The 56,760-nt window shown below is 57.5% G+C and carries 54 protein-coding genes (1 of these 54 only partly in view); 26 read left to right on the top strand and 28 right to left on the bottom strand.

Annotated elements, in window-relative coordinates:
- The 4 genes from ABVT35_RS11650 to ABVT35_RS11635 form a co-directional block, all read right to left on the bottom strand.
- Positions 1-443, bottom strand: the 5' end (the start) of a protein-coding gene (locus ABVT35_RS11650) for a transporter substrate-binding domain-containing protein (protein ID WP_368466627.1). Its footprint begins 655 nt before the window's first position; 443 of the gene's 1,098 nt are visible here — the first part of the coding sequence; it begins with the start codon at positions 441-443; the stop codon falls past the left edge of the window.
- A 275-nt stretch (positions 444-718) separates the two neighbouring features.
- A complete protein-coding gene (locus tag ABVT35_RS11645; RefSeq protein WP_368466625.1) occupies positions 719-1,789 on the bottom strand; it encodes a hypothetical protein in 1,071 nt (356 codons plus the stop codon).
- A gap of 68 nt (positions 1,790-1,857) precedes the next feature.
- Positions 1,858-3,000 carry a formylglycine-generating enzyme family protein gene (locus ABVT35_RS11640; protein WP_368466623.1) on the bottom strand — a complete coding sequence of 381 codons (1,143 nt, stop codon included), beginning with the start codon at positions 2,998-3,000 and terminating at the stop codon, positions 1,858-1,860.
- A 471-nt stretch (positions 3,001-3,471) separates the two neighbouring features.
- On the bottom strand, positions 3,472-4,419 hold the full coding sequence (locus tag ABVT35_RS11635) for a hypothetical protein (protein ID WP_368466621.1): 948 nt from the start codon (positions 4,417-4,419) through the stop codon (positions 3,472-3,474).
- 89 nt (positions 4,420-4,508) lie between these two features.
- On the opposite strand from ABVT35_RS11635, the gene ABVT35_RS11630 reads away from it, so the two are divergent.
- Positions 4,509-5,078 (top strand): nitroreductase, encoded by a 570-nt coding sequence (locus ABVT35_RS11630; protein ID WP_368466619.1) that lies wholly within the window; start codon positions 4,509-4,511, stop codon positions 5,076-5,078.
- 12 nt (positions 5,079-5,090) lie between these two features.
- Here ABVT35_RS11630 and ABVT35_RS11625 read toward each other — a convergent pair whose 3' ends face one another.
- Positions 5,091-5,477: a VOC family protein gene (locus ABVT35_RS11625; protein WP_368466617.1), complete on the bottom strand. Its 387-nt coding sequence runs from the start codon at positions 5,475-5,477 to the stop codon at positions 5,091-5,093.
- 84 nt (positions 5,478-5,561) lie between these two features.
- On the opposite strand from ABVT35_RS11625, the gene ABVT35_RS11620 reads away from it, so the two are divergent.
- A complete protein-coding gene (locus tag ABVT35_RS11620) occupies positions 5,562-6,176 on the top strand; it encodes a flavin reductase family protein (RefSeq protein WP_368466615.1) in 615 nt (204 codons plus the stop codon).
- Positions 6,177-6,178: 2 nt separating this feature from the next.
- Here the strand turns inward: ABVT35_RS11620 and ABVT35_RS11615 are convergent, their stop codons facing one another.
- Entirely contained in the window at positions 6,179-7,069 is an 891-nt protein-coding gene (locus ABVT35_RS11615; protein WP_368466612.1) for a CoA ester lyase, read from the bottom strand.
- 2 nt (positions 7,070-7,071) lie between these two features.
- Positions 7,072-7,524: a MaoC family dehydratase gene (locus ABVT35_RS11610; protein ID WP_368466611.1), complete on the bottom strand. Its 453-nt coding sequence runs from the start codon at positions 7,522-7,524 to the stop codon at positions 7,072-7,074.
- 135 nt (positions 7,525-7,659) lie between these two features.
- On the opposite strand from ABVT35_RS11610, the gene ABVT35_RS11605 reads away from it, so the two are divergent.
- Positions 7,660-8,796, top strand: a complete 1,137-nt coding sequence (locus tag ABVT35_RS11605; RefSeq protein ID WP_368466608.1) for a DUF2336 domain-containing protein — start codon at positions 7,660-7,662, stop codon at positions 8,794-8,796.
- Positions 8,797-8,816: 20 nt separating this feature from the next.
- Here ABVT35_RS11605 and parE read toward each other — a convergent pair whose 3' ends face one another.
- The 3 genes from parE to gltX form a co-directional block, all read right to left on the bottom strand.
- A complete protein-coding gene (parE, locus tag ABVT35_RS11600; protein ID WP_368466606.1) occupies positions 8,817-10,898 on the bottom strand; it encodes a DNA topoisomerase IV subunit B in 2,082 nt (693 codons plus the stop codon).
- Positions 10,899-11,163: 265 nt separating this feature from the next.
- A complete protein-coding gene (gltA, locus tag ABVT35_RS11595) occupies positions 11,164-12,456 on the bottom strand; it encodes a citrate synthase (protein WP_368466604.1) in 1,293 nt (430 codons plus the stop codon).
- Between the two features lie 340 nt (positions 12,457-12,796).
- On the bottom strand, positions 12,797-14,218 hold the full coding sequence (gene gltX / locus ABVT35_RS11590; protein WP_368466602.1) for a glutamate--tRNA ligase: 1,422 nt from the start codon (positions 14,216-14,218) through the stop codon (positions 12,797-12,799).
- Positions 14,219-14,577: 359 nt separating this feature from the next.
- On the opposite strand from gltX, the gene ABVT35_RS11585 reads away from it, so the two are divergent.
- Positions 14,578-16,716, top strand: coding sequence for a ComEC/Rec2 family competence protein (locus ABVT35_RS11585; RefSeq protein WP_368466600.1), 2,139 nt, complete (start codon positions 14,578-14,580; stop codon positions 16,714-16,716).
- A 19-nt stretch (positions 16,717-16,735) separates the two neighbouring features.
- Here ABVT35_RS11585 and lexA read toward each other — a convergent pair whose 3' ends face one another.
- From lexA to ABVT35_RS11550, 7 genes are all read right to left on the bottom strand, one after another.
- On the bottom strand, positions 16,736-17,455 hold the full coding sequence (gene lexA, locus ABVT35_RS11580; RefSeq protein ID WP_368466598.1) for a transcriptional repressor LexA: 720 nt from the start codon (positions 17,453-17,455) through the stop codon (positions 16,736-16,738).
- A gap of 384 nt (positions 17,456-17,839) precedes the next feature.
- Positions 17,840-18,763: a branched-chain amino acid ABC transporter permease gene (locus ABVT35_RS11575; protein ID WP_368466596.1), complete on the bottom strand. Its 924-nt coding sequence runs from the start codon at positions 18,761-18,763 to the stop codon at positions 17,840-17,842.
- 11 nt (positions 18,764-18,774) lie between these two features.
- Positions 18,775-19,665 carry a branched-chain amino acid ABC transporter permease gene (locus tag ABVT35_RS11570; RefSeq protein ID WP_368466594.1) on the bottom strand — a complete coding sequence of 297 codons (891 nt, stop codon included), beginning with the start codon at positions 19,663-19,665 and terminating at the stop codon, positions 18,775-18,777.
- Between the two features lie 52 nt (positions 19,666-19,717).
- A complete protein-coding gene (locus tag ABVT35_RS11565; protein WP_368466592.1) occupies positions 19,718-20,923 on the bottom strand; it encodes an ABC transporter substrate-binding protein in 1,206 nt (401 codons plus the stop codon).
- 27 nt (positions 20,924-20,950) lie between these two features.
- Positions 20,951-21,658, bottom strand: coding sequence for an ABC transporter ATP-binding protein (locus ABVT35_RS11560; protein ID WP_368466590.1), 708 nt, complete (start codon positions 21,656-21,658; stop codon positions 20,951-20,953).
- Positions 21,655-22,407, bottom strand: a complete 753-nt coding sequence (locus ABVT35_RS11555) for an ABC transporter ATP-binding protein (protein WP_368466587.1) — start codon at positions 22,405-22,407, stop codon at positions 21,655-21,657. Before ABVT35_RS11555 ends, ABVT35_RS11560 begins: the two co-directional genes overlap by 4 nt.
- Before the next feature lie 56 nt (positions 22,408-22,463).
- Entirely contained in the window at positions 22,464-24,107 is a 1,644-nt protein-coding gene (locus ABVT35_RS11550) for an acyl-CoA synthetase (RefSeq protein ID WP_368466585.1), read from the bottom strand.
- A gap of 141 nt (positions 24,108-24,248) precedes the next feature.
- Here ABVT35_RS11550 and ABVT35_RS11545 point away from each other — a divergent pair, with 141 nt between their 5' ends.
- The 3 genes from ABVT35_RS11545 (at position 24,249) to ABVT35_RS11535 (ending at position 27,383) form a co-directional block, all read left to right on the top strand.
- On the top strand, positions 24,249-26,189 hold the full coding sequence (locus tag ABVT35_RS11545) for a PAS-domain containing protein (RefSeq protein WP_368466583.1): 1,941 nt from the start codon (positions 24,249-24,251) through the stop codon (positions 26,187-26,189).
- Positions 26,186-26,896: a response regulator transcription factor gene (locus tag ABVT35_RS11540; RefSeq protein WP_368466581.1), complete on the top strand. Its 711-nt coding sequence runs from the start codon at positions 26,186-26,188 to the stop codon at positions 26,894-26,896. Before ABVT35_RS11545 ends, ABVT35_RS11540 begins: the two co-directional genes overlap by 4 nt.
- Positions 26,897-26,975: 79 nt before the next feature.
- Positions 26,976-27,383, top strand: coding sequence for a hypothetical protein (locus ABVT35_RS11535; RefSeq protein WP_368466579.1), 408 nt, complete (start codon positions 26,976-26,978; stop codon positions 27,381-27,383).
- A 182-nt stretch (positions 27,384-27,565) separates the two neighbouring features.
- Here ABVT35_RS11535 and ABVT35_RS11530 read toward each other — a convergent pair whose 3' ends face one another.
- The 4 genes from ABVT35_RS11530 to ABVT35_RS11515 all read right to left on the bottom strand — a co-directional run bounded on the left by ABVT35_RS11530 (position 27,566) and on the right by ABVT35_RS11515 (position 30,801).
- Positions 27,566-27,889 (bottom strand): hypothetical protein, encoded by a 324-nt coding sequence (locus ABVT35_RS11530; RefSeq protein ID WP_368466577.1) that lies wholly within the window; start codon positions 27,887-27,889, stop codon positions 27,566-27,568.
- A 125-nt stretch (positions 27,890-28,014) separates the two neighbouring features.
- The gene (locus ABVT35_RS11525) at positions 28,015-29,262 is read right to left on the bottom strand and encodes an NAD(P)-binding domain-containing protein (RefSeq protein ID WP_368466575.1); all 1,248 of its coding nucleotides are present in this window, start codon (positions 29,260-29,262) and stop codon (positions 28,015-28,017) included.
- Positions 29,263-29,290: 28 nt separating this feature from the next.
- The gene (locus ABVT35_RS11520) at positions 29,291-29,863 is read right to left on the bottom strand and encodes an OsmC family protein (RefSeq protein ID WP_368466573.1); all 573 of its coding nucleotides are present in this window, start codon (positions 29,861-29,863) and stop codon (positions 29,291-29,293) included.
- A 245-nt stretch (positions 29,864-30,108) separates the two neighbouring features.
- Positions 30,109-30,801 (bottom strand): GntR family transcriptional regulator, encoded by a 693-nt coding sequence (locus tag ABVT35_RS11515; protein ID WP_368466571.1) that lies wholly within the window; start codon positions 30,799-30,801, stop codon positions 30,109-30,111.
- A gap of 108 nt (positions 30,802-30,909) precedes the next feature.
- Between ABVT35_RS11515 and ABVT35_RS11510 the strand changes: the two genes are divergently transcribed.
- From ABVT35_RS11510 to ABVT35_RS11490, 5 genes are read left to right on the top strand one after another with little or no spacing between them, the layout of a single operon-like run.
- The gene (locus tag ABVT35_RS11510) at positions 30,910-31,512 is read left to right on the top strand and encodes an amino acid synthesis family protein (protein ID WP_368466569.1); all 603 of its coding nucleotides are present in this window, start codon (positions 30,910-30,912) and stop codon (positions 31,510-31,512) included.
- On the top strand, positions 31,484-32,287 hold the full coding sequence (locus ABVT35_RS11505; protein ID WP_368466567.1) for an alpha/beta fold hydrolase: 804 nt from the start codon (positions 31,484-31,486) through the stop codon (positions 32,285-32,287). The genes ABVT35_RS11510 and ABVT35_RS11505 overlap by 29 nt, the downstream gene beginning before the upstream one ends.
- A complete protein-coding gene (locus tag ABVT35_RS11500) occupies positions 32,284-33,219 on the top strand; it encodes a flavin reductase (protein WP_368466565.1) in 936 nt (311 codons plus the stop codon). The genes ABVT35_RS11505 and ABVT35_RS11500 overlap by 4 nt, the downstream gene beginning before the upstream one ends.
- Positions 33,216-34,256, top strand: coding sequence for an LLM class flavin-dependent oxidoreductase (locus ABVT35_RS11495; RefSeq protein ID WP_368466563.1), 1,041 nt, complete (start codon positions 33,216-33,218; stop codon positions 34,254-34,256). Before ABVT35_RS11500 ends, ABVT35_RS11495 begins: the two co-directional genes overlap by 4 nt.
- 6 nt (positions 34,257-34,262) lie before the next feature.
- The gene (locus tag ABVT35_RS11490; protein ID WP_368466562.1) at positions 34,263-35,726 is read left to right on the top strand and encodes an aldehyde dehydrogenase; all 1,464 of its coding nucleotides are present in this window, start codon (positions 34,263-34,265) and stop codon (positions 35,724-35,726) included.
- 66 nt (positions 35,727-35,792) lie between these two features.
- Here the strand turns inward: ABVT35_RS11490 and paaN are convergent, their stop codons facing one another.
- Positions 35,793-37,460 carry a phenylacetic acid degradation protein PaaN gene (gene paaN / locus ABVT35_RS11485; RefSeq protein ID WP_368466561.1) on the bottom strand — a complete coding sequence of 556 codons (1,668 nt, stop codon included), beginning with the start codon at positions 37,458-37,460 and terminating at the stop codon, positions 35,793-35,795.
- A gap of 127 nt (positions 37,461-37,587) precedes the next feature.
- Here paaN and paaG point away from each other — a divergent pair, with 127 nt between their 5' ends.
- The 11 genes from paaG to ABVT35_RS11430 all read left to right on the top strand — a co-directional run bounded on the left by paaG (position 37,588) and on the right by ABVT35_RS11430 (position 46,881).
- Positions 37,588-38,376, top strand: a complete 789-nt coding sequence (gene paaG / locus ABVT35_RS11480; RefSeq protein ID WP_368466559.1) for a 2-(1,2-epoxy-1,2-dihydrophenyl)acetyl-CoA isomerase PaaG — start codon at positions 37,588-37,590, stop codon at positions 38,374-38,376.
- A 5-nt stretch (positions 38,377-38,381) separates the two neighbouring features.
- Positions 38,382-38,843, top strand: a complete 462-nt coding sequence (paaI, locus tag ABVT35_RS11475) for a hydroxyphenylacetyl-CoA thioesterase PaaI (RefSeq protein WP_368466558.1) — start codon at positions 38,382-38,384, stop codon at positions 38,841-38,843.
- Between the two features lie 30 nt (positions 38,844-38,873).
- Positions 38,874-40,220, top strand: a complete 1,347-nt coding sequence (gene paaK / locus ABVT35_RS11470) for a phenylacetate--CoA ligase PaaK (protein WP_368466557.1) — start codon at positions 38,874-38,876, stop codon at positions 40,218-40,220.
- A gap of 33 nt (positions 40,221-40,253) precedes the next feature.
- The gene (locus ABVT35_RS11465; RefSeq protein ID WP_368466556.1) at positions 40,254-40,844 is read left to right on the top strand and encodes a TetR/AcrR family transcriptional regulator; all 591 of its coding nucleotides are present in this window, start codon (positions 40,254-40,256) and stop codon (positions 40,842-40,844) included.
- A gap of 61 nt (positions 40,845-40,905) precedes the next feature.
- On the top strand, positions 40,906-41,805 hold the full coding sequence (locus ABVT35_RS11460; RefSeq protein WP_368466555.1) for a PaaX family transcriptional regulator C-terminal domain-containing protein: 900 nt from the start codon (positions 40,906-40,908) through the stop codon (positions 41,803-41,805).
- Positions 41,806-41,896: 91 nt separating this feature from the next.
- Entirely contained in the window at positions 41,897-42,892 is a 996-nt protein-coding gene (gene paaA, locus ABVT35_RS11455) for a 1,2-phenylacetyl-CoA epoxidase subunit PaaA (protein ID WP_368466554.1), read from the top strand.
- Between the two features lie 52 nt (positions 42,893-42,944).
- Positions 42,945-43,232 carry a 1,2-phenylacetyl-CoA epoxidase subunit PaaB gene (gene paaB, locus ABVT35_RS11450; RefSeq protein WP_368466553.1) on the top strand — a complete coding sequence of 96 codons (288 nt, stop codon included), beginning with the start codon at positions 42,945-42,947 and terminating at the stop codon, positions 43,230-43,232.
- 7 nt (positions 43,233-43,239) lie between these two features.
- Positions 43,240-43,998 carry a 1,2-phenylacetyl-CoA epoxidase subunit PaaC gene (gene paaC / locus ABVT35_RS11445; RefSeq protein ID WP_368466552.1) on the top strand — a complete coding sequence of 253 codons (759 nt, stop codon included), beginning with the start codon at positions 43,240-43,242 and terminating at the stop codon, positions 43,996-43,998.
- Positions 43,999-44,004: 6 nt separating this feature from the next.
- Positions 44,005-44,526 (top strand): 1,2-phenylacetyl-CoA epoxidase subunit PaaD, encoded by a 522-nt coding sequence (gene paaD, locus ABVT35_RS11440; protein ID WP_368466551.1) that lies wholly within the window; start codon positions 44,005-44,007, stop codon positions 44,524-44,526.
- 10 nt (positions 44,527-44,536) lie between these two features.
- On the top strand, positions 44,537-45,619 hold the full coding sequence (gene paaE / locus ABVT35_RS11435; protein ID WP_368466550.1) for a 1,2-phenylacetyl-CoA epoxidase subunit PaaE: 1,083 nt from the start codon (positions 44,537-44,539) through the stop codon (positions 45,617-45,619).
- Between the two features lie 86 nt (positions 45,620-45,705).
- Positions 45,706-46,881: an MFS transporter gene (locus tag ABVT35_RS11430; protein ID WP_368466549.1), complete on the top strand. Its 1,176-nt coding sequence runs from the start codon at positions 45,706-45,708 to the stop codon at positions 46,879-46,881.
- Between the two features lie 13 nt (positions 46,882-46,894).
- On the opposite strand, the gene glp is transcribed toward ABVT35_RS11430, so the two are convergent.
- The 5 genes from glp to ABVT35_RS11405 are packed head-to-tail and all read right to left on the bottom strand — an operon-like array spanning position 46,895 to position 52,405.
- A complete protein-coding gene (gene glp, locus ABVT35_RS11425) occupies positions 46,895-48,118 on the bottom strand; it encodes a gephyrin-like molybdotransferase Glp (protein ID WP_368466548.1) in 1,224 nt (407 codons plus the stop codon).
- Entirely contained in the window at positions 48,115-48,612 is a 498-nt protein-coding gene (moaC, locus tag ABVT35_RS11420; protein ID WP_368466547.1) for a cyclic pyranopterin monophosphate synthase MoaC, read from the bottom strand. The genes glp and moaC overlap by 4 nt, the downstream gene beginning before the upstream one ends.
- Before the next feature lie 11 nt (positions 48,613-48,623).
- Positions 48,624-49,421 (bottom strand): indole-3-glycerol phosphate synthase TrpC, encoded by a 798-nt coding sequence (gene trpC, locus ABVT35_RS11415; RefSeq protein WP_368466546.1) that lies wholly within the window; start codon positions 49,419-49,421, stop codon positions 48,624-48,626.
- Between the two features lie 17 nt (positions 49,422-49,438).
- Positions 49,439-50,467 carry an anthranilate phosphoribosyltransferase gene (gene trpD / locus ABVT35_RS11410; protein WP_368466545.1) on the bottom strand — a complete coding sequence of 343 codons (1,029 nt, stop codon included), beginning with the start codon at positions 50,465-50,467 and terminating at the stop codon, positions 49,439-49,441.
- A 42-nt stretch (positions 50,468-50,509) separates the two neighbouring features.
- Complete coding sequence (locus ABVT35_RS11405) at positions 50,510-52,405, bottom strand: SurA N-terminal domain-containing protein (protein ID WP_368466544.1); 1,896 nt, start codon at positions 52,403-52,405, stop codon at positions 50,510-50,512.
- 232 nt (positions 52,406-52,637) lie between these two features.
- Here ABVT35_RS11405 and tpiA point away from each other — a divergent pair, with 232 nt between their 5' ends.
- From tpiA to ABVT35_RS11390, 3 genes are all read left to right on the top strand, one after another.
- Complete coding sequence (tpiA, locus tag ABVT35_RS11400; RefSeq protein ID WP_368466543.1) at positions 52,638-53,396, top strand: triose-phosphate isomerase; 759 nt, start codon at positions 52,638-52,640, stop codon at positions 53,394-53,396.
- A 126-nt stretch (positions 53,397-53,522) separates the two neighbouring features.
- Positions 53,523-53,921, top strand: coding sequence for a preprotein translocase subunit SecG (gene secG, locus ABVT35_RS11395; RefSeq protein ID WP_368466542.1), 399 nt, complete (start codon positions 53,523-53,525; stop codon positions 53,919-53,921).
- 176 nt (positions 53,922-54,097) lie between these two features.
- Positions 54,098-55,726: a CTP synthase gene (locus ABVT35_RS11390; RefSeq protein ID WP_368466541.1), complete on the top strand. Its 1,629-nt coding sequence runs from the start codon at positions 54,098-54,100 to the stop codon at positions 55,724-55,726.
- Positions 55,727-55,747: 21 nt separating this feature from the next.
- Here the strand turns inward: ABVT35_RS11390 and ABVT35_RS11385 are convergent, their stop codons facing one another.
- Entirely contained in the window at positions 55,748-56,731 is a 984-nt protein-coding gene (locus tag ABVT35_RS11385; RefSeq protein ID WP_368466540.1) for an SO2930 family diheme c-type cytochrome, read from the bottom strand.
- Between the last annotated feature and the right edge of the window lie 29 nt (positions 56,732-56,760).

The raw sequence follows: 56,760 nt of genomic DNA, 5'->3' as shown, positions 1-56,760 counted from the left end.
AAGGCGGCCTGAATGATAGCCGTCGCCATGCCGTTATTCGGCCAATCCGTGGACGTGTAGGGCGGCCAGTTGTCGCCGGTGATCACGTAGAGTGTTGTTGGCTGGCCGGCTTTTGTTTTGACCATCGTTTCCGGAAGGCTTTGAACGGAACCGGGGCAGGGCGGAATGCTGATTGGCGTTCCTATGAGCAAAAGGTCCGGATTTTTTCCGATCGCCTCCACATTGCCGGGATATTCGAAGATGCGCGGCCACTGCAATGAATCGCCAAAGGCCGCCATGGCAATTTTCGACAATGTATCGCCGGAGACGATGTTGTAACCTTGAACTGAACTGCTGCAGGCGGCGGGTTTCGCCGAAGCAGGCGTTCCGGCAATGCAGGCGATTTGTGCACCGACGATAAACGCTGCTGAAAGACTTGTTAGTCGGGGAAACTTAAAATTCACGGCAGGCTCCTAATTCTGGGGTTGGCGATAAAATCGGCATCCGAAACTTCAATGTGTGCGCCGTTTCGGGCTGCCACTTCGGTTAAACTGGAGGGCTCAAAGATGACCGCTGTTGTCGTCCTGATGCCCGTAAATGGACGCGCTGGACCTGCACGCCGCTCCTGGAGCGGCGTGTGTCAGGTAACCAGACCGGCATCAACGAAAGATCGGTGATGATGCCGGCTGTCTGGCGTTGAAGGACAGCGCTTCTATTGCAAGAATGCGGTCAACACATCCTATTGTTTAGCAAGCCGCCTGGTGAACTCGTCATTGAAGTAGGAAATGATCTGGCCGTAGGTGCCGTTATCAATGATTGTTTCGAGGCCGACGTTGAAATCGTCGAGGATCTGAACCGTTTCAAGCGGATTGTTCTTGTAGGCAAGTATGTGAATCGGGCTGGCAATCGAAATATCCGCCATCTCGACGCGACTTCCAATTCCCATCTCCGCGGCAACTGCAAGGCCGGTGAACCGGTTCAGCAGCACATAGTCGACAACCCCTTCAAGAAGGCGCTGAAAGCAATCCTTCGGCGAAAGCTCGATGTGAAGATTGTCCACGGTGATGCCGTTTTCGACCAGTTCGAATGTGGAATAACCTTTAGGGCGGCATAGACGCTTCTTGTTCATGCTTTCTATGGTTTCGCCTGCAAGGTCGGCCCGGCCATTTTCCTTGAAAAACGCAAGCGTTACATTGGCAATGGGATTGGAGTGGGCATATTCGCAGCGGATTTGCATGGGCTTCGGCAGGCGGTCACAGGTCTGCCAGAAATCCATCTTCGGATAGTACCACGGGAATGTCAGCTGGTAGCGGTTTGTCTTGGTGAGTGTTTCGAGTTGGGCACTCCAGTCGTTCACATAGTGAATTTCGACGTCGTCACTCATGCCGGCTGCTTCAAAAGCCGCTTCAACGATTACCGTTGCCATGCCGCCGTTTGGCCAATCGGTGGAGACATAGGGTGGCCAGTCATCCCCTGTTACCACGTAAATTTTAAACGGAATTTTGTTTCTTGACTTTTTGGCGGTCTGAGCCGGTGCGGCCTCTTTCGGAATTTCCTGAACAGATCCGGGGCAGGGTGGAATTCGCAGCGGTGTTCCAATCACCAGGAGATTCGGGTTTTTGCCGATTGCCCTTGCGTTTCCGGGGTATTCGAAAATGCGCGGCCACTGCTTCGGATCGCCGAAGGCAATGCCCGCAATTTTTGACAACGTATCACCAGAACTGACGTAGTATTCCTGAACAGAATTATTGCAGGCCACGGCTGCTGCGGAAACCGGTATTTTGATGCCTAATGCCAGCGGGATAGCCATGGCCACCGCCGCTATCAGGCTAAAAAATCGATGGGAAATGATATGCACGGAATGCTCCTGGTGATGGGTTATTGAGCTAGGCGGAAACCAATGTTTTCGTAACGGATGTTCAAAGCGCGGCTGGCGCGATGGGACAGATTGGCCGACTGCCCGTTGATTTTGCCTGGAACGGGTCCACGCACGATACCGAGATTGCGATAGCAACGCCCGTCGGCCTGTTCCATGATCCAGCATCCTGAAACACGCTCCGCGGCATTGTCCGACATGCCGAACAGTCCGTTTACCGGTTCGCGGTAGTCTACCGGGATCAGCATGTCCGAGGACCGAATTTTTGCTGCATCGAAATCCTGGCCCCAGGCAAAGTTGCTGTGATCGTCGCTTCCGCCGCGTGCAGCGACAACCCATTCCGCTTCAAGCGGCAACCGAAACGGAGGTTCTCCTGGCGCGCGCTTGGTGTTTATCCAGTCGATGAACATCATCATCTGTTCGGTGGTAACGGATGTGATCGGTAACGAGAGCTTGTTTTGGTCGAAATACTGATTTGGAAAGCCGTCGATCGAACAGGCCCCTCCATCCGCACAGGCTTTCCACTGACCTCTGGTGACCTCGGTTGTCGCAATCAGGAAAGTGTCCAAAGTAACGGGCTGAAGTTGACCGTTTTTCTGATCAGGACGGGTTGTCGGTATTTGATATTGACCCTGCTTGATTTTCAGCATGGTCGGCATCAGGGGCGTTGCTGAAATTGTGCCGGGTGCTTTGGATGCAGTAACGGCTGCTGTTTGTTCCGGAGCCGTTTCCAAATTCTCGGATGCTGTCTGTTCGGAGCCGGTGTCAGCAAGTACGGTAGTCGGTGTCGGTTGAGGGCGAAACTCCCCCAGGAACTGTGTGGCATCCGTCGGCAGATAATGCGAAAACAGAAACACACCGCAGAATGATAATAAAAATGTGCCGGCAAATATTATTCCAAGGCCGACCTTGCGGGTTTTCTTTTTGCTTTCCTTGGCAGTTTGCGGCTCCTTGAGAAGGAAGTCAGGAATATCAATATTTTCATCCGCATCATCTGTCCAACGGAACTGGGGTGTGCGTGTCTTGTTGATGTGCTGCTGGTAATTCGGGTGGACTAACCTAATACGTTTTTGCAGCAACCTCGCGTTTGTTGTTCTGTTGAGGTTTTTGGAATATTTATCATTACTATCAAATACTTTATACATAATTTACTAACCTTCGACTTTCGGAAAGTTATAATATAAATATTATTGGCAATACTCGAGACGAGCAGACCTGGGCTTGACGCCCTATTCTTGTCCACAAGCTCTCCGTTGCCGAGACCTCCGGAGATTGTATATTTAGTGAGAATCAACTAGGCTGAAGCCCAGTCTCAAAACACCGCCCTGTTCCATTCGACGCGACCGTTTGCCGCCTTAACGTCAAACGAAGAACAAGTTTCGGCCTAAACTATGGCGATTGCGTCGCTCTGATGCCGCAATCTGGCCATTCGGCAATCAAGTTTTGTGACACGCGGTAGCAAACCTCAAAACGCGCGGCATTACGCTGGCGGCGAATTCACGGGAAATTTTGGTTCAAAGCGGTGCTTTGTCAGGAAGCTGGCGCAGCAACCATAGGTACAGATTCGTCGGTTTGAGTGAGGCTGATTTGCGCGACAGAGGGTATTGTCCAGCGCTCTACTGAAGTAAGACTTCAACGTCGTAGTTGAAGCCAGCCGCAACCTTGAAGTCACGCCGGAAGAGCTGTTCCTTGTGCCGTGCAATGGCGGTGTAGTCGCCTTCAGCGAGTACAAGGGAAGGGAAGGCGCCCACGCTCTCACTGATCAGGTCACCGGCGGAATTGGTGATCGACCATGCCGTGTCGGCAATGGCCTCGCCGCCTTCCTCGGCAACAAGTTTCAGCGTAATCTGGGCTGCCCTATGCTGAATGGTGGCTTCAGTCAATTTGCCCGCAGATACCGCCAGGTCGGAGCGGATCACCGCATTGACCGAACCGTATTCCGAAACGACGTGATAGATTCCGTCATTCAGACGCACGATCTGGTTTGGCCTGACGTCGGCAATGATCAGCTGACGCTGTTCATTTGCGTCACGCTCTTCCGAATAGATTGAGAATTTCAGCTTTGCGGGCGCGATGCGTACGTCGTTGCCGGAAATGGCATTGAGGACAAGCCCACCCGCATTCAAGATGAAGTCTTGCGTATCGACCGGTCCATCGATCGGTACGGTGAGTTTTCGTGTTACGCCAGCCAGGCCGAACGCCACGTGGACGAAGTACTCACCAGGCTCCATCGATATAAGCGCCGAACCACCCTCGGAAGTTGCCAATATGGGCAGTTTGCCGTCCTGGCCCGGAACCGGATGGTAAATACGCCACACGAGACCGTGCTCGAGCGGAGCGCTGCCCTCCACAAGGCGGGCATCGAGTTCCACATTGCGCAACTGTTGGGACGTAATGCCGACATTTGGAACCTCGCCCGTCGGGGCGAATTCGGTAAGCCCCGGCAGATCGAGCGGTATGGCATTGTCAACCGGTGTGGTGTTCTGAGCCGTTGCATCGAAAGACAAGGCCAGGAACAGTGCCGCCGCGGCTGAAATAGATATGTTGAGCCCGAAAAGTCTCATCGATGTTCCATTAATGCTTGTCACTCGTTTCAAACCGATGCAAATGGCATTTTCAAGGCCAAGAATCCGCATATGACAAGGGTATAGTGATGAATCAAGCATTGAAAGCCTATCTTGAAACACGACGGTCGATCCCGGCAAATGTCATGAGCGGTCCCGGGCCGGACAGAAAAACCATTCAAAAGATGCTGTCGCTTGCAACGCGCGTTCCCGATCACGGCAAGCTGGCGCCCTGGCGTTTCATCGTATTTTCGGGAGAAGCGCGCCAGCGGATTGGTTCTCAATTGGCTGAGATCGCCCTGAAAAACGACCCGGATATGCCGGATGAGCGCCGGAGGCAGGAAGAGACGCGGCTGACACGCGCACCGGTCGTCATTGCCGTTATCAGCACCGCTGCCGAACATCCAAAGATCCCCGAATGGGAGCAGGTCATGTCGGCAGGCGCCGTGTGTCTCAATCTGTTCATGGCTGCAAACGCTTACGGCTATGCAGCCAACTGGCTCACCGAGTGGCTCAGTTTCGACGCCAATGCACTTGAAGTGCTTGGCGTTGACCGGGACGAACGCATTGCCGGTTTCATCCATGTCGGCACGCCTACGGTGCCTCCGAGCGAGCGGCCGCGTCCGGATGTGAACGCCATTACGAGTTGGGTTGAATAATCCGGCCCCTGGTCATTTGCGTTGCGATGCCGGGGTCATCCAGCCGGAGACGGCTCCATTCGGATCGGCAACGATTGCGATGCGGCCAATTCCGGGTACTTCGAAAGCAGGGCGCCGCAGCGTTCCGCCTGCCGCGAGCGCTTCTTCGATGCGTATATCGATATCGTCTACCGCGAAGTAGGTGAACCAGTGATCGGGAATGTCGTCGAAATATGGTTCCTGCATCGTCAGTATTCCAGCGACGACATCATCACCCGATTTGCATAGCCAATAGGTGTCCCCGGTTTCGGTCGGCATGGCATCGAATGTCCAATCGAAGGCGTTGCCATAAAATTCCATCGCCCGCCCCGCATTGCGTGTCGTCAGTTCGTTCCACCAGATCTGACCGTGACTGAACATGCTTGCTCCCTCCAACCAGCCGGTATATGCGTCGGCTCTCACCATTTATAAGTAGTGGCAGGGCACACGGGGAGCAAGCACTGCATGTTTTACGAAGCGCACTCGAATGAGCACGGTCTGCGGCACGATCCGTTCAAGGCACTCGTATCTCCGCGGCCGATCGGCTGGATCGGCACACTGGCTGCCGACGGTACGCCCAATCTGGCTCCCTATTCATTTTTCAATGCGATTGGCGACAATCCGAAGATGATCATGTTTGCCTCGGACGGGCGCAAGGACAGCGTTACCAATGTGGAGGCGACCGGCGAGTTTTCCGCAAGCCTTGCCAGTTTGACGCTTGCCGATAAAATGAACGCCAGTTCCATCAGCGCACCGCCGCATATCGACGAGTTCGACTATGCCGGGCTGACCGCAAAACCAGGCAGATTGATCTCAGCACCTCATGTCGGTGAAGCGTTTGCCGCGCTCGAATGCAAGGTCGTGGATATCTTTCGGCCGAAGACAATTTCAGGCACTGAATCCGGATATATACTGGTCATCGGGCAGGTCGTCGGCATCCATATCGATCCGCACATCGTCACGGACGGTAAGATCGACATGGCAAAGGCCGCGCCGCTGGCGCGTTTGGGGTATCGCGACTACAGCCACGGCGCAGAAACGTTCGAAATGGTTCGTCCGACATGGGAAGACGAAGCCTGAAATCAACCAAGCCCGGCTGACTTTGCCCGTTCCAATATCTTCAACGCCTGCCTTAGGTGCGGTCTGTCAATCATCTGGCCGTCCAGGCTGAGCACACCGACATCATCGCCGGCTTCATCAAACAGTTTGACAATGCGCTTTGCCTTGCCGATTGCCGCGTCGGACGGTGTGAAGACACGATTGATGATGTCGACCTGCGACGGGTGAATGGCCATCTTGCCGGAAAACCCGTCTCGAACCGCTTCACGGCATTCCTGTTCCAGCCCGTCGGCATTGCGAAAATCCACATAGACAGTATCGACGGCTTCAACTCCGGCCGTGGCGGCACCCAGCAGTGTGAGCGTTCTGGCATATCGAAACAGGTCCGTATAACGGCCGTCGTCCGTGCGGTTGGATTCTACACCGATATCGGCAGAAAGATCCTCTCCGCCCCACGATAGGCTTTTGAGCCGGTTTGACGCGCCTTCATAAGTGCCGGCGTTCAGCGCTCCCTTCGCCGTTTCGGTAACGAGAGCATGAATTTCCGTCTCACCTTCGGCAATACCTGCCTCCGCTTCGTGGACGGCAATCATTGCGGAGAGCTGCTGGACATGTGCTCCACTTTCCGATTTCGGCAGAAGAACGCCGTCCGGCCGTGCGCCGACAATCGCTGCCAGATCGTCATCGGTCATATCGCTTCCCAGCGGATTGACACGGACGACCAGCTTGGGCGTATCAGCAGATTGTTTCTTACGCTCTGCTTCAATGAAGTCGCGCGTCAGTTGTCGCGCTGCGGGTTTTTGTGACAGGGATACCGAATCTTCCAAATCGATCAGCAGACAGTCGGCACCGCTGGAAAGCGATTTTTCCAGCTTTCGCTCCGAATCACCTGGTACAAAGAGATAAGAACGCACCTTTAATCCACCTTCTTTCGCATCATTGCCTGGCGGCGGCAGCTTGCAACAAGGGCGTCGTGCTGATTGTAACCGCGATGTTCGAACTCAACGATGCCGCGATCGGGTTTGGATTTCGATTCACGAACCGAGATGACCTCTGTCTCCACCCGCAGCGTGTCGCCGTGGAACATGGGATGCGGAAACAGGACATCTGTCATTCCCAGGTTGCCGATCGTTGTGCCCATTGTTGTGTCGTTGACGGATATTCCAATCAATAAACCCAATGTAAACAAAGAGTTGACAAGAGGTTTTCCCCATTCGGTTTTAGACGAAAAGTCGAAATCTATGTGCAGGGGCTGCGGGTTGAGCGTCATGTTGGAAAACAGCATGTTGTCATTCTCGGTAATGGTTCTTCGAAGCTCGTGCTGAAAAACCTGTCCCGGTGAAAACTCCTGCAAATAAAGTCCTGGCATTCGGGTCCCTCCATTTCGCGGGCAAAATAGGCGAGGGGTTCGCAGGCTGCAAGCGGTTAACGGATATGGTGAACCGATCGTAAACCTTTTGCTCATAAGGTCAGCACAATGAAGCAGGGATCGCGGAATTTTTAGATGATCGTCAGGAAGTTTATACAGTGGTCGGAAACGGCGGGAGCACGCGACAGGGCTCGCGCCGCGAATGCCCTGGCAAGGGCCTTTGCACTCAGCGAACTCTCCATAGATGAAACGCGAGCGGCCGAAGCCGCGATGGCATTGCTGCTGGACGATCCGTCTCCGATGGTGAGGCAGGCACTGGCCGAGGCCCTGGCAACCAGCGACAAGGCGCCGCGTGCGGTCATCCACGGACTGGCGCGGGATCAACTGGATGTTGCGGGCATCGTCGTATGTTGCTCGCCAATCCTCAAGGACCAGGACCTTGTCGATTTGGCCGCCGATGGAAGGCCGGGTATCCAAAGAGCGATAGCAATGCGTCATGAACTCAGGCCGGCTGTTTGCGCGGCGCTGGCAGAGGTGGCCGGGCTGGTTCCGGTCAGCGAGATGCTCGATAATTTTTCAGCGTGTATTGCCAAGGTCACGCTTCGCAGGATCACCGAGCGATTTGGAAATGAGCCGGACATCCGGGCAAGGCTGCTAGAGCGCTCGGACCTGCCATGTGACGTTCGCCATGCCCTGATCGTGAAGGTTGGCGATGCACTCGCAGGATCGCAGTTTGTTGCAGGTATTGTAGGCCGTAGCCGCATCCAGCGCATAACGCGGGATGCCTGTCAAACAGCAACACTTCATCTTGCGGGAAACATTGGTGGCGATGAAATTCCAGCACTGGTGGAGCATTTGCGCATCGCCGGCAAGCTGACGCCGGCATTTCTGATGCATACGCTGTGTATCGGAAACATAGACTTTTTTGCCGCGGCCATCGGTTCCGTGGCGGGCGTTCATGACAACCGGGTGCGCGGAATTCTCGTCGATGGAAGGCGCAATGCGATACACGCGCTATACACGTCCGGTGGCATCGAAAGCGCTGTTGGCGAGGTTTTTGTAACTGCAACATTGTTGTGGCGCGATGCGACACGGTCCCAGACAAGCCCTAATGCTCTGCGGATCACAGAAGCGCTGATCGAGCACTATGCCTATGCAGGGGACGGCTCGCCTATTGCGGAGTTGCTGACACTGGTTGAACGCATGAACCTCGATTTCCGCCGTCAGGCAGCGAAGGACTACGCGGTTTCCATCGCATTCGAGGCCGCCTGATTCAACCGCGGCGCCAGTGGTCAGATATCCAGATCTTCGACAAATTCGGCACGCTCCTGAATGAACTGGAAGCGGGCATCAGCTTTTGTTCCCATCAGATTGTCAACGGTTTTGCGTGTGACGTCCGCTGAGGTCTCGTCGATCTCCACCCGCAGCAATGTTCGTTTATCGGGGTGCATTGTGGTCTCTTTAAGCTGGGCCGGTAGCATCTCGCCAAGCCCCTTGAACCGGCCGATGTCGATCTTGCCCTTGCCCTTGAATTCCGTTTCCAGCAATTCGGCCCGGTGCAGATCGTCTCTGGCGTAAAGTGTCTTGCTGCCCTGGGTGATGCGGTAGAGCGGGGGAACGGCCAGGTAAAGATGGCCCTCACGAATGAGGTCGGGCATTTCCTGGTAGAAAAACGTGATCAGCAGGGACGCGATGTGGGCACCGTCAACGTCGGCGTCGGTCATGATAATCACGCGATCGTAGCGAAGGTCGTTTTCGCGGTATTTGGTTCTGGTGCCGCAACCTAGGGCCTGAACGAGATCGGCAATCTGCTGATTGGCACCGAGCTTGTCGCGGCCGGCGCTTGCAACGTTCAGTATCTTGCCGCGCAGCGGCAGGATTGCCTGATTGGAACGGTTCCTGGCCTGTTTGGCTGAGCCTCCGGCCGAATCTCCCTCGACGATGAAGAGTTCAGCGCCGGCGGCAGAATTCTGTGAACAGTCGGCGAGCTTTCCCGGCAGACGCAGTTTGCGAACCGCGCTTTTGCGGCTGACTTCCTTTTCCTTCCGCCGGCGTACGCGATCATCGGCGCGTTCCAGCACCCATTCGAGAAGCTTCGCGGCCTCCTGGGGTGAATCGGCAAGGAAGTGATCGAAGGGATCGCGAACTGCATTTTCGACGATGCGCTGCGCTTCGACCGTTGCCAGCTTGTCCTTTGTCTGGCCGACAAATTCCGGCTCACGAACGAAAACGGAGAGCATGCCCGCCATGGAAATCATCACGTCATCCGTCGTAATGATCGAAGCGCGCTTGTTGCCGGTGAGTTCCGCATAGGCCTTGAGGCCGCGCGTCAGAGCCAAACGAAAACCGGCTTCGTGCGTTCCGCCTTCGGGTGTTGGGACGGTATTGCAATAGGAGTTTACGAATGCGTCGCCCGTATACCAGGTGACTGCCCATTCGACGGTACCGTGGCCGCCTTTCTTTTCAGAGCGGCCGAAGAAAATGTCGCGAGTAACTTTGTGCTCCGGTCCGATCGTCTCGTCGAGATAGTCCTTCAGACCGCCAGGGAAATGAAACACGGCCTTTGCAGGTGTTTCGCTCTTTTCGCCAAGCAGAGACGGATCGCAGCTCCAGCGTATTTCCACGCCGCCAAAGAGATAGGCTTTGGAACGCGCCATTTTGAAAAGACGAGCGGGCTCGAAATGCGCGTTTTTGCCAAATATTTCGGCATCGGGATGAAAGCGCACCCGTGTGCCGCGGCGATTGTGTACCTCGCCGAGATCCTCAAGCTTGCCGTTTGGCACGCCGCGGGAAAAGTTCTGCCGGTAAAGACGCCGGTTGCGGGCTACTTCCACTTCGAGATGATCGGACAGGGCATTGACCACGGAAACACCGACGCCGTGAAGGCCGCCCGAGGTTTCATATACCTTGGAATCAAACTTGCCGCCGGCGTGGAGCGTGGTCATGATGACTTCGAGCGCGGACTTGTTCTTGTATTTGGGGTGCGGATCGATCGGAATACCGCGGCCATTATCCGTCACACTCAGATAGCCTTCGGCATCAAGCTCCACCTCGATGAAATTGGCATGTCCCGCGACCGCCTCATCCATGGAGTTGTCGATGACTTCGGCAAACAGATGATGCAGCGCACCAACATCCGTGCCGCCAATATACATGCCGGGCCTGCGGCGGACCGGTTCGAGCCCTTCCAGGACTTCGATATCGGCAGCTGAATAGCTGGTTTCGGTGTCGTTCTTCAGTGGAGCCACCTTGCGGTTGCCTGTCTTTTTCGGTTCGGCCTGCGCTCTCTTCTTTCCCTGGTCCTTGTCATGCGACGTGCTGACTTCTGCAGGCGCAGCACCAATACCGGAGAAAAGATCGTTTGTATCATCCATGGGGCAGGCGGGGCCTCATTTGCAGGTGGGGAGCATGTCTGCACCATCGGGCCAGGCAGGGCTCCCTATGTGATTCGTGTTGCCGTAAGTCTGCCAGAATCAAGCATTTTTTGCGAGAGAAATGGCATAATTTCGTTGCTATATGCAGGCAGGATTGCGTTCATTTCCGGGCTTTTACCACAAAATGACGCCCCCGACCGCGTTTAGCGGCAAGGGGCGCTGTTTCTCCAGTTCGCACAGATGCGAACAATCATCTCACTGTTCGCTATGAGCGGCTCGAAATCGGTACATAGTCGCGTTCCGTATCACCCGTATAGAGCTGGCGCGGACGGCCGATCTTCTGATGCGGATCCTCGATCATCTCCTTCCACTGGGCAATCCAGCCGACCGTGCGGGCGAGTGCAAACAAGACGGTGAACATGGTGGTCGGGAAGCCGAGCGCCTTGAGCGTGATGCCTGAATAGAAGTCGATATTCGGATAGAGCTTCTTTTCGATGAAATATTCATCGGTCAACGCAATACGCTCGAGCTCGATCGCCACATCGAGCAGCGGATCGTCCTTGATGCCGAGTTCAGCCAGAACCTCATGGGTGGTTTTCTGCATTATCTTGGCGCGCGGATCGTAGTTCTTGTAAACCCGGTGCCCGAAGCCCATGAGACGGAAGGGATCGTCCTTGTCCTTGGCGCGGGCAATGTATTCGGGAATATGATCGACCGAACCGATTTCCGAAAGCATGTTCAGAGCAGCTTCATTGGCGCCACCATGGGCCGGCCCCCACAGGCAGGCAATTCCGGCGGCTATGCATGCAAACGGGTTGGCGCCGGAGGAGCCGGCAAGCCGCACCGTCGACGTCGATGCATTTTGCTCGTGATCGGCATGCAGAATGAAGATGCGGTCCATTGCACGTGCCAGGACCGGATTGACTTCATAATCTTCGCAAGGGACGGCAAAACACATGTGAAGGAAGTTCGACGCGTAATCGAGGTCGTTTTTCGGATAAATGAACGGCTGACCGATATGATATTTGAAGGCCATTGCCGCGATCGTCGGCATTTTTGCGATCATGCGCAGGCTGGCCACCATCCGCTGATGCGGATCCGTGATATCGGTGGAATCGTGATAGAACGCGGAAAGTGCACCGACAACGCCGCACATGATTGCCATGGGGTGGGCATCACGGCGAAAGCCGGTAAAGAAACGCGACATCTGCTCATGAATCATGGTGTGGCGCGTAACACGGTAGTCAAAATCCGCCTTCTGCGACTTGTTGGGCAGTTCACCGTATAAAAGCAGATAACAGACTTCGAGAAAGTCCCCATGCTCTGCCAACTGGTCAATAGGATAACCGCGATGCAGCAAAACGCCGGCGTCGCCGTCGATATAAGTGATTTTGGATTCGCAAGATGCCGTAGAGGTAAATCCGGGGTCGTAGGTAAAGGTGCCCGTTTCTTTATACAGGCTTGCAATGTCGACAACGTCTGGGCCAACTGATCCGCCGCGCACCTGCAGTTCGATGTCTTTGCCATCGACAGAGAGCTTTGCCTTCGATTCCGTCATATTGGTCCCCTTATAAAATCGTTCAAAACAAGACCTGAGGAGGCATTCCCAGGTCCGACTGGAATGTTGTGCGCCGTTGCTAGCCGATTTAACGGACGCTGCCAAGCTATGCGAAGGTGTAATTGTGCACTGCAACGTGTCGGCTATGGCGGCAATGGGGAGACCATCGCCGAAAATTGCGATTTGCAATGTGTGGCAGATTCAGCACACGTACCAGGGGCAACGGGCCGGCAGGTATGGGCCCAATTGCCTGCAGCGGTACGCATTTGTGAATTACACCGGCCGCCAGCGAGTGCTTAAATACCGCACAGGCCGGCTTTTTTCCAGTGTTGAAGGCAGATCAATTCAACTGATCGCCAATGCGACCCAGTGCCTCATCGCGTCCGAGCACTGCAATGACGTCAAACACACCGGGCGATGTTGTGCGGCCAGTCAGAGCGGCGCGCAGTGGTTGAGCCACTTTGCCGAGCTTCAACTCCTCGGCGTCGCTGAAGTCGCGAATGACCTTTTCCAGGGTGTCGATCCGCCAGTCGGATACGGCTTCCAGAAGAGGCAATAATTTCTTCAAGACGTCGCGGCCGCCCTCCGCAAGGATTTTTTCGGCCTTTTCTTCGTTCTGAAGCGGGCGCTCGACAAAAAGGAAGCGGGCGCCATCGGCCAGGTCGACCAGTGTCTTGGCGCGTTCCTTTAAACCCGGCATGGAGACTACCAGCCGTTTGCGGTTTTCGTCCGTCATGCGCTCGGAAAGGAATTCGCCACCTTCAATCTCCGGAAGGACCGCGATCAAGGCCGTAGCCAGGTCCTCATCATTGCCATTGCGGATATAATGGCCGTTGATTGCTTCCAGCTTCTTGATATCGAAGCGCGCAGCGCCCTTGTTGACGTCGGCGATATCGAACCAGTCGATCATCTGCTGCATGGAAATAATTTCATCATCACCATGGCTCCAGCCGAGGCGAACGAGGTAGTTGCACAGTGCTTCGGGTAGATAACCCATGGCCCGATAGGCTTCCGCGCCAAGTGCGCCGTGACGCTTTGACAGCTTTGCGCCGTCCGCACCGTGAATGAGCGGAATATGCGCCATTTTAGGAACCGGCCAATCCATTGCCTGATAGATGATCGTTTGGCGTGCCGCGTTTGTCAGGTGATCGTCCCCGCGAATGATATCGGTAACGCCCATGTCGTGATCGTCGACGACAACGGCCAGCATGTATGTCGGGTTCCCGTCCGAGCGCAAGATGATGAAATCGTCCAGATCGGCGTTCGGAAAGGTCACATCACCCTGCACCTTGTCGGCAACGACCGTTGCACCTTCTCTGGGCGCCTTGATGCGTATCGCGGGTTTGACGCCTTCAGGCGCTTCAGAAGGATCGCGGTCGCGCCAGCGGCCGTCATAGCGCGGCGGACGACCCTCGGACCGGGCCTTTTCGCGCATTTCCTCAAGCTCTTGAGGAGTTGCATAGCAATAATAGGCGTTGCCCTTTCTGACGAGTTCTTCGGCGATTTCCCGGTGCCGGTCGACCCGGGCATATTGCGAGATCGGTTCGCCTTCCCAGGAAAGGCCAAGCCACTTCAGACCATCGAGAATGGCTGACACGGCTTCCTCGGAGTTGCGGCTTCTGTCCGTGTCTTCGATGCGCAGCAGCATCTTGCCGCCCCGGTTTTTGGCATAGAGCCAGTTGAACAGCGCGGTCCGGGCGCCGCCGATATGCAGAAAGCCGGTCGGCGATGGCGCGAAACGGGTGACTATTTCTCCGGACATGGAGCTTCCTCGATCTTCGTGAATTGTGCTGGAACGTGGCGCGTCATGTAACACAGAACCGTGGGAGTGCAAGGTTTGATGCGTTGCCTTGCTGCTTTCGCATTGCCGTGTAGGATCACAGGCTGCGGCAAAAGGGGCGGCAAACCGGTTTTATGGACGGCACAGAGACAATCGAAAAACAACGCCGCATACCGGCAGGTGAGAGGGCGGGACATACCCCGGGTCCGTCCCCGGAAGGGGGGAGCAGGGATTCGAGTGAGGGGCTTCGTAACCGCGGAGTTGCAATATTTGGCAATTTTGTATCCGCAATACGCGAGGAGGCGGGCCAGGGACAGGGGATTCTGTGGTTGCCTGTGGCCATGGCTCTCGGTGCAACCTTCTGGTTCAGCACAAATGAAAGCCCACCGCTTGTGTTTGTTGCGGTCCCGTTTGTTGTTTTAGTCGGGTGGCTTCTCGCCTTTGGGTATGGGCGTGCGCGTTTCACGCTCATCATGATCGCCGGATTTCTTGCCGGAATGCTTGCAGCAGACTTTGAGACCTCCCGCAATCCGACAACATTGCTTGATAGTGAAGTCACGACCCGGCTGCGCGGCGCGGTCGTCGGCCGCGATATCGACCATGCCGGCCGGTGGCGTTACACCGTTGACATTCAAAAGACATGGGATCCGCAAATCAGGCGGCCTCCGGAGCGTGTACGCCTCGTCTCGCGAAGCAGACACGAGCCCGTTGCAATCGGCGTGGGGATCGAAGGTCTTGCACGCCTTCAGCCGCCCTCGGGTCCCGCACTGCCGGGAGAATATGATTTTTCCTTCAATGCCTATTTCAAGGGCATTGGTGCATACGGTTTTTTTTACGGTGCCCCGATAGTCGCTGACAGCGCTTTGCAAGACGGCACGGTTTCGTCAAGCCGGCGTTTGAGCATCTGGCTGGCGCAGCTTCGTGAAGACATTGCAGCGCGTATTAGGGCTGTCCTGCCAGGCGATACCGGAGGATTTGCGAGTGCGCTGACCGTTGCCGAACGGCGCGCCATGAGCCCCGAAACAGTAGAAGCGCTTCGAGCCAGTGGTCTGGCGCATGTCCTGGCGATTTCCGGACTTCATATGGCGCTGGTTGCCGGGACATTCTTCTTTTTCATGCGTGCCTGCTTCAGTTTTTTTCCGTCACTCGTCCAGGCGGTTCCTGCCAAAAAGATTGCCGCAGCAGGTGCCTTGCTTGTCGCGACCTTTTACCTGTTCATTTCGGGTGGCAGTGTGTCGACACAGCGCGCCTGGATCATGCTTGCAATCGTTCTTGTTGCCGTGCTTCTGGATCGGCGGGCTCTGACAATGCGCAATGTTGCAATTGCTGCGATCATCATCATTTTGATTTCCCCGTCAGCAGTGGTCGGACCCGGGTTCCAGATGTCCTTTGCGGCAACCGCGGCGCTCATCGCCACCTACGGGCTATGGGATCGCAGATGGTCGGAACGTCGGTTGTTTGAAAGTAATTCGGCGCCTGGGCTGTTCCGGGTCGTGCTGGTATTCTTCGCCGGTCTTGCACTGACGTCGCTGGTCGCGGGCCTGGCGACTGCGCCATTCGCCATCTACCATTTTCACCGGGTTGCATCATTCGGTCTCATAGCCAACCTCTTGGCAATGCCCATCGTGACGTTTGTCGTTATGCCTGCCGGGCTTATTTCGCTGCTCGTCATGCCACTCGGTTTGGAGCACTGGCCATTGGTTGCGATGGGCTGGGGGCTTGATGCGGTGATCGCGATAGCGCGTTATGTCGAGGGCCTCGGCGGCGTCATTGTTGTCGGCCGGATGAACTGGCTGGCTCTTTCCGCTCTTGTTTCGGGTTTTCTCGTTTTCGTGCTCGCAAAGACGCGCCTAAGGCTGATTGGTCTTGCCGTCTGCGCAATTGCCATTGCTGCCTTTGTGGTGGTCGAGCCCGACCGGAAACCGGACTTGCTGGTTTCCGAGGATGGCAGGCTCGTCGCCCTGGTCACGGAAAATGGCCTTGCAACGAACCGGAGGCGGCCATCAACCTTCATATTCGAACAATGGCAGCGTTCAATCGTCAGGGACGGGCATATCGCACCGACATATTCGGGTGTCAGCGCTACCGATCTGCCTTCTCTATTTGAAAGCATGCGAGGCCAAAAGCCGTCATTCGTCTGCGTAAAAGACACCTATTGTGGAGCTGTGACCGCCGCCGGAACAAGGGTTGCCGTTGTCGAGGACCTTGCAGCGATCGGAGCGGCCTGCGATAGCGCCGACATCGTAATCACCGCCAAGAAAATCGCCATGGAACGCTGTTATTCAGGAGCAATGCTGGTGACAGGCAGAATGCTGCGGCAAAGCGGGTCACTCGAAATCGGGATGCCGAATAAAGCCGGTGAACTCCTCGTTCGATCCGCCATCGGCCACACGAACCGGCCCTGGACTGAGCAGCGGTTCTATGACTGGCGCAGCCGATCATTCCATCACAATCCGCCAAAGTGGATGCGCGACCAATAGCGGTTTCCGCGACTGGCAATCAATGATAGCGCCGGATCAGGCCAACGAGTTTACCCTGGATCTTCACCTGGTCGGGGCCGAAAATCCTTGTTTCGTAGGCGGGGTTTGCCGCTTCAAGTGCTATCGATGCGCCCTTGCGGCGGAAACGCTTGAGCGTTGCCTCTTCATCATCAACGAGAGCGACGACGATTTCACCGGGATTGGCAGTCGCGGCGTTCTTGATCACCACCGTGTCGCCGTCGAATATGCCGGCTTCGATCATCGAGTCGCCCTTGACCTCAAGCGCATAATGTTCGCCACTTGAAAGCATGTCCGGCGGCACGCTGATATTGTGGGTGATGTTCTGTATCGCCGAGATCGGAACGCCCGCGGCAATGCGGCCCATGACGGGAACGCTGACAGCGGCTTCGACGCCGTCATCGACAGGTGAGGGGGCGGCTTTCGATTCGGTTGCCGGTTTGCCGAGGCTGCCTTCAATAACGCTCGGGGAAAAACCTTTTCGCGGCTGCGATGCCGGGATCATCGTTTCGGGAAGACGCAGCACTTCCAGCGCTCTTGCCCGGTTGGGAAGCCTTCGGATGAAACCGCGTTCCTCCAGTGCCGTGATCAACCGGTGGATTCCGGATTTGGATGCGAGATCAAGCGCTTCCTTCATTTCGTCGAAGGACGGCGGAATACCGCTTTCCTTCATGCGTTCATGGATGAAAAGCAGAAGTTCATGTTGTTTGCGCGTCAGCATCGCAGTGCTCCCGAATCGGAGAAACAAATACAGAACATACACTATATGTTCCAGTTGTGTTCTGCAAGTGTTGTGAATGTGCCGGACAAAGGTGAATGAATGGTGAAGGGGAATTCCCGGGGAGGCAGGAAGCTATTGCGGACCGGGATTGGAGAAGCGCAGGGAGTTATTTTAGATTGTGAATTTTATAAGCGCTTGAATTTATTATTGTTTCCGGAATTCCCAATCGCGCTGGATTGTGGGGGTGACATTCAACTCATCCCGAATAGTTATTTACGCTTTGATTTTATTGTCTTTTCATAGCCAAAGACTTTTTCAGGACATAATCCCATACACCTGTGAATACGGGATATCCGATGCTCTTTCTTTGTTTCCCTCCGGACTTTAGAAGGATCGGCGCATCATTGCGGCGAATTCTCCGACGATGCCGCGCCGGAAGGCCAGTACGCAAAGCACGAAGATCGCACCCATGACCACGGGCACCCAGGCGCTGAGCGGGCCCGACGCAAGGAGATTTTGCAATGATATGATTACGCCTGCCCCAAAGGCCGGGCCGATAAGCGTGCCAACGCCGCCGAGGAGGGTCATAAGCACGACCTCGCCGGACATGTGCCAGTTGACATCCGTCAGTGAGGCAAGCTGGAAGACGACCGTTTTCGTGGCACCGGCGAGGCCCGCAATCGTAGCCGAGAGTGTGAAGGCGAGCAGTTTGGCCCGCTCCACGTCGTAGCCGAGCGAGACCGCGCGGTCCTCGTTGTCGCGAATGGCGCGCAGCACCTGACCAAAGGGCGAATGCACGGTACGGGCGATCACCGCGAAGCCTGTGAGGAAGACAATCAGCACGAAATAGTACATGGCCAGATTGTCCGTCAGGTCGAACAGGCCCAGCGCGTAGCCGCGCGGCACGCCCTGCAACCCATTCTCGCCGCCGGTGAAGTCGGCGGAGACGAAGAAGAAATAGGCCATCTGTGCAAGGGCCAGCGTAATCATGGCGAAATAGATGCCCTGCCGCCTTATCGCCAGTTGACCGACTACAGCGCCAAAGGCGCCGGCTGCTACGGTCCCGGCCAGTATGCCGAGCTCCGTCGGCAGGCCCCAAACGGTCAGCGCATGCCCTGTGACATAGGCCGCCCCGCCGAAAAAGGCCGCATGGCCAAAGCTCAGAAGACCGCCATATCCGAGGATGAGATTGAACGCGCAGGCAAAGAGCGCAAAGCACAGGATCTTCATCAGGAAGACCGGGTAGATTGCGAAGGGGGCTGCGATCAGCAGGGCAAGCGCGATGAGGATTGCAATGGGTCTGGTCATGTGCGGCTCCCTTATGCGGTTCGTCCGAAGAGGCCCGCGGGCCGCAGTATCAACACAACAGCCATGACGGCGAATATCACAGTAGCCGAGGCTTCAGGCCAGAACACTTTGGTCAGCCCCTCGATCACGCCCATCGCGATTCCCGTGACGACGGCACCCATGATCGATCCCATGCCGCCGATGACGACGACGGCAAAGACGACGATGATCAGGTTTGAGCCCATCAGCGGATTTACCTGGGTGATCGGGGCAGCCAGAACTCCGGCAAATCCGGCGAGCGCCACACCATAGCCATAGGCGAGTGTTGTCAGCAGCGGGACATTCACGCCAAACGCCTGCAACAGCCTGGGATTTTCTGTACCGGCGCGCAGGTAGGCTCCGATCCTGGTGCGCTCGAACAGCCACCATGTGAACAGGCAGACCGCGAGAGCAGCCACCACGACCCAGCCACGGTACCACGGCAGGAACATGAACCCCAGATTGACACCGCCCTTTAGCGCTTCGGGTGTGGGATAAGGAATGCCTGAAGCGCCATAAAGCTTGACGAACAGGCCCTCGATCACGATCGCAAGGCCGAAGGTCAGCAGCAGTCCATAAAGATGGTCGATACCCGAGAGCCTTCGCAGCAGGAAGCGTTCAATCAGTATGCCGGCCGAACCCACCATGACCGGAGCGAGGATCAGCGCCCCCCAATATCCGATGCCCAGGACTACAAGCAGAAAATAGCTGGCGAAAGCGCCCAGCATATAAAGAGCGCCGTGGGCGAAATTCACGATGTTCAAAAGGCCGAAGATCACTGCCAGCCCGAGTGATAAAACCGCGTAGAAGGCTCCGTTGATCAGCCCCAATAGGAGCTGTCCAAAGAGCACTTGCGGTGGAAATCCCAGAAGTTCGGCAAGCATGATCCGGCCTCGCTTTTTTGGGCCCCGGCTGGTACCGGGGCCCTGTTTGGCGTTATTTTGTGGGACACGTGCTCTCGGAGAGCGGGCCATAGGCTTCTTCACCCGGAATTGTCCGGATGATCTCGTAATAGTCCCAGGCCCCCTTGCTCTCAGACGGCGATTTCACGCGGGCAAGATACATGTCGTGCACCATCCGTCCGTCGCTGCGGATCACACCGTTCTTGGCGAAGAAATCATCGACCGGATTTTCGCGCATCCAGGCCAGTATGGTATCGGTGTCGTCGGAACCGGTTGCTTCGATGGCTTTGAGGTAATGCGTAACAGACGAATAGACGCCCGCCTGCACCATGGTCGGCATAGCTCCGGCGCGCTCGTTGAAGCGTTTGGACCAGGCACGGGTCTCGTCGTTCAGATCCCAGTAGAAGCCGGTGGTCAACTGTATGCCCTGGGCGGTTTCCAGCCCCAGCGCATGTACATCCGTGATGAAGGTCAACAGCGCCGCGATGGTCTGGCCGCCTGCCACTAGGCCAAACTCATTGGCCGCCTTGATCGCGTTGGTGGTGTCGGCACCGGCGTTTGCCAGACCGACAACCTTGGCGCCCGAGGCCTGTGCCTGAAGCACAAAGGATGAGAAATCCGAAGACGGAAACGGGTGCTTGGACGTGCCCAATACTGCGCCGCCTTCGGCCTTGACCACGTTTGCCACGTCGCGTTGCAGCGCCTCGCCAAAGGCGTAGTCAGCGGTCAGAAAATACCAGGAATCGCCGCCCTCTTTCACCACGGCGGAACCGGTACCAACGGCCAATGCGCGGGTGTTGTAGGTGTAGTGGATGCCTGTCGGGATGCATTTGTCGTTTGTCAGGGGTGATGAGGCAGCGCCTGAGACAAGCGCGATCTTGTTTTGCTGTTTTGCGACTTCAAACACCGCCAGCGCGACCGAGGTGGTCACCAGTTCCGCAAGCGCATCCACCTTGTCGTTCTCGAACCATTCGCGCGCCAGGTTGGCGGCAATGTCCGCCTTGTTCTGGTGGTCGGCGGTCACGAGTTCGATCGGCGCGCCGGCCACCGAGCCGCCAAAATCCTCCACGGCCATCTGCGCCGCGATCACGGCGCCCTGGCCAGCCAGGTCCGCGTAAACGGCGGCCATATCGGTCATGACACCGATCTTGACGGCACCGTCGCTGATGTCGGCCTGGGCGGTCCCGATTGTCATGGCAAGCGCAGAGACGCCTGCGGCCAAGATCCTGATGATTTTCATGTCTGGTCTCCTCCGAGTTGGCGAGCGTCAAACGCTCAGATATTCATCAAAGATCGCCTGCGAGGTTTCGACCTCCTCCCGCGCCACCGTGGCGGCGAGATTTCCGTGATCCATGATGAAATGGCGATCCGCGAGCCCGGCCGCGAAATGGAAATTCTGCTCAACCAGCAGGATTGTGAAACCCCGCGCCTTGAGCTGGCCGAGAACGTCGTCCAACCGCTCCACTATGACCGGGGCGAGTCCTTCGGTAATCTCGTCGAGCAACAGAATATCGGCGCCCGTGCGCAAGATCCGGGCCATTGCAAGCATCTGCTGTTCGCCTCCCGAAAGGCGTGTGCCCTGGCTGCGGCGGCGCTCGGCCAGATTGGGAAACATGATGTAGATCTCGTCGAGCGACATTCCGCCCGATCCGACCACCGGGGGCAGCAGGAGGTTCTCTTCCACATCGAGGCTGGCAAAGATGCCGCGTTCTTCCGGGCAATAGCCCACACCAAGATGAGCGATGGTGTGGGGCTGGGCGCCGATCGTCTCGCGCCCCTTCAGCATGACTGATCCGGTGCGCCGGGGCACTACGCCAAGGATTGACTTGAGCGTTGTTGTCCGCCCCGCACCGTTGCGCCCCAGAAGTGTGACCAGCTCGCCTTCATGCACGGTCAGGTCGACTCCATGCAGCACATGGCTTTCGCCGTAAAAGGCATGCAGGTCCGAGATACGAAGAATTTCCGTTCCGCTCATGCAGCCTTCCCCATATATGCTTCCTTGACGCGCGGGTCGCAGGAAACCTCCTCATAGCTGCCCTCGGTCAGTATCGCGCCCCGCTGTAGAACGGTGATCCGGTCGCACAACTCGGCAACCACGCCGAGATTGTGCTCGACCATCAAAATGGTGCGGCCCCCTGACACTTCGCGGATCAACGCTGTGATCCGCGCGACATCTTCGCGCCCCATGCCCTGTGTCGGCTCGTCGAGCAGCATCAGTTCAGGCTCGAGCGCGAGTGTCGTCGCAATTTCGAGTGCACGTTTGCGCCCGTAGGGCATGTCCGCCACAAGCGAGTGAGAGAAGTTCTCAAGCCCAACCTTGGCCAGAAGCTCTTCGGCGCGCGGGTTGAGCGTGTTTAAAGTGTTTTCGGCACGCCAGAACTGCCAGATCGCACCGGTCTTGCGTTGAAGGGCAACACGCACATTCTCAAGCGCGGTCAGATGAGGAAATACGGCTGAGATCTGAAACGAACGCACTATGCCCGCCCGCGCTATCTGCACGGGCTTTTGGCCGGTGATGTCATTGCCGTTGAACAGTATCTGCCCGCGCGTCGGCGGCAGGAATTTGGTCAGTAGATTGAAAACGGTTGTTTTGCCGGCTCCGTTGGGGCCGATCAGCGCGTGGATCGAGTGCCGCCCGACTTTCAGGTTTACGTCATCAACGGCGGTGAAGCCGCGAAATTCCTTGGTCAGCGCGTCGGTTTGCAGAATGGGCGTGTTTTTCATCGTGCTATCGGCCCGGGCCGGCGCGGCGGAGGGAGTGCCGCCGCGCCTTCGCCCCGTCAGCCCGCCTCCTTGCTCAGCGCCGCGGCCTGCTCACGAAGAACGAATTTTTGGATCTTGCCGGTCGACGTCTTGGGTAGGGGACCGAAGACCACTGTCTTCGGTGCCTTGAAATGAGCCATATTCTCGCGGCAGAAGGCGATGATCCCGGCCTCCGTTGCCTGCTCGTCTGGCAGAAGATCAACAAAGGCGCAAGGGCTTTCGCCCCATTTCGGATCCGGACGTGCGACCACGGCCGCTTCCGAGATTGCCGGGTGCCGGTAAAGCACGTCCTCGACCTCAACGGACGAGATATTCTCGCCGCCCGAGATGATGATGTCCTTGGACCGGTCCTTCAGCTCGACATAGCCGTCAGGGTGCATCACCCCCAGATCGCCGGAGGCGAACCAGCCGCCGCGAAAGGCGTCAGCGGTGGCTTTCGGGTTCTTCAGATAACCGCGCATGACATTGTTGCCGCGCATGAAAATCTCGCCCAGCGTCTGGCCGTCCGGGGGCACCGGCGTCAGCGTGGCAGGATCGGCGACCATGATTTCGGACAGGGCATGGTTCTTGACCCCCTGGCGGGCCTTGAGCCTTGCGCGCTGATCCGCGGGCAGGCTGTCCCAATCCGATTTCCAGGCGCAATAGACGGCCGGGCCGTACACCTCCGTCAGGCCGTAGACATGGGTGACTTCAATCCCCATAGCCTCCATCGCCTCGATCACGGCGGCAGGCGGCGAGGCGCCTGCGGTCATCACCTTCACTTCATGCTCGAAGCATTTGAGATGGGCGTGTTGCGCCAGAAGGTTCAGGACGATTGGCGCCCCGCAGAAATGGGTGACCCTCTCGGCGGCTATCAGATCGAAGATCGGTTCGGGCCGGACAGCGCGAAGGCAGACGGATGTGCCGGCATTCGCCGCCATCGCCCAGGGAAAGCACCAGCCGTTGCAATGGAACATGGGCAGCGTCCACAGATAGGTGGAGTGGGTGGGCATGTCCCAGCTCTGTATCTGGGCCAGCGCATTCAGGTGCGCGCCGCGATGGTGATAAACAACGCCTTTTGGGTTGCCGGTCGTGCCGGATGTATAGTTGAGCGTGATCGCATCCCACTCATTCGTTGGAGGCGCCCAGCCGAACTCAGGGTCACCTTCCGCCAGAAACTCTTCATAAGTGTGAGTGCCGGCACGCGTACCGCCCTCAAAGGTCGCGTCTTCGATATCGATGACCAAACGGTCGGGATTCTGTGTCAGATCGAGCGCCGCACGAACGGTGGCGGCAAACTCCGGATCGACCAATACGGCCTTCGCCTCTCCGTGATCGAGGATGAACGCAATCGCCTCCGCATCGAGCCGCGTGTTGACCGCATTGATAACGGCGCCGATCATCGGCACGCCAAAATGTGCCTCGAACATCTCTGGGATGTTGGCGGCGATCACAGCGACGGTATCGCCCGGGCCGATGCCGCGCTGGGTAAGTGCGCCGGCAAGCTGCCGGGCGCGCGCGTAGGTTTCGGCCCAGGTCCTGCGGACCGTACCGTGCACCACGGCAAGGCGGTCGGGATAAATCTCAGCGCTTCGCGCAAGGAATGCGAGGGGTGTGAGCGCCGCATAGTTTGCGCTGTTTGCGTCAAGATCACGATCGAATATCGACGACGCCTGCGTCATCTGGCTCCTCCCTTTGGTATCGGGAGCAGGCTGGCCGAGCCATGTTGTCGAAATTCGAATGAAATGTATCGAATTGTAACGCCGACTTCCAAACGCGCCATCGCCATGGCATGTTCATTCCGAAGTCACGCAGATCACAAGATGAATCCCGCTGCTGCAAATAATCACAACCTCGATACGGTCCGTGCCGCGATAGAACATATCGGGCAGGGGATCACGGTCTTTGACGATCAACTGCGGCTTGTCGCATGCAACGCTAAGTTTCTGGAATTGCTGGACTTTCCTGCCGAACTTTCAAAGCCCGGCACAGAGTTTGCAGCGTTCATGCGCCACAACGCCCGGCGCGGGGAGTACGGCACGGGCGATGTCGAATCGCTTGTGCGCCAGCGCGTCGAACAGGCCATGAAATTCGAGCCCCACACTTTCGAACGGACCCGGCCCGATGGCACAATCCTGCATGTGGAAGGTTCGCCCCTGCCGGATGGCGGATTTGTCACGGTCTATACGGACGTGACCGAAGAACGGCTTCGTGAGGCCTGGCTGGAAGACCGCGTAGCTGAGCGGACCAAAGCCCTGCGGGAAAACGAGACCCGGCTGAGGATCATCGCAAACGAAGTCAAGGCCGGTATCGCGCATCTCGACAAAGATCTGGTGTTTCGTTTCGCCAACGCCCGGTTTTCGAGGGCCTATGGTTGGCGCGAAGGCGACATCATCGGACGGCCTGCGGATCAGATCCTTCCGCAGCCGGTCATGGCGGCCAGCGGCGCGAGATTTACTCAGGCGTTGAGCGGCGTATCTGTAGACTTCGATCTGGAGATCGAACTCGCCGACGGACGCCGAAAGGATATCCGCACTTTCCTTCGGCCGGAGTTCGGCAGCGGAGGATCCGTTTCCGGCTTTTATGTGCTCTCCATCGATCTGACGCGGCAAAAAGCTGCCGACCGGACACTGGCGCAGGCGCAAAAGATGGAGGCGCTTGGCCGGATGGCTGCGGGGATCGCGCACGATTTCAATAATCTGCTGACTATTGTTCTCGGCAATCTTTCGCCTCTTCAGGACCGGCTGCAGGACGGGGAACTCAGTAAAGAATACCTGGATCCAGCGGTTGGAGCCGCCCGGCGGGGCGCGCTGCTGACTGAACGTCTGCTCACCCTGACCCGCCGTCAGATTCATCGGGCGAGTCCGATCCGGGCGCGCGATGCGATCGAGGACGTCATCGCAATCCTCACGGCCTCTCTCCCGGAAAGCACCGAGTTGCGCTCTTGCGGCGACGGCAGTGACCCCTGGCTTAAGGCAGACCGCGGGCAACTCGAAATGGCGCTGATCAACCTTGTGGTCAATGCGAACGCGGCCCTCGATGGCCCCGGGCGCATTACCTTGTCGTGCGACGAGGCGGTTCTCGGCTCCGAACAGGCTCAGGCCCTGAGGCTCTCGCCGGGATCGTTTTGCAGGCTGAAAGTAAAGGATACCGGCCGCGGCATGGCCCCGGAGGAGCAACGGCTCATTTTCGATCCGTTCTATTCCGGCCGGCCTGAACGCGGTGCGGGCCTTGGGCTGGCAATGGTCTTTGCGTTTGTCGAACAATCCGAGGGTGCCATCGAGGTACACAGCCACCCCGGGCGCGGGACGGCGTTTACACTGTTGTTGCCACGTGCCGAGCCGGCTCAATCAAGAGCTCCGGACAGGAGCGTGGCAGCCACGCCGCCCGAACCCCGCGACGGTCCGATTCTGCTGATCGAAGACGACAAGCAGGTCCGGCGTGTGTTGCGTCGCCAATTGGTCTCGCTAGGCCATGCCGTCCTTGAGGCGGAGAGCGCCGAAGATGCAGAGCAACTGCTTGCCGGCGTTGAAGGCATCTGGATGGTTATCAGCGACGTGGCCCTGACTGGCCGGTCCGGTCTGGCGTTTGCGGAAACCCTAGCGGCGGACTTTCCAAAACTGGGCGTTGTCCTGATAACGGGCCACGGCGCGCGCCCGGTGAAGGCGGCGGCTCCCGTTGGCGTGCAGGTTCTGCAGAAGCCGGTGAGCGATGAGGATCTTGAAAGCGCCATCGCACGCGTGCGGCGCGGAGGCGCATTATGACCCGGCCTCTGGTTTATGTGCTTGAAGACGAACCCGACATCGCTCGTCTGATTGTACGCACTTTGCGGGAACATGGCATGGACACCGGCGCTTTCTCCCGGCAGGGCGATTTGCGCCGGGAGTTGAAGCGCCGGCGACCGGATATATGCCTGATCGATCTCACGCTTCCTGATGGTGATGGCCTCGACACGTTGCGCGAGCACCTGTCGAAAACCGATATTCCCGTCATTGTCGTTTCGGCGAGGGACGCGGCGAGCGACCGGGTAATCGGACTGGAACTGGGTGCAGATGATTACGTCTCGAAACCTTTCGAGCCGCGCGAACTGGTGGCGCGGGTCCGGGCTGTTCTGCGACGTGTTTCCGGAAAGTCAGATGTTCGAGGCAGTGGTCGCGTTGCGGAGTTCGAAGGCTGGCGTGTTGATTTTCAGGCTTGCGAAATCACAGATCCGGCGGGTCGCGTACAGCCGCTTTCTTCTGCCGAGGCCCGGTTGCTGGAAACGTTTCTGCGCGCCTCGGGCCGGGTGCTCAGCCGGGCCCAGCTTTTCAACCTTGATGCGCCCGGCGACATCGAACCGGAAGATCGCAGCATGGATGCGAGGATATCACGGCTCCGGCGAAGACTGCGTGACGATCCGAAATCGCCGCGATTGATCCGCACGGTTTACGGGGCTGGTTATATCTTCACGATCAAGCCGAAATGGCTTTGAGCGTATCAATTGTTTCGACCTGTCTGCACCGACACACATTGATATTGCCTAAGAGGCTGAATTAATTTCATAAAATAACTTGGGTAAAGAAATTTCCCGGTTACAACTGAAACATTGTACCAGCCGTTCTGAAATCCGACTGAAACGGCCGGCTTCTAGATTGGTTCCATCGAAAAACTTCGCCAGCGGACGCACCGATAATCGGAAATGTTCTGGCGACAATGAGCCGATGGAGCGAATTATGACTATGATTATTGATCACTCTGTTGATCATGCCAGTGCCGGTTACAAGGCTATCGCAAGTGCTGCTTTTAACCGAATAAATCCCTTTTCCGAACGAGCACGTGCCGCACGCCGGACGCGCCGCGAACATGAACAGCTGATGGCGATGTCGAACTACGAGTTGCATGACATCGGAATGATCCGTGGGGACGTTGCATTTGGGATTTCAAGCGGACGCGGTGTGTTTCGCGAAACTGACCGGTGAGCACACAGCCCTTGGTTTTGCCTACCCCAACAGGCAGCCTTTCCGCAAAAGCGCCGGTGGCGAGAATATCGCCATCGGCTTTTTTGCGTTCACATTGAAAGCAATGGCGTTTGCATCACTTGTGATTGTTTGGCTAGTGGGCCACGCCTGCAGTATTTATCGGGCTTAGGAGGCCCCGAAGCCTACTCGAAGGTGTAAGAGCCGAGCTCGCACAGATCGAGACCGTAGTCTTCCAAAGCATCGCCGTCTTCGAATTCAGCGCGGATATCATAAACGCATGTCGTCTGACCGTCAGCGATCACCACGTCGATTTCGTAGTCGCTGTCGAGATATCCGCCCTCCAGCAGGTTCTCCTCCCAGGAGTTCGTGCTCGCCGGCGATACGTGAAATGCGATAACGGGGCTTGAGGCCTTATTGGTAAGCAAAAACTCTAGATCTTCGGCCGTCGCGCCAGAGGCCCACGACAATGCGACAGCAGCGGTCGCTGTAAGAACAAGCTTTTTCATGAAATATGTCCCATCCATAATGATTGCGGGTCGGACGATAGACGTATTTGCCGGGCAGGCAAGAGCAATCGGTGGGGTAAAGCCTTATTCCTGTGCATCGGCCCGAAAAACCGTTTTGTATCGGATTATGCGGCTTTCAGACGCCCGCCAAGAAAAGCATGCAGGTGTTCAGCCAGGTCCCGGGCATCAGCACCGGCGCCATCGATCAGCGTGGAATTGCGGCGTCGAAGAAAGGGTAATCCAAGAATGTAGAGCCCGGGCGCACCGGTCACGCCTCCGTCATGCAGCATACGTCCCTTGCGATCGAGCACGGGAACCTGCAGCCAGGAATAGTCCGGATGATAGCCGGTGGCCCAAAGGACTGTCTTGATTCCACCCTTGTTCAGATCAAGATCAAGGCGCGGGTTCTTTGCGATACGGGTATTTTCGAAACGCTGCGCGGGTCCAATATCTCCGGGTAAATCGTTGTGTGATATCCATTCATCGATCGTGTCGAGGAGGCGGTTCATCTTCAGATCCGCAAGCGCACAGACATTTCCGAGGGATCCGGAAAAAAGGGCCCTGGCGTCACGCATGCCGACGAGACGGCCAACTATCTCGATGCCGCTTTCTGTAAGTGCGTTCATATCGAGAGTTGACCGGTCCTTTGAGCCGGCGAGCTGCAGGGAGGGAACGCGCCGCGCTCTTTTGATGTCGTCAACTTCGTCATACCGCATGCTCAGGATGCCGCAGGCATCCATCCACCATTTGATGTCCCTGCCGCGGTAGGTACGCGGTGCGCGGACATGCTCTCCTGCGGAGAGAAGAACATTGCGCCCCGTTTGCCGTATTTCCTTTGCAAGCTGCATGCCGGTCGCAGAAGCGCCCACCACCAGAACGCCGCCATCGGCAAGCTGGTCCGGATTGCGGTACTGCATCGGCGTTATGGATTGGATGCCGCCGGGAAGTTCCGCGGCAAGGGCGGGCACATTCGCGATGTTGCACGCGCCGGAGGCGATGACCAGTGTCCGGCAGCGCCACTCGCCCCGGTTGGTCACAACGGCATATCCGCCTTGCGTCCGGCGGACGGTCGTGACGTCGGTCCCCGTTTCGATTGGAGCTTCAACGAAGCGGGCATAACGATCGAGGAAGTCGATGACGGCAGGCATATCCATATAGCCGTCCGGATCGTTGCCCGTGTAGCGGAAGCCAGGCAGGCGGCTTTGCCAGTTGGGTGTGAGAAGCGTGAGTGAATCCCAGCGTTCCTTGCGCCAGGAATTTGCCACTTCGCCGCGCTCCAGCAACACGTGGTCGATGGAGCGCTGCGAAAGCTGCTGGCTCATGGCAAGCCCGGCCTGGCCGGCGCCAATAATGACGGTCGTTGCGTAATTCACGACACTTGCTCCTGTTGTGGTCAACAGATCAGTTGACTTCGACGATGACGTTTGTCGGATTGGTGATGGCGTCAAAGATCGCCGAGCGCTTCTGCGACTGGGCGACCAGAGCCTTGATTTCATCTTCGGTCGCGTCGGCATTGACATCGAAGGTCACACGGATCGTTCCGAACCCGTTGCGAACATCGTCATCGATGCCCATGATTCCCTGCAGATCCATGTCGCCCTCCACCGTTGCGCGTACAGAATAGAGCTGAATGCCTCGGTGCTGTGCGACGGCGGCGAGACCGCCCATCAGGCAGCTCGCGAGTCCGGTCAGAGCCAGCTCGGCAGGGGTAGGGGCGTTGTCTTCGGCTGCAAACTGTTCCGGATGGTCTGCTTCGACCGTGAATGATTTGGAACGTCCCTGTTCTTCACCGAGGCCAAAGAATCCGTCGACCGTTGAACGGCTGTGTGTACCGTTCACCCAGTCGCAGGTTGTGCGCCATTTGAATTGTGCAGCCTCAGGTGCTGCCTCAAGAGCTTCACGAGCGCCCAGAAGTGCCTCGACGTTGACGCCGTTGTTTACTTCCGTGACTTTTTCCATTGTCGCCTGTGTCATTTGATCGTCCTCAATATCAATCACTGTTCGTGTCTCATGCGATAGGCCGTTGCGGCTTATCTGACCGGATATTGGGATTCCCGCCTTTCAGTCCGGTGTCGAAAAAGGCTGTGCCGTGTTTCAATTGTTGCGGGAGGTTTCAGTTGTTTCAGGTTGCGGCAACACGCAGCCAGCCGGACCGGCCGACCTGCCGAGTAGCAGCATGCCTAAACGTTCTTTGAGGACAGAAGCGTTCAGATTTCCGTTTATTCGGTCTCACCGCCTGTGTCCGCCGTCAGTATTTGGCGGGCGATCTCTCGTGCTTCATGCAGATGCGTTCTGCAGGCTGCCGCAGCTTCGTGCGGCTTGCGCTCGGCAATGGCCTGGTAGATTTCGCGCATGCGTTTTGGACCGGTATTCAGCCGGTCACCGGTGCTCAATGTAAGTACGCGCAACCTGCTGATGCGACCGTTCAGCCGGTCGACGATTTCCCAGGCGATGTCATTTCTGGCAGCGCTGAAGATTGTACGATAGAACGTGGTCGTCGCCTTTATGAGGGACGTTGCGTCATTGCTGTGGGACTCGGATTCAAGCTCTTCCAACGCTGTGCGCAGTGCATCCAGATCCTCAGTGCCAATCTGCGTCGCGCAAGCGGCGGCCGCTTCCGATTCCAGTTGCGCGCGAATGTCATAGATCTGGCGGGCCGTATCCCAGTCGAGGCGGGCGACCGCCGGGCCTTGATTGGAGATGACTTCTACAAGGCCTTCCGATTCCAGATGGCGGATGACTTCACGGATCACCGTGCGGCTTACGCCCATCTGATCGCAGAGCGTCCGCTCAACCAGCCTTTGTCCGGGCTCAAAGAGGCCGCTGATGATCGCATCGCGCATTTTTTCGAGCGCGATCTCCCGCAGGGTGGAGGGCGGTTTGGCTATTTTCAGGCTGCTAAGATCGCTCATTTCGACTCCCTTTTCCCTTCTTATCCGTCAGGCCGGGCAAAAACAACGATTGACATATGGTCATATGGTATACCATATTACAAATAGTCTTCAAAAATGGTGAATCCAATGCCGGCAGAAATCAGAAAAACACTTCTCCATGTTGAAAAAACCCTCATAGAAGGCGGCAAGCGAGCCGAGCAGCCGCTTTTGATGGTTGCTGCCGCGGCGATCGTCAAAAACCCCTGGGCGGGGCAGGGCTTTGTTGAAGACCTGACGCCGGGCATTCACGATGCCGCTCCCGGGCTCGGCGAACTACTGACCGAGATGATCATCGACAATGTCGGCTCCGGCGCTGCCGTCGAAGGTTACGGCAAGGCGGCTGTTGTGGGCGTGAACGGTGAAGTGGAACACGCTTCGGGCCTCATCCACACGCTTCGCTTTGGCAATCACTTCCGCGAAGCCGTCGGTGCAAAATCCTATCTGTCGTTCACGAACACACGCGGACCGGCAAACGCGCCGATTGTGATCCCGCTGATGGACAAGAACGATGCCGGCAGACGCTCGCACTATCTGACAATTCAGTTTTCCATCTGCGATGCGCCCGGGCCCGACGAAATTGTCGTGGCGCTTGGCGCCTCCGTCGGCGGGCGACCGCATCACCGCATCGGCGACCGCTATCAGGATTTGAGGGAACTTGGCCATGACGTGGAAAACCCTGCCGCGGTATGAGACGGCGAGCGGCGCGGCCTATCAGGTTTGCGGTGACGGGGAAAGCGTCGTTCTTTTGCATGGAGTCGGTCTTCGTGCAGAAGCATGGGCACCCCAGACAACTGCTCTTTCGTCGCGATGGCGGGTCTATGCGGTAGACCTGCCCGGACACGGGCAAAGCCGTCCGCTTTCACCGCGTGCAGAGCTTTCGGACTACGTTTGCTGGCTGCGAGACGTTCTTGCGGATCTGGATGTTGGTCCCGTCAATATTGCCGGCCATTCTATGGGCGCGCTTATTTCACTTGGCATTGCTGTGGAAGAACCGGCGATGATCAGGCGCATGGCGATGCTGAACGGTGTCTACAAACGCAGTGCGGAAGCTTCAAAGGCAGTACGCGATCGCGCAACGCAGATCCGCTGCGGCAACATGAATATACAACAGCCGCTGGATCGGTGGTTTACGGACATGGTTGCCGATCAGACCGCGCGCGTGCAGACGGAAAAAATGCTGGCCGGTGTGGATCCGTCCGCCTATGCGACGGCCTACAACGCATTTGCGCGCGGTGACCAAACCTATGCGGACCGGCTTTCTGAAGTCCGTTGCCCGGCACTTTTTCTGACCGGAGACGGCGACCTGAACTCGACCGGTGAGATGGCACAGCAAATGGCCGCCGCAGTTCCCGATGGTGTGACTGAAATCATCGAGGGGCACCGGCATATGGTCGGGCTGACGGCACCGGAGGCCGTCAACAATGCATTGATAACCTGGCTCGGCAGGGAGCAGCGAGCCCGATGAAACAGATTGATCCCAGAAAACTGCGCGATGCGTTCGGAACATTCATGACAGGTGTGACCGTTGTGACAAGCCACAACGGACAAGGCGCGCCCATCGGTTTTACGGCCAATTCATTCACCAGCGTGTCGCTCGATCCGCCTTTGCTTTTGATATCGCTGGCAAGGACGTCGAGTAACTTTTCGGCGCTTACGTCGTCGGAAGGCTTTGCGGTGAATATCCTTTCGGAAGACCAGGAACAGATCTCTAACCGTTTCGCGCGTCCCGTTGAAGACCGGTACGCGGATGTCGGGTGGCAAAAGGGGCCGTTCGGATCACCGGTACTTGATGGGGTCGCTGCCTGGTTCGATTGTTCCATGCACAAGGTTGTCGACGCGGGCGATCATGTGCTTCTCATCGGCCAGATAGAAGCCTTCAACAATGCCGGGCTCAACGGTCTTGGTTATATCGGCGGCAGCTATATCAAACCTTCGCTTGAAAGCCAGGCAGCCAATACCGCCGGCCTTGAGGGCGGAATCAGGGTTGGTGCGGTGCTGGAACACGAAGGCATGGTTCTTTTGAAAGAACAGGAAGACGGCGGTTTCGACCTGCCATCGGTTCTGCTTGACAGCAATAAGGGCGGCCGCTCGCACGCCGAGCGTCTCGCCGACGAAATCGGTCCGTCACTTTCTGTCGGTTTCATCTATTCGGTCTATGACGATACTGAACGCGGAACGCATAATATCGTTTATCGCTGCACATCTTCGGATGGTAGCCATAATTCCGGAAAATACTTTAAAATCAATAATATACCGTTTGAACGGATCGCGGATTCAGCATCCCGGGACATTCTAAAGCGGTATCAGAGGGAACATTCCATAGGGAATTTTGGTGTCTATTACGGAAACGAGCAAAGCGGTGACGTGCGCCGTTTGGCAAGAGGTCTTGAACAATGAAATTTTCCCTGTTTATCCATCTGGAACGCATCGATGCATCGGAAAACCAGAAGAAACTCTATGAAGAGTTTCTGGAGCTTTGCGAAATAGCGGACCGCGGTGGTATGCATGCCATCTGGACTGGTGAACATCACGGCATGAACTTCACCATCGCGCCCAATCCGTTTTTGAGCCTTGTCGATCTGGCCCGGCGCACGGAAAACGTGCGGCTCGGAACCGGAACCGTGATTGCTCCGTTCTGGCATCCGATCAAGCTTGCCGGTGAAGCGGCGATGGCCGATATCATGATGGACGGCAGGCTGGAAGTTGGCGTGGCGCGTGGCGCTTACAGCTATGAATATGAGCGGCTGATGCCGGGGATGGATGCCTGGGAAGCCGGGCAGCGCATGCGCGAGGTCCTGCCGGCAGTAGTCAAGCTGTGGGATGGCGATTATGCGCATGAGGGCGAATTCTGGAATTTCCCGGCAACGACCTCGGCGCCGCAGCCGATACAGGAGCCGCACCCGCCGGTCTGGGTTGCGGCGCGCGATCCAAACAGCCACGAATTTGCCGTGTCCAACGGCTTTAACGTGCAGGTCACACCACTTTGGAATGACGACAGGGAAGTCCATTCTCTGATGGAGCGTTTTAACGACGCCTGTGCAAACAACCCGCACATCGAACGACCGAAGATCATGCTGCTGCGCCATACCTATGTGGGCGACAGCGAAGCGGATATTCAGCGGGGTGCAGAGGAGATCAACCGGTTCTACAATTATTTCGGCGCGTGGTTCAAAAACGAACGGCCCATATCGCAGGGGCTCATCCACCCGCTCAGCGATGAGGAAATAGCCAGCCATCCGTTCTATTCGCCGCAGGAAATGCGCAGGGCCAATGTCATCGGAGATGCAGCCGAAGTCATTGAACGGCTTAAATATTACGAAGACCTGGGGTATGACGAATATTCCTTCTGGATCGATAGCGGTATGAGCTTCGAACGTAAAAAGGCCTCGCTTGAACGGTTCATCAATCAGGTGATACCGGCATTTGACGGGTAGGAAGATATGCAGCGGTTTCAGCATTATATCGACGGCGCTTTTGAAGACGGATCGGCCACGTTCGAAAGCCTCGACCCGGCTAACGGCAAGCCTTGGGCGCTGATACCGCGGGGCCAGGCTGACGATGTCGACCGCGCGGTGAAAGCCGCCGGCCGTGCGCTCTGGTCGCCTGAGTGGCGCGACATGACGGCAACCATGCGCGGCAAGCTGCTTTACCGCCTGGCCGATCTTGTTGCCGAAAACGCCCAGCACCTGGCGGAGCTGGAAACCCGCGATACCGGCAAGATCATCCGCGAGACATCGGCACAGATTGCCTATGTGGCTGAGTATTATCGCTACTATGCCGGTCTTGCCGACAAGATAGAAGGTGCGCATCTGCCCATCGACAAGCCGGACATGGAAGTGTGGCTGCGCCGGGAGCCGGTGGGCGTTGTCGCGGCCGTGGTGCCTTGGAACAGCCAGCTCTTTCTGTCCGCCGTCAAGATCGGGCCGGCGCTTGCCGCCGGCTGCACGCTTGTCGTGAAGGCGTCCGAGGACGGTCCGGCGCCGATGCTGGCGCTGGCGAAGCTTATCGACGAGGCGGGTTTTCCGGCGGGTGTCGTCAACATCCTGACCGGCTTTGGCGATGAGTGCGGCGCGCATCTTTCGAGCCATCCGGGTGTCGATCATATCGCCTTTACCGGCGGCCCGCAGACCGCCCGGCATATCATCCGCAATTCGGCCGAAAATCTAGCCTCAACTTCTCTCGAACTCGGCGGCAAGTCTCCGTTCATTGTTTTTGAGGATGCCGATCTGGAGAGCGCGGCCAACGCCCAGGTTGCCGGTATTTTTGCTGCGACGGGGCAGAGCTGCGTCGCCGGCTCACGGCTTCTGGTCCATGCATCGGTGAAAGACCGATTCCTGACGCTTTTGAAGGGCAAGGCCGCAAGGATCGTGATTGGAGACCCGCAGGACAAGGCAACCGAAGTCGGACCGCTCTGCACAACAAGGCAACGCGAACATATCGACCAGCTGGTTGGTGATTCAATTGCCGCGGGTGCTGAACTTGTCTGCGGGGGCAAGGTGCCGGAGGGCGAGGGGTATTATTACCCGCCGACCATTCTGGATTGTTCGGACGTTCTGGCGCCGTCATGGGAGAACGAATTTTTCGGACCTGTGCTCTCGGTGCGTTCATTCGAAACCGAAGAGCAAGCTGTGGAACTTGCCAACGGGACGCCCTACGGCCTTGCCGCCGGCGTGTTCACGACCAATCTGACACGGGCGCACCGCATGATCCGCCGCATCAGGGCAGGTGTCGTATGGGTCAATACCTATCGGGCCGTTTCGCCCATTGCGCCGTTCGGTGGATTTGGGCTTTCAGGGCAGGGACGGGAGGGCGGCCTGGAAGCCGCGCTCGATTATACAAAGGTCAAAACGGTGTGGCTGCGTACATCGGACGACCCCATTCCGGATCCCTTTGTCATGCGCTAGCGCCAGCATGACAGGCAAAGCGCCGCAATCCGAATTGGATTGCGGCGCTTTCTGTTTGTGAATTTTTCAGGCGGCTTTGTGCCGGCGGGTCGCAGCGATGCGGAACCGGTTGGCGACAAAAGCCGCATCCGTCAGCGCGGCATTGCCCGCCGGGTTTGCGCCCGTGACGTGATAATCACTGAACGCGGCGCTCTGGTTGACGAAGATGCCGCCGGTCAGGTTGCAGGACAGGCTCACACCGGCATCTGCGAATGCATCCGCCGCCCGATCGAGCACCTCATCGCTGGTCGCGTAAACGGCCGCAGTGATCGCGCCCTTTTCAGCCGCCAGCGAAGATGCGCGTTCTATCGCCTCATCCGCATTTTCGACCGCGACCACGAAGCTGATCGGACCGAATTGCTCCTGATGGTGGGCATCGCTGCTCGATTCGCTCACTTTCAGGATCAGAGGCGTTGCGGTTCTGGCATCGTCCATGCCCTCAATCGCCGTCGAGGAGCGGAGAACCTCGCCAAGACCAGTGGCAGCCTTTACCCGGTCAGCCGTGGCGTCGCTGGCGATAGCACCGCAGACACCGCCGGCGCGGGCCGGGTCGCCCAGCAGCTTGTCCGCCGCGATCTTGATTCCGTCCGCAACCTCATCGAAGCTCTTGTGTCCCTCGTCGGTCTCGATGCCGTCCTTCGGCACATAGATATTCTGCGGTGCGGTGCACATCTGACCGCTATAGAGCGACAGCGAGAAGGCGATGTTGGAGCACATGCCGCGGAAATTGTCAGTGGAGGCAACAACGATGGAATTGACGCCCGCTTCTTCCGTGTACACCTGCGTATCGCCGCCGGCATTTTCGCGGACCCAGCTACCGAATGCATTGGAGCCGGTGAAGTCGACGATACGGACTGCCGGATCAGTCACAAGTTCCTTGGTGATTTCGGAGCCGGGCTCGTCGGCGGCCAGCAGAAGGACGTTCGGGTCGAAACCCGCTTCGCTCAACACCTCACGACCAATCTTCACGGTGAGCGCCAGCGGCAGGATGGCGCCCGGGTGCGGCTTGACGATGACGGTGTTGCCGGTCGCAAGACTGGCGAACAGGCCCGGATAGCCGTTCCAGGTCGGGAAGGTGGCGCAACCAATGACAAGGGCAATGCCGCGCGGCACAACACGGAAGCGCTTTTCAAGGACAAGCGGATCATGCTTGCCCTGTGGCTTCGTCCAGACGGCGGAGGACGGCGTACGGGTCATTTCCGCGTAAGCGTAGGTCACGGCTTCGAGCCCGCGGTCCTGCGCGTGCGGGCCGCCCGCCTGAAACGCCATCATGAAGGCCTGTCCGGTCGTGTGGGAAACGGCATTGGCCATTTCGAAGCTGCGCCTGTTCAGACGGTCGAGGATTTCCAGACATACACCAACGCGATCTTCGATGGACGCCTTGCGCCATTTGGCCGCGGCCTTGTTGGAAGCTTCAAGGAGTTGAGCCGGGGAGGCCTTCGGATATTTGATGTTCAGCTCGAGCCCATAGGGTGAGCTTTCCGCGCCGACGGTCGATCCGTCCGTTGGATGTCCTTCTAGTGCAAATGCTTTTCCCAGGTTTGATTTGAATGCCGCCAAGCCATCGTCCTTGGCCGTCTCGCCGTAGATTTTGCCGCTGGCGACCTCAGGGTAGGGGGACCAGTAGTCCCGCGAAAGGGCAACTTCCAGCGCCTTGTCCAATGTTGCCTTGTGCGTTTCAAAAAAACCGCTCATTCTTTCCTCCTGGCGATCGGATGGTCGGATTTATGTCGTTCCTTAATCATTGACCAACCGGTCGGTTTATGCAACATAAATTATCGAAGCAGTGCCGAAGGGCCGTGTTTTGTGGAGGAGATCTGGAATGAGCGACGATAGGGTTCTTGTAGAAAAATGTGATGGCTACGTCGTCATAACGCTCAACCGCCCCGACAAACTCAATGCCTTCACTCCGGTCCAGAATAACACATTGCTGGAAGCGCTCACAGCGGCTGACGAGGATCCGGATTGCCGCGCAGTGGTGCTGACGGGGGCCGGACGAGGGTTTTGTGCTGGGCAGGACCTCGGCGAGCGCAACCCCGATGAGGGCACGCCTGATCTTGGCCACACGATTGAGACCTATTTCAATCCGCTGATCAGGAAACTGCGCGCCATGCAGCTTCCTGTAATCTGTGCAGTCAACGGCGTAGCGGCTGGCGCGGGCGCCAATGTAGCGCTTGCCTGCGACATCGTTCTTGCCGCGAAGTCGGCGAAGTTTATCCAGGCCTTCTCCAAGATCGGCCTGGTGCCCGACAGCGGCGGAACCTGGACCGTGACCCGCTTGATCGGCGAGGCGCGCGCCAAGGCGATCATGCTGACCGGCTTGCCGGTAATGGCGGACACTGCGGAAGAATGGGGCATGATCTGGAAAGCGATCGACGATGCGGATCTGATGGATGAGGCCCACAAGCTGGCGTCGAACTTTGCGAAAGGCGCAACGGTTGGTCTGGGTCTGACAAAGATGCTCGTCCAGGCAGCCGGAACCAACACGCTCGATGCGCAGTTAGACCTGGAGCGCGATACGCAACGCGATGCGGGTACAACACCCGACTACGCTGAAGGGGTCACAGCTTTTCTGGAAAAACGTCCAGCCAATTTCACGGGACGGAGATGAGCAGGATGACCGAACAGGCGCGCAGTGTTTCTGACATGTCGGCGGATGAGTTGGCACAGGCATGCGCGCAGTCGATGTGGGCCAACGACAGCGCCTCACAGCACATGGGCATGAAGCTGGAAGCAGTGACGGCCGGTACGGCAACGCTTTCAATGGTCGTCAAGGACTTCATGACCAACGGTCATGATATCTGCCACGGCGGCTTTGTCTTCACGCTTGCCGACAGTGCCTTCGCGTTTGCCTGCAACGGCTATAATCAGAACGCGGTCGCCCAACACTGCGCGGTCTCGTTTCTGCTGCCGGTCAAATCCGGCGAGACGCTGACTGCAGTTGCCCGTGAGATCAACCGCAGCGGGCGCAGCGGCATATACGATATCCGCGTCACCAGGGATGACGGTGAGACGGTCGCCGAGTTTCGCGGCCATTCTCGTACAGTCAAGGGAACGCATCTGCCGGTGCAGGACTGACAACAACAAAATCCAAGGGAGGAGTTTGAGATGCACGCACAATCGCAAAACAATTTGAGCGCTCCAGCCAAAACCACTGTCAGCAGGGAAGGCGGGCTGGAAGCGATTGAAACGGCATCACGCGACGAAATCGCCGCGGTGCAACTCGAGCGCATGCAGCAGACCCTTCGCCGCGCCTACGAAAATTCCCCCTTCTATCGGGCCCATTTCGACAAGAATGGCGTTCATCCCGACGATCTGAAGAGCTTGGAAGATCTGGCGCGCTTTCCCTTTACGGTGAAACAGGATCTGCGCGACAACTATCCGTTTGCGATGTTTTCGGTGCCGCGAAACCGGCTTGCCCGCGTGCATGCATCATCCGGAACGACCGGCAAACCTACCGTTGTCGGCTATACGCTCAAAGACATCGACACATGGGCGCAGGTCGTCGCGCGGTCCATTTATGCGAGCGGCGGACGGCCGGGCGACATGGTGCACTGCGCTTACGGATACGGTCTGTTTACCGGTGGTCTCGGCGCGCATTACGGCGCCGAAAAACTAGGCTGCACGGTGGTGCCGGTCTCCGGCGGGATGACGGAACGGCAAGTCACCCTGATCAATGACTTCAAGCCCGAAATCATCATGATCACACCATCCTACATGCTGTCTGTCCTGGACGGGTTCCGCAATGCCGGACTGGATCCGCGCGAAGCCTCGATCAAGGTGGGTATCTTTGGCGCGGAGCCGTGGACCAATTCAATGCGCCAGGAAATCGAAGACGCTTTCGATATGGATGCTGTCGATATTTACGGCCTTTCGGAAGTCATGGGGCCCGGTGTCGCCAATGAGTGTGTCGAGACAAAAGACGGCCTGCACATCTGGGAAGACCATTTTTATCCCGAGATCATCGATCCCGAGACGGGCGAAGTGCTTCCCGATGGCGAAAAGGGTGAACTCGTCTTTACCTCGCTCACAAAGGAAGCGTTTCCGATCATCCGCTATCGCACCCGCGACCTGACACGCTTGCTGCCCGGTACGGCCCGCAGCATGCGCCGGATGGAAAAGGTCACCGGCCGTTCGGATGACATGATGATCGTGCGCGGAGTGAATATCTTCCCGACGCAGATCGAGGAACAGCTTTTGAAATGCGCCGGCCTTTCACCGCACTACCAGATCGAGCTTACGCGCGAAGGCCGCATGGACACGATGACCATCCTTGTTGAATCAACGGAAGATGCGGCAGGAGAGGGTGCCCGGCAGGGCAGCGCGAAAGAACTGGCATCGCACGTCAAGAGCACGCTCGGTGTGACGGCGAAAGTCGACGTGCGCGTACCCGGCGATGTGGAACGGTCGGCCGGAAAAGCCCGGCGCGTTGTGGACCTGCGCAAAAAAGACTAAGAGAGCAGGATCAGGACAGGGCGGGAATCGCAAGTGGCCAGAACCAAAGCCGTCGATTACGAAGAAAAACGGGAAGCCATCCTTCAATCGGCGGCGAAGCTGTTTGCCGATGTCGGCTATGACCGCTCTTCAATGTCACAGCTCGCAGAGGTCTGCGGCGTCTCCAAGGCGCTGCTGTATCACTATTATTCCGGCAAAGACTCGCTTCTTTACGACGTCATCGGCGCTCATCTCAAGGACCTTTGCCAGACGGTCGAAGCCGCAGACAGGCCTGACGCGCCGGCTGAAGAACGCCTTCATCTGCTGATAAGCGCGCTTCTCGAAGCCTATCGCGAAGCCGATCATGAACACAAGGTTCAGATCAACGAGATGAAGCACCTTCCGGCCGACCAGCAGGAAGCTTTGAAGGACCTGGAGCGACGGCTGGTTGCCTGCTTCGCAAAGGCAGTTCTGGGCGTTAACCCGCATCTGGCCGGCAGGCTTTTGAAACCCGTCACCATGTCTTTGTTCGGAATGCTGAACTGGCATTACATGTGGTTCCGACCAAGCGGCGAAATCAGCCGCGAGGAATATGCCAGAATTGCCAGCCGCCTGATCATCGACGGTGCGCGCGGGCTGACCTAGGCATTTACCTTATGGGCGGGGGCGAGTTGCCCTTGGCGGCCTGACGGGCAATAAATGCCGCATGTCTGATTCTGCCACCAAAGAACTGGAAGCGCTTATCGATGACTTCCACTCACAGGAGCGTATCCGCGTCTGGTCGCTGGTGATCACCATCTTTGGCGATGCGGTCATTCCAAGAGGCGGTGAATTGTGGCTCGGCTCCTTGCAGGCTCTGATGGACCGGCTGCGCATCGAACCGAGTGCACTTCGTGCCGCCATGTCACGGCTGACGGCCGATGGCTGGCTGACGCGGCTGCGGCTCGGACGGAAAAGCTTCTACCGGCTTGCGGAAGCCGGGGAGGCTGAGTTTGCCGAAGCAGCGCTCAAAATCTACGCGCCGCGGCGCAGCGAGTGGTCGGGTGAATGGACAATCATCGTTCTTTCCGGGCGGGCCGGGGAGGAACGCGAAACGCGCCGCCGGGAACTGCGCGCCGATGGCTTCGGGGCGCTCGGTCCAACGGTGTTTCTGCGTCCGGACAATATCGGAAATACCTGCATGCCGGACACGCTGCCGGGTGAGATGATTTTTCACTCAAGGCTGGACAGCAAATCCGACGCGACAAAGCTGATTTCGCAGACCTGGCAGCTCTCCGAAGTCGAAAAGCATTATTCTAAGCTTATCGCCACGTTTTCACCGCTTGAACGCACCCTTGGCAAGGGAGTGGATCTCGATCCGCTATCGGCCATGGCTGCCCGTAGCCTGCTGATCCACCACTTTCGCCGGATGGCTTTGCGCGATCCGGTTTTTCCCGCCGAACTCACGCCAAAAAATTGGCAGGGCGATGAGGCGAGAAAGCTTGTTTCTACCATATATCGCCGGCTGGCAGCGCCCAGTGAATGCTGGCTTGACGGCTGCCTGAATTCAAGCGGACACCCTATCGCCGCACCCGGTTTTGACATCGCAAAAAGATTCGGAATCTGACCCCTGATTTAGTTAATATGTTACGGAAAATCTATTGACGAATTCGATTTCGTAACATATAGTAATTCCAAACTAAAGAAGGATCAGGGATATGTATTCTCAGGGGCTGATTGGCGCCGATGGCAAGACCCATGAAGACGAGGCATTCCTCCAGGCTTTCCAGGAACGGATAGACGCCGAACAGAAGATCGAGCCGAACGATCCGATGCCGGAAGGCTATCGGAAAACGCTGATCCGGCAGATGTCGCAACATGCGCATTCCGAGATCATCGGCATGCAGCCGGAAGGCAACTGGATCACACGTGCGCCAACATTGCGCCGAAAAGCAGCTCTGCTTGCAAAAGTGCAGGATGAGGGCGGTCACGGGCTCTATCTCTATTCAGCCGCAGAAACACTGGGCGTAAGCCGCGAGGAAATGACCGACCAGTTGTTGTCGGGCGCGGCCAAATACTCCTCCATATTCAATTATCCGGCGCTGACCTGGGCTGATATCGGCGCCATCGGCTGGCTTGTCGATGGCGCCGCGATCATGAACCAGATCGCGCTTTGCCGGTGTTCTTATGGTCCCTACGCCCGCGCGATGATCCGCATCTGCAAGGAAGAAAGTTTCCATCAGCGGCAGGGCTATGAAATTCTGCTCACGTTATGCAACGGCACCGATCAGCAGAAGGAACTGGCGCAGGATGCGCTCAACCGCTTCTGGTGGCCGTCTCTCATGATGTTCGGCCCGTCCGAGGGCGCGTCGGTCCATTCGCAGCAGTCTATGCTTTGGAAAATAAAGCGTTTTTCCAATGACGACCTGCGTGACAAATTCATCAACGCCACGGTTCCTCAGGCTGAGTTCCTGGGCCTGACCGTTCCCGATCCCGAGTTGAAGTGGAACGAGGATAAGCAAGGTTACGACCATGGCGACATCGACTGGGATGAATTCTGGCGTGTGGTCAAAGGGCACGGCCCTTGCAACCGCGAACGCATGAAGACCCGCAACCGGGTTCACCGCGAAGGTGCCTGGGTTCGGGAAGCGGCTCTCGCCCATGCCGAGAAGCGGGCCGCGCGAAAAGAAGCCGCACGCGTCGCTGCGGAATGACCACGCCAAAATTCTGAATAATTTCAACCCGTTTTGACGGAAGGGTACTGGAATGAGTGAAGCTGCAACCCCGTTATGGGAAGTGTTTATCAGGGCACGCAACGGCCTTAGCCACAAACATGCCGGATCGATCCATGCGGCGGATGCCGAGATGGCGCTGCAGGCTGCGCGCGACGTCTATACGCGGCGCGGCGAGGGACAAAGCATATGGGTCGTCCGCTCCAGTGATATTGTCGCGTCCGATCCGGTCGACAAAGACATGATGTTCGAGCCGACGTCATCGAAGATCTATCGTCATCCGACCTTCTATGAAATTCCCGAAGACGTCGGAAATATGTGAGGTGACCATGTCTGACAACGACGTCTTATTCACCTATCTCCTGCGGCTGGCCGACGATCAGCTGATCCTCGGTCAACGGCTTGGCGAGTGGTGCGGAAACGCGCCGACGCTCGAAGAGGACTTGGCGCTGACTAATATCTCGCTTGATCTCATCGGTCAGGCACGGTCGCTCTACAGCTATGCCGGCGAGGTGGAAGGCAAGGGGCGCGATGAAGACCAATTGGCCTTTGTTCGCTATGAGCAGGACTATCTGAACGCGCTGATTGCCGAACAGCCCAATGGCGACTTCGCCCACACGATTGTCCGCCAGTTCTTTGTTTCGGCGTTTATGGCTCCGTTTTGGCGCGAGATGGAAAAATCTTCCGACAATACGCTCGCTGCTATTGCCGCCAAGGCCAGCAAGGAAGTCGCCTATCATCTTCGCCACACCTCCGAATGGGTGGTGCGGCTTGGAGACGGCACGGATGAGAGCCACGAGCGCATGGTTGAGGCGCTTGAGGATCTTGTCATGTATACGGGCGAACTGTTCGAGAGTGATGGGCTGGTCAAGGCCGCAATCGAGGCCGGTTTCGCGGTCGATGTCGCAAGCCTGCAGGATGAGTGGAAACGCACCGTTGATTCTGTGTTGAAGGAAGCAACGCTGGAACTGCCTGAAGCCGGTCACATGCAAAGCGGTGGCCGTGAAGGCCGTCACACAGAGCATCTCGGCCATATCCTGAGTGAACTGCAATATATGCAGCGCGCTTATCCGGGCATGAGCTGGTAGCCCGCAATGTCCGGTGCCGTCGACATGACCGAGAATTCGCAATCTGCTGTCAGAAAGGCAGCCTGGGATGCGGCCGCCGCCGTTCCCGATCCGGAAATTCCGGTCGTGACGGTGGAGGACCTCGGAATCCTGCGCTCGGTCGAGATCGCCGATGACGGCACAATTGTCGCCAAGGTGACACCGACCTATTCGGGATGCCCTGCAACGCAGTTCATCGAGCAGATGGTGCTCGAGGCGCTGCAGCAGGCCGGCTTTAAAGATGCCCGTGTCGAAGCGGTGCTGAGCCCGGCATGGACAACCGACTGGATCAGCGACGACGGAAAAGAAAAGCTGCGCAAATACGGCATCGCTCCGCCGCAAAAAACATCCAATTCCAAACGCGCGCTGTTCGGCGAGACGGTCGTCAGTTGTCCGCATTGCGGCTCTGAGGAAACCGAACGCGTCAGCGAATTCGGTTCAACGCCCTGCAAGGCGCTTTACCGGTGCAACGAATGCAAAGAACCCTTCGATTATTTCAAGTGCCTTTGAGGAAAACCGCATGTCACGCTTTCACTCACTGAAGATTGCCGATGTACGTCGCGAAACCGATGATGCGGTTTCTATCGCCTTTGACGTGCCGGAGGATACGAGAGATGCCTTTTCCTTCATTCCGGGGCAGTATCTGACACTGAAGGCAGACGTTGACGGTGCGCCAGTGCAGCGGACCTATTCGATCTGCAGTGCCCTAGACGAAGGCGAACTTCGCGTTGCAATCAAGCGCGTCGACGGCGGTGTATTTTCCAACTATGCCAATGACAATCTCTCCGCTGGCATGACAATGGACGTGATGGCACCGCAGGGTCGCTTTACCGCACAACCGTCATATCAGGCCAAAAACCACTATGTGGCCTTTACTGCCGGATCGGGCGTCACGCCGATTTTTTCCATCGTCAAAACGATCCTGACGAGGGAGCCGGACAGCACCTTTACGATGTTCTACGGCAATCGTGACCGCGCCTCGGTTATTTTTCGCGAGCAGCTTGAAGACCTCAAAGACCTATTCCTCGAGCGCTTTACACTGGTTCATGTGCTTAGCCGCGAAGGTCAGGATGTCGATCTTCTGCATGGCAGGCTCGATGCGGAGCGCATCGAAAAATTTGCTGGCGCCGGCCTTTTCGATCCCGCTTCCGTTGCCAATGTTTTCCTGTGCGGCCCGGGCGATATGATCGACAAGAGCCGTGAGACTCTCGAGAAGCTTGGCGTCCCGTCCGACCGTATTCGCTTCGAGCTCTTCACACCGGCGGAAGGCAGCCCGCCGCCCGCGCCAAAATCGAAGCAGGCGCAGGAGGCTGCCGAACAGGGCGTTGCTGTCGAGGCCGTGCTCGATGGCGCCTCACGCCCCTTTATAATGGGTGCGGAGGACGACAATGTCGTCGACGCCGCACACCGCCACGGCATCGAACTGCCTTTCTCCTGCAAGGGCGGCATGTGCTGCACCTGCCGCTGCAAGATCCGGGAAGGCGAGGTCGAAATGGCCGCCAACTACTCGCTTGAGCCGTGGGAACTGGAAGCCGGCTTTGTACTCGCATGTCAGTCGCGGCCGCTGACCGAGAAGGTCGTGCTGGATTTCGACGAAGTCTGACTTCCTTATTCCCGACTTCGGGAAACTCTGTCGGATAGTTGTTTGAACGGTATATTCCCGCGACCATTCGCGCTACATGCCATGGCATGAAAGAGACTGATCATACGCGAGTCGGGCTGGTCCTGACCCTCTGGGCGGCAGGTCTGGGCGCTGCAGCGCAATTTGCAAAAGTAAGCGTCATTTTTCCAAGCATCAGGGAGCTTTACCCCGAGGCGGGAACGGAGCTGGGATTCCTTGTCTCCATACTGAGCCTCATGGGTATTCTGCTCGGAACCTCCGCCGGAATGATTGTGGCACGCATGGGATTTCGGCGGCTGTTGCTGTCGGCGTTGTTGCTTGGTGCGGTCATTTCGGCCTATCAGGCTACCTTGCCGCCTTTTGCGTTTATGCTTGCCAGCCGCGTGGTCGAAGGCCTGTCTCACCTCGTCATCGTTGTTGCAGCGCCCACTTTGATTGCACAGGTCAGCGCCGAACGTCATCGTCCGATCACGTTGACGCTTTGGGGGACCTTTTTTGGTGTCGCATTCGCACTTGTCGCGTGGTTTGGCATTCCCATGGTATCCGTTCATGGGCTGCATACTATATTCATTGCGCATGCCGTCGCGCTGGCGGCCATAGCACTGTTGCTGCATTTCATGCTGCCCGGTTCTGCCGAAACGAAAACGAGTGCATCAATGCCTGATTTTCGGGAGATCCTCAGACAGCACGCTGAGACCTATAGATCTCCATCCATGGCGGCACCGTCCCTTGGGTGGTTGTTTTACACGCTCACCTTTGTTTCGCTCCTCACGTTGCTGCCAGATACCGTTGCCGAGGAAAGCCGGGCGTTTGTGACGGGCGCCATGCCACTCGCGAGCATTATAAGTTCGATGACATTGGGCATTGTTCTTCTGCGAAGCTTCACGGCCATCCATGTCGTCATGACAGGATTTGTTCTTGCGATCGGGATAACCCTGTGCCTCAGTCTCTTTCCTGGAAATCCCTCATTGTGCATAGGTCTGTTTTGTGCACTCGGACTGGTTCAGGGCGCAAGTTTTGCGGCCGTTCCTCAATTGAACAGCGGGCCGCATACGCAGGCTTTGGCAAACGGCGCGATGGCTCAGATGGGAAATCTCGGCAATACGTGCGGAACGCCGCTTATGCTGGCGATCCTGGTGTCGTTCGGGTTTTCCGGAATGATCGTCCTGATCGTATCGTGCTATTTGCTCGGTATTCTCACCCATTTGCTCCTGCAGCGAAGACGGGCATCCATGCACGTTTGACGGTTCGGGTCCGTTAGCCCGGTTCCCGCAGCAACACAATCCGGCATGGACTTCCTGCAGTCGCTGCCTCGGCGTGCGGCGGACGGATAATCAGGCAGTCGGATTCGGCAAAGATCCTAGTCATGGACGAATCCTGCTTCTCGAACGGCGTAGCGACGAGCGTGCCGTCCTCGCCGCGGGCAAGCGTTGCGCGCAGGTAATCCTGGCGGCGGTCGTTGGCTGCAACGTCACAGCCGAGTACGGCGTCGCGGTGCGGGTCAGTTTCCTCTTCATCCGAGAGACGGGCGATCAGCGGGCGCAGGAAGAGGTGGCTGCAGACAAGGCTTGAGACAGGGTTGCCGGGAAGGCCGAGCACGTGGAGGCCGCTGACCTGACCGTACATCAGGGGTTTTCCAGGCCGCATTGCAATACGCCAGAAATCGAGCTGCATGCCGCGTGCGATGAGCGCGTCCTGCACGAGATCATGATCGCCGACCGATGCACCGCCGAGCGTGACAAGCACGTCAACCTTGCCCGCCAGTGCGCGGTCGATGGCCGCTTCAATGACGTCCTGTCGGTCGATTGCGATGCCGAGGTCCGTAACGTCCGCACCGTCGGTCTCAGCTATTGCCCGCACGCCGTAGCTGTTGGAGGCAATGATCTGATCGGTGCCCGGCTCACCGCCCGGGGCGACGAGTTCGTCACCGGTCGCGAGGATCGCCACATGAGGTGGTCGCTTAACCGGCAATTCGGGGTAATTCATTGCGGCAGCCACCGTAATACGCCCTGCATCGAGCCGCTCGCCGGCGTGCAGGACAACATCACCTTCGGCAAAGTCGAGGCCTTTCGGGCGGATGTAGTTGCCTTTCGGGACGGTGATATTGATCTTCACCTCGTCGCCATCCAGCCGCTCGGTGTCTTCCTGAATGACGATTGCATCAGCGCCTGCAGGCACTGGCGCGCCGGTGAAGATGCGGACGGCCTGTCCGGCTTCGACGCTTCCGGTAAACCCGTGACCTGCCGGTGCTTCGCCGATGATCGTCAAAGTGCAGGGCAGGGCGCCGATGTCCCCGGTTCTGACGGCGTAGCCATCCATTGCGGATGCCGCAAAGGGCGGCTGCGAACGGACAGCCTTTACATCGCTGGCGAGCCGTCGTCCGATGGCGCGTTCCAGCGGTGCCTGTTCCGTGTCCTCGATCGGATGGGCATCCTTCAGGACGCGCGAGCGCGCGTCGTCGACGGGAAGGAGAGGCTTCATTTGCCACCCTTGCCGCGTTGCCAGTCTCCGGACTTGCCGCCGGATTTCGACAGAAGTTTTACGCCGGTGATTTCCATCGCCTTATCGACGGCCTTTGCCATGTCGTAGATCGTCAGGCATGCGACAGAGGCGGCTGTCAGGGCTTCCATTTCGACGCCGGTTTTGCCCGTGAGTTTTGCAAGCGCCTCGACACGCAGACCGGGAAGATCCGGCACCTCGGTTATGTCGACAGAGACTTTGCTCAACATCAGCGGGTGGCAAAGCGGAATAAGATCCGATGTCTTTTTGGCGGCCATGATGCCGGCGAGCCGGGCAACGCCGATCACATCGCCTTTTTTTGCATCGCCGGCGATGATCGTTGCGAGGGTCTGGGGCGACATCTTGACGTAGCCTTCGGCAATCGCAACGCGCTCGGCGTCGTTCTTGCCGCCGACATCGACCATATGGGCTTCGCCGTCTTCGCTGATATGGGTCAGTTTTCCGTCACCGGACATGCTCATTGTCCTCAATTTGCGCCTGTGAGGAGGCGGCGGGTTGCCGCCGCGACATCGTCCTGGCGCATCAGGCTTTCGCCGACGAGGAAGGAGCGGATGTTCGATTTGGCGAGGCGTGTGCAGTCCTCGTGGGTAAAGATGCCGCTTTCTCCAACGAGCAGCCTGTCCTCAGGCACCATAGCGGCCAGACGCTCGCAGTTTTCAAGGCTGACCTCGAATGTCCGCAGATTGCGGTTGTTGACACCGAGCAGGCGGGACTGAAGGGCGAGTGCCCGGTCCATCTCAGCCTCGTCATGCACTTCGATCAGCGCATCCATGCCAAGTTCGAATGCTGTTTCCTCCAGCGCCCTGGCTTCGTCATCGGAGAGTGAAGCCATGATAATGAGAATGGCGTCAGCACCCCAGGAGCGGGCTTCATAGACCTGATAGGGTTCGAACATGAAGTCTTTCCTGAGCGCCGGCAGATTTGCGGCAATGCGCGCCTGCGTCAGGAACTCCGGAGCACCCTGGAAGGAAGGGCTGTCGGTCAGGACGGAAAGGCAGGTTGCGCCGCCCGCCTCATAGGCTGCGGCTAGTGCGGGTGGATCGAAATCGGCGCGGATCAATCCCTTGGACGGGCTGGCTTTCTTGATCTCAGCAATCAAGCCGAATGAACCGTCGTTCTGACGCCGCTGCAGGGCATTGAAAAAGCCGCGCGGCGGTTCAATATCACCGAGACCAGCCTTGAGCTCAGTCAGGGGTGTTATTGATTGCGCAGCGGCAATTTCCTTGCGCTTGTATGCCTCGATCTTTTCAAGAATGTCTGTCATCTGCGTTGCGCTGCCCGTTATTGTTCTTGTTTGGCGTGGGCGCTAGAGGTCCTGACGAGGGCGTCCAGACTTGCCTTGGCCGCGCCGCCATCGATGGCTTCCTCGGCCTTTTTGATGCCTTCGGGAATATCTTCCGCTATACCGCCGATGACGAGCGCTGCAGCGGTATTCAGCAGCACGATATCGCGGTAGGGGCCTTTTGTGCCCTGCAGCACATCCAGGAGCGCGGCGGCATTGTGTTCAGCGTCACCGCCCTTGAGCTGGTCTATCGTCACGCGCTGCAGGCCGAACTGCTCCGGGGTCAATTCGAATTTGCGGATATTGCCGTTTTCCAGAGCAGCTATCTGGGTTGTGCCGGTCGTGGTCATTTCATCGAGACCATCGCCATGCACCACCCAGACGGTTTCCGAACCGAGGTCGCGCAGAACTTCTGCCAGCGGCTCCGTCCAGGCCGGGGCGAACACGCCAAGAAGCTGCTTTTTGACACTGGCGGGATTGGAGAGCGGACCGAGCAGGTTGAAGATGGTTCGGGTGCCGAGTTCAACGCGCGCGGGACCGACATGACGCATCGCCGAGTGGTGGCCGGGGGCAAACATGAAGCCGATGCCTGCCTCATTGATGCAGGCTTCAATTCCTCCCGGTTCCAGATCGAGATGCACGCCGAGTGCTGTAAGCGCATCCGCGGTTCCGGACTTCGATGACAGCGCCCGGTTTCCGTGCTTTGCGACCGTCAGTCCGGCACCGGCGGCGACCAGCGCTGAACAGGTGGACACATTATAGGAGCCGGATGCATCGCCGCCGGTGCCGACAATATCGACAGCATGATCAGGCGCGTCCACACGCAGCATCTTTTCACGCATGGTGGCGACTGCGCCTGCGATTTCCGAGACGCTCTCACCACGCACGCGCAGCGCCATCAGGAAACCGCCGATCTGGGCGGCGGTCGCTTCGCCCGACATCATGATTGTGAAGGCTTCCTGCGCCTGCTCACGGGTCAGGTGCCGGCCGCTGGCCGCAATCGCGATATAGTCTTTGAGTTCAGACATGATGATGTGTGCCTCCGGGAGGGCGAATTGTTACAACCTTGATCAGCGGCCCGATGAAATTGCAAGTTCTGCCGCCGCCGGATCGTAAGAAACACCAAAATCCGTCTGCATCAGCGAGATCGCCTGCGTCAGCATGTCATCGCCCATACGCCTTGATAGCGCCTGATCTGTCCCCGGTTGCAAAGATGCGACCTCCGAAGCGTCCGGGGTTGAAACACTGGATACCTGCATCAGGATTTTTGACGTGCCACCGGCATCGTCTGCAACGGCAACCAGACCCTCGGGTCCGGCAAAAGCGGCATTGACCGCGGCGGTTCCCAACACTGCGTCTTCATCACGTCTCTTCATATTGTACTTGGTTTCAGTCACCAGGCCCTGGTCCGCTGCCACCGCCGACAGTTCCTCGCCATCCTTGACCCGCTTTTGCAGTTCCGTCGCCAGTTTCCCGAGGGCAGTCGCGGCCTGTTCACGCTTCCAGTCGTCGATTGCGCGGGTGCGAACCTCATCCAGTGTGCGGTCGCGGGCAGGGGTGATGTCCTGCACCTCGTACCACATGAAACCGTCCGCCCCCAGATTGATCGGCGCGGATTCCACATTGATATCAGTGTCAAAGACTTCCGCAAGAAGCCTTCGGGATTCAGGCAGATCGCGAAGGATTTCACCGTCCGGTGTCTGCGCGGTGCGGTCGACTGCATCGATAATGACGGGGGTCAGCTTCTGCTTCTTCGCCGCTTCTTCAAGCGTCTCACCACCCGCGCGCGCATCTTCATACGCGTCGTGGACATCAAGCAGGATGTTTTCGGCCTCGACCAGTGCGAGGTCATTGCGGATGCTGTCTTCCACCTCTTCAAAACTCTTGGTGTTTTCCGGTGTGATTGCGGTTACCCGAAGGATGACAGGTCCGAAGGTCCCTTCAACAACGCCGCTTGTCGCGCCGGCCGGCGAGATCGCAAAGGCCGCGTCAGCGATTGCCTGATCCGGGATTGCCTGACGTTCGAATGTGCCAAGCAACACATCGTTCATTGTCTTGCTTTCGGCGGCAACAACGTCTTCGAAGCTTTCGCCTGCCGCCAGCTTATCCGCGGCGGCCTTTGCGGCATCGTCGTTGGCAAAGCTCAATTGTTCGACCGTGCGCGTTTCGGGCGTGCGATAGCGGTCGGCGTAGGTCTCATAGTCGCTACGCACGGATTCGTCGGCGACGGCTGCCGGGTCGGCCAGATCGCTTGCCCGAAGCGTAACATAGGCAATCTTGCGATATTCCGGCGCACGGTACGCCGTCTTGTTGTCCTCGAAATAGGTCTTGATTTCTTCGTCGGTCGGTTCGGCGATTGTTCCGACGATGTCGGGATTGAGAACAACGTAGTCAAGCGTCCGGGTCTCATTGTCGAACTGGTTGACAGCCTGCAGCAGGGTCTTTGGTGCTTTATAACCGTCGGAAATCGCTTCGACGATCTGCGAGCGGATAGCGGTATTTTCCTGGCTGACGACAAATTCCTCTTCGCTGATGCCGACATTGCGCAGCAGGTTGGAAAAGGTCGACCGGTCAAAACGCCCGTCGATGCCCTGGAAAATAGGATCCTCAGCAATCAGCGTTGCGAGGCGGCCTTCGGAGAGCCCCAGGTTCATGCGGCGCGATTGCTCGTCGAGCGCGGCATTCATTGCGACCTGTATCAGCACCTGGTTTTCTATTCCCATGGCCCGGGCCTGTTCGCGCGTCAGCCGCGTGCCGAACTGCCGCGACAGATTGGCAACCTGCCGGTCGTAGGCAAGGCGAAATTCGATTGGCGTCACGCGGGTGTCCCCGACGGTAACAACCGAATTACCCGCTCCCTGGAAGACCGTCCCGCTGATGCCCCAGACACCGAATGAGAGCACGAGAAGCAGCAAAAATAATTTGACGACCCAGGACTTGGCGCTGTTGCGAAGAGCGTCGAGCATGAAAACTCCGTTTAATACAAACTGCGCCGTTTGCGGCGCAGCGAACACATTGACCATATTTTTCAGGGTGTTTTACGCATCGAATGCGCCCCCCGCAAGGCTGAAAGGCCATTGCCACGCCAATCCGCCGCTCCAGAGGGAAATTGACGCAGGGCGCATGTGCCCGATTGATTTATCCCACCAATTTGATAGTTCCCTGACCTTAATGCCGAACGACGCCCTGGGGGAACTCATGACACCTGGTATCAAACCGCTCGTAGCCGGAAACTGGAAGATGAACGGCAATCGCGATTCTCTGCGGGAGATCACAGCGATGGCCACGGGAATCGATGCTTCTCTGCGTGAGAAAATAGATGCTTTGATCTGTCCACCGGCAACGCTGGTGTATCTTGCGGCAGCCGCCGTTCAGGACACTGGAGTGAGTATCGGCGGCCAGGACTGCCATACCGCCGCCTCCGGCGCCCATACCGGAGACATTTCCGCTGCCATGATGCGCGACGCCGCAGCGACCCATATCATTGTCGGGCATTCGGAGCGCCGGACCGATCATGGCGAAAGCAGCGAAACGGTACGAACGAAGGCCGAGGCCGTACATGGTGAGGACCTCGTGGCGATCATTTGCATTGGCGAGACAAAAGAAGAGCGCGACGCCGGCAAGGCCCTTGATGTTCTGAAAAGTCAGCTCGATGCTTCTGTCCCTGACGCCGCGACCGCTGAAAATACGGTCATTGCCTATGAACCCGTCTGGGCGATCGGGACCGGCGTTACACCGACAGCGGCAGACGTTGAGGAGGCGCATGCCTTTATGCGCCGGGAGCTTGAAGCCCGTTTCGGCGGCAACGGCGCTGCCATGCGGCTTCTTTACGGCGGGTCCGTCAAGCCCTCAAACGCCGCTGAATTGATGTCCGTGCGTAATGTCGATGGCGCCCTTGTTGGCGGCGCAAGCTTGAAAGCCGATGACTTCCTTGCCATTTGTGAAGCATACAGGTAGCAACAGCCGTAGAAATTAGGCGGTGCTATTGCGGCTGAATCGTCGTTAAGGGGTTGGAATGAATACCAGCCTCGTGTAAACAGCCGCGAATTTTCCAATTTGCCTTGAAGGCAGGAACTGAAATCCATGCAAACGGTTTTGATCGTTATCCATCTTATGATTGTGATTGCGCTTGTCGGTGTTGTTTTGCTGCAGCGTTCCGAAGGCGGAGCCCTGGGTATTGGCGGCGGGTCGGGCGGACTTATGTCTGCACGCGGTGCTGCCGACGCACTGACGCGCACCACCGGCATTCTTGCCGCAGCTTTTTTTGCGACATCCATCGCACTAGGCATTTATGCGAGGTACGAATCGCGTCCAACCGATATTCTCGAGCGGATTGAGCAGACGGCTCCGAGCGGCGGCCAGTCGGTTCTTGATCAGCTCGGCGGCACCCCAACCTCAACCGAGGAGTCCGGTGGATCCGCCGACATACCCAAACCCGAAACTCCGAGTGGCGGAGAGAGCCAGGTTCCGACCGGCCAATAGATCATGCATCTATTTTGAATCTTGTCGGTGGCATTTCCGTGCCACCGGTTTTTACTGTGCAATACAGGCGATTGCGCGATGAATGGTCGTGTGCCTGCACAAATCTGTCAAAAAAACACCGGTATTCCGATTAGGGGCTGGTGGAATCAGTCACAAAGCGGTAACGGATAAAGCCCATGGCGCGATATGTTTTCATCACTGGCGGCGTGGTTTCCTCCTTGGGCAAGGGCATAGCTGCTGCTGCACTCGGTGCATTGCTGCAAGCCCGCGGCTATAGGGTACGCATCCGCAAACTCGATCCCTATCTCAATGTCGATCCCGGAACGATGAGCCCCTATCAGCATGGGGAGGTTTTCGTAACCGACGATGGTGCGGAAACGGATCTCGATCTCGGGCACTATGAGCGCTTTACCGGCCGGTCTGCCGTTCAGGCCGACAACATCACCACGGGTCGGATCTACAAGGAGATTATTGATAAGGAACGGCGCGGCGACTATCTGGGTGCGACCGTTCAGGTCATTCCGCATGTAACCAATGAAATCAAGGACTTCGTTCTCGACGGCAATGATGATTACGATTTCGTGCTTTGCGAAATCGGGGGCACTGTCGGCGATATCGAAGCCATGCCGTTCCTGGAAGCGATCCGGCAGCTCGGCAATGATTTGCCACGTGGCAATGCGATCTATATCCACCTGACGCTGATGCCGTGGATTCCGGCGGCAGGGGAACTCAAGACAAAGCCGACACAGCATTCGGTCAAGGAACTGCAGTCCATCGGGATTGCGCCGGACATTCTGCTGGTGCGCGCGGATCGCTCGATTCCGGAGGAAGAGCGGCGCAAACTGTCGTTGTTCTGCAATGTGCGTTCATCCGCCGTTATTCAGGCTCTGGACGTCGACAACATCTACGATGTGCCTATTTCCTACCATCGCGAAGGATTGGACGACGAGGTTCTTGCGGCTTTCGGCATTGAACCGGCTCCGGCGCCGCGCATGGAGCGGTGGGAAGAGGTGGCCGAACGCATCCGCACACCGGAAGGTGAAGTCACGATTGCCGTCGTCGGCAAATATACCGGCCTCAAAGATGCCTATAAATCGCTGATCGAAGCGTTGCATCACGGCGGTATTGCCAATCACGTCAAGGTCAATCTCGAATGGATCGAATCGGAAATATTCGAGAAGGAAGAACCTGCGCCGTGGCTTGAAAAGGTCCATGGTATTTTGGTACCGGGCGGTTTCGGCGAACGGGGCGCGGAAGGCAAGATACTCGCGGCGCGCTTCGCACGCGAGCGCAAGGTTCCTTATTTCGGTATCTGCTTCGGCATGCAGATGGCCGTCGTTGAAGCGGCGCGCTCCCTTGCCGGGCTGGAATCGGCCTCATCAACCGAATTTGGCGAAACATCGGAACCGGTTGTCGGCCTGATGACCGAATGGCTTAAGGGCAATATGCTTGAAAAGCGATCCAAATCCGGTGATCTCGGCGGCACAATGCGGCTTGGAGCCTACAAGGCGCGGCTCAAGGAAGGAACGCATATTTCCGAGATCTACGGCTCGACGGAAATTTCGGAGCGGCATCGCCACCGTTATGAGGTCAACCACGAATATGTCGGTGCACTTGAGAAGCAGGGGCTGGTCTTTTCCGGCATGTCGCCCGATGGCGTGTTGCCGGAAACAATCGAATATCAGGACCATCCCTGGTTTATCGGCGTGCAGTACCATCCGGAACTGAAATCACGTCCGCTTGAGCCACATCCGCTGTTTGCATCCTTCATCGAAGCAGCCCTGGAACAGTCGCGCCTGGTTTAACCGGCAACGAGCGGCGGCGCGCTAATCGAGCCCGTTAATCCATTCCTCAAGCATGATGAGGGCTTCCTTATGCGCCATCGATCTGCCGAGTTCCGGCATCATGATGCCCGGATCGAGGCTCTTCATACGATAGATGAGGATCGAGCCGGCAGCATTGCCGGGGTCTATATCGTATTCAAGATTGCCTGAGCCGCGACCGGCCGCGACCGGCCGTTTACGGTAGCCCCATGTGGGCGGATCGTTTTCCCATGCGGTGAGAAAGAGCCCTGAATTGCTTGCCGGTCCTTCAAGGCGATGACAATGGGCGCAATTCACGTCCAGATAGCTTCGCGCTCTTGCTTCCAGCGGTTGCGACGCGTCCTGCCAGTCGGTTGCGCGAGGGATATCACCTGATTGCGGCACGCCCGAAAGAATTCCTCTGTCCGTCCAGGCCGCAAGCTGGTTGTCAGTGCCGTCGTCGTATGGGTAATCGCTGTTGAGATTGCGGGCGCTTGGTCCAATCGGAGTGATTTCCTTGTTGAGTGCGTGGCAGCCCTTGCACTGGTTGGCATTCGGTACCGCGTAATCGATCACGAGTGGTGCGCCGTCATGGTCTGTTACGGATATCTCCAAACGCTTGCCGGCGACCTTCAGACGCGCATCGCCCAAATCCTCGTCCCAGACATAAGGCCAGGCTTTCCAGCCGTTTTCCTGCCGGATCAAAAGGCGTGTTTCTATTATCCGCACGGTTTCATCGGGACGGCGCAGATCGGCCGGATAGGCGAATGTCTTGATAAGGGTTGTGCCTAAGGGAAATTCGATCACTTCCCGGTCGCGGTATTCGGCCGTCTTGCCGGCGGGCACATAGACGAACCGGTATTTGGATGCATAGTCGGTAAATAGCGGCGTTATGAGGTCGTAGGGAACCACACCGGCATTGGGTGTTTGTTTCTTCGGGTCGTTGAAGAGATTGTATTCAGACAGTGTGCGTGCCGGTTTGGCCGCCATAAGAGCGTCGTCGTTCACGGGAGCTGCAAATACTTCCGCTGCAGCGG

Source organism: Hoeflea sp. TYP-13, assembly GCF_040932035.1.
In the GTDB taxonomy this organism is placed as follows: domain Bacteria; phylum Pseudomonadota; class Alphaproteobacteria; order Rhizobiales; family Rhizobiaceae; genus Hoeflea_A.
This window is presented reverse-complemented; position numbering and strand designations above follow the sequence as displayed.

Bases quoted from the DNA above. Each gene is read 5' to 3' on its own strand.
- ABVT35_RS11645 (WP_368466625.1), bottom strand. From the start codon at position 1,789: ATGGCTATCCCGCTGGCATTAGGCATCAAAATACCGGTTTCCGCAGCA.
- ABVT35_RS11640 (WP_368466623.1), bottom strand. From the start codon at position 3,000: ATGTATAAAGTATTTGATAGTAATGATAAATATTCCAAAAACCTCAAC.
- ABVT35_RS11635 (WP_368466621.1), bottom strand. From the start codon at position 4,419: ATGAGACTTTTCGGGCTCAACATATCTATTTCAGCCGCGGCGGCACTG.
- ABVT35_RS11630 (WP_368466619.1), top strand. From the start codon at position 4,509: ATGAATCAAGCATTGAAAGCCTATCTTGAAACACGACGGTCGATCCCG.
- ABVT35_RS11625 (WP_368466617.1), bottom strand. From the start codon at position 5,477: ATGTTCAGTCACGGTCAGATCTGGTGGAACGAACTGACGACACGCAAT.
- ABVT35_RS11620 (WP_368466615.1), top strand. From the start codon at position 5,562: ATGTTTTACGAAGCGCACTCGAATGAGCACGGTCTGCGGCACGATCCG.
- ABVT35_RS11610 (WP_368466611.1), bottom strand. From the start codon at position 7,524: ATGCCAGGACTTTATTTGCAGGAGTTTTCACCGGGACAGGTTTTTCAG.
- ABVT35_RS11605 (WP_368466608.1), top strand. From the start codon at position 7,660: ATGATCGTCAGGAAGTTTATACAGTGGTCGGAAACGGCGGGAGCACGC.
- parE (WP_368466606.1), bottom strand. From the start codon at position 10,898: ATGGATGATACAAACGATCTTTTCTCCGGTATTGGTGCTGCGCCTGCA.
- gltA (WP_368466604.1), bottom strand. From the start codon at position 12,456: ATGACGGAATCGAAGGCAAAGCTCTCTGTCGATGGCAAAGACATCGAA.
- gltX (WP_368466602.1), bottom strand. From the start codon at position 14,218: ATGTCCGGAGAAATAGTCACCCGTTTCGCGCCATCGCCGACCGGCTTT.
- ABVT35_RS11585 (WP_368466600.1), top strand. From the start codon at position 14,578: ATGGCTCTCGGTGCAACCTTCTGGTTCAGCACAAATGAAAGCCCACCG.
- lexA (WP_368466598.1), bottom strand. From the start codon at position 17,455: ATGCTGACGCGCAAACAACATGAACTTCTGCTTTTCATCCATGAACGC.
- ABVT35_RS11575 (WP_368466596.1), bottom strand. From the start codon at position 18,763: ATGACCAGACCCATTGCAATCCTCATCGCGCTTGCCCTGCTGATCGCA.
- ABVT35_RS11570 (WP_368466594.1), bottom strand. From the start codon at position 19,665: ATGCTTGCCGAACTTCTGGGATTTCCACCGCAAGTGCTCTTTGGACAG.
- ABVT35_RS11565 (WP_368466592.1), bottom strand. From the start codon at position 20,923: ATGAAAATCATCAGGATCTTGGCCGCAGGCGTCTCTGCGCTTGCCATG.
- ABVT35_RS11560 (WP_368466590.1), bottom strand. From the start codon at position 21,658: ATGAGCGGAACGGAAATTCTTCGTATCTCGGACCTGCATGCCTTTTAC.
- ABVT35_RS11555 (WP_368466587.1), bottom strand. From the start codon at position 22,407: ATGAAAAACACGCCCATTCTGCAAACCGACGCGCTGACCAAGGAATTT.
- ABVT35_RS11550 (WP_368466585.1), bottom strand. From the start codon at position 24,107: ATGACGCAGGCGTCGTCGATATTCGATCGTGATCTTGACGCAAACAGC.
- ABVT35_RS11545 (WP_368466583.1), top strand. From the start codon at position 24,249: ATGAATCCCGCTGCTGCAAATAATCACAACCTCGATACGGTCCGTGCC.
- ABVT35_RS11540 (WP_368466581.1), top strand. From the start codon at position 26,186: ATGACCCGGCCTCTGGTTTATGTGCTTGAAGACGAACCCGACATCGCT.
- ABVT35_RS11530 (WP_368466577.1), bottom strand. From the start codon at position 27,889: ATGAAAAAGCTTGTTCTTACAGCGACCGCTGCTGTCGCATTGTCGTGG.
- ABVT35_RS11520 (WP_368466573.1), bottom strand. From the start codon at position 29,863: ATGACACAGGCGACAATGGAAAAAGTCACGGAAGTAAACAACGGCGTC.
- ABVT35_RS11515 (WP_368466571.1), bottom strand. From the start codon at position 30,801: ATGAGCGATCTTAGCAGCCTGAAAATAGCCAAACCGCCCTCCACCCTG.
- ABVT35_RS11510 (WP_368466569.1), top strand. From the start codon at position 30,910: ATGCCGGCAGAAATCAGAAAAACACTTCTCCATGTTGAAAAAACCCTC.
- ABVT35_RS11505 (WP_368466567.1), top strand. From the start codon at position 31,484: ATGACGTGGAAAACCCTGCCGCGGTATGAGACGGCGAGCGGCGCGGCC.
- ABVT35_RS11500 (WP_368466565.1), top strand. From the start codon at position 32,284: ATGAAACAGATTGATCCCAGAAAACTGCGCGATGCGTTCGGAACATTC.
- ABVT35_RS11495 (WP_368466563.1), top strand. From the start codon at position 33,216: ATGAAATTTTCCCTGTTTATCCATCTGGAACGCATCGATGCATCGGAA.
- ABVT35_RS11490 (WP_368466562.1), top strand. From the start codon at position 34,263: ATGCAGCGGTTTCAGCATTATATCGACGGCGCTTTTGAAGACGGATCG.
- paaN (WP_368466561.1), bottom strand. From the start codon at position 37,460: ATGAGCGGTTTTTTTGAAACGCACAAGGCAACATTGGACAAGGCGCTG.
- paaG (WP_368466559.1), top strand. From the start codon at position 37,588: ATGAGCGACGATAGGGTTCTTGTAGAAAAATGTGATGGCTACGTCGTC.
- paaI (WP_368466558.1), top strand. From the start codon at position 38,382: ATGACCGAACAGGCGCGCAGTGTTTCTGACATGTCGGCGGATGAGTTG.
- paaK (WP_368466557.1), top strand. From the start codon at position 38,874: ATGCACGCACAATCGCAAAACAATTTGAGCGCTCCAGCCAAAACCACT.
- ABVT35_RS11460 (WP_368466555.1), top strand. From the start codon at position 40,906: ATGTCTGATTCTGCCACCAAAGAACTGGAAGCGCTTATCGATGACTTC.
- paaA (WP_368466554.1), top strand. From the start codon at position 41,897: ATGTATTCTCAGGGGCTGATTGGCGCCGATGGCAAGACCCATGAAGAC.
- paaB (WP_368466553.1), top strand. From the start codon at position 42,945: ATGAGTGAAGCTGCAACCCCGTTATGGGAAGTGTTTATCAGGGCACGC.
- paaC (WP_368466552.1), top strand. From the start codon at position 43,240: ATGTCTGACAACGACGTCTTATTCACCTATCTCCTGCGGCTGGCCGAC.
- paaD (WP_368466551.1), top strand. From the start codon at position 44,005: ATGTCCGGTGCCGTCGACATGACCGAGAATTCGCAATCTGCTGTCAGA.
- paaE (WP_368466550.1), top strand. From the start codon at position 44,537: ATGTCACGCTTTCACTCACTGAAGATTGCCGATGTACGTCGCGAAACC.
- ABVT35_RS11430 (WP_368466549.1), top strand. From the start codon at position 45,706: ATGAAAGAGACTGATCATACGCGAGTCGGGCTGGTCCTGACCCTCTGG.
- glp (WP_368466548.1), bottom strand. From the start codon at position 48,118: ATGAAGCCTCTCCTTCCCGTCGACGACGCGCGCTCGCGCGTCCTGAAG.
- moaC (WP_368466547.1), bottom strand. From the start codon at position 48,612: ATGTCCGGTGACGGAAAACTGACCCATATCAGCGAAGACGGCGAAGCC.
- trpC (WP_368466546.1), bottom strand. From the start codon at position 49,421: ATGACAGACATTCTTGAAAAGATCGAGGCATACAAGCGCAAGGAAATT.
- trpD (WP_368466545.1), bottom strand. From the start codon at position 50,467: ATGTCTGAACTCAAAGACTATATCGCGATTGCGGCCAGCGGCCGGCAC.
- ABVT35_RS11405 (WP_368466544.1), bottom strand. From the start codon at position 52,405: ATGCTCGACGCTCTTCGCAACAGCGCCAAGTCCTGGGTCGTCAAATTA.
- tpiA (WP_368466543.1), top strand. From the start codon at position 52,638: ATGACACCTGGTATCAAACCGCTCGTAGCCGGAAACTGGAAGATGAAC.
- secG (WP_368466542.1), top strand. From the start codon at position 53,523: ATGCAAACGGTTTTGATCGTTATCCATCTTATGATTGTGATTGCGCTT.
- ABVT35_RS11390 (WP_368466541.1), top strand. From the start codon at position 54,098: ATGGCGCGATATGTTTTCATCACTGGCGGCGTGGTTTCCTCCTTGGGC.